Origin of the sequence: Pseudomonas sp. UBA6310, from assembly GCF_002438225.1 — a bacterium.
In the GTDB taxonomy this organism is placed as follows: domain Bacteria; phylum Pseudomonadota; class Gammaproteobacteria; order Pseudomonadales; family Pseudomonadaceae; genus Pseudomonas_O; species Pseudomonas_O kuykendallii.
This window is the reverse complement of sequence record NZ_DJTK01000047.1, coordinates 17776-70441: the sequence shown is the minus strand read 5'-3', so window position 1 is coordinate 70441 and position 52666 is coordinate 17776. Positions and strand designations below refer to the sequence as shown.

56 protein-coding genes, 2 pseudogenes and 2 riboswitches (1 of these 60 cut by a window edge) are annotated in these 52666 nt (G+C 68.5%); of the genes and pseudogenes, 25 read left to right on the top strand and 33 right to left on the bottom strand.

All coding sequences use genetic code 11. The annotated features are described in order from the left end of the window. The 3 genes from trxA to B3E91_RS11120 all read right to left on the bottom strand — a co-directional run. Positions 1 to 129: the start of a thioredoxin gene (gene trxA / locus B3E91_RS11130; protein ID WP_287029469.1), read on the bottom strand. The gene continues 744 nt to the left of window position 1, outside the view; only the first 129 of its 873 coding nucleotides appear in the window; the start codon lies at positions 127 to 129; its stop codon lies beyond the left edge, outside the window. A gap of 72 nt (positions 130 to 201) precedes the next feature. Beyond that, positions 202 to 861 (bottom strand): class I SAM-dependent methyltransferase, encoded by a 660-nt coding sequence (locus B3E91_RS11125; RefSeq protein ID WP_273230284.1) that lies wholly within the window; start codon positions 859 to 861, stop codon positions 202 to 204. Next, positions 858 to 1301, bottom strand: coding sequence for a YbaY family lipoprotein (locus tag B3E91_RS11120; protein ID WP_287029468.1), 444 nt, complete (start codon positions 1299 to 1301; stop codon positions 858 to 860). The genes B3E91_RS11125 and B3E91_RS11120 overlap by 4 nt, the downstream gene beginning before the upstream one ends. Before the next feature lie 142 nt (positions 1302 to 1443). On the opposite strand from B3E91_RS11120, the gene nrdR reads away from it, so the two are divergent. The 10 genes from nrdR (at position 1444) to B3E91_RS11070 (ending at position 9270) form a co-directional block, all read left to right on the top strand. Further along, positions 1444 to 1908, top strand: coding sequence for a transcriptional regulator NrdR (nrdR, locus tag B3E91_RS11115; RefSeq protein ID WP_273230288.1), 465 nt, complete (start codon positions 1444 to 1446; stop codon positions 1906 to 1908). Beyond that, positions 1905 to 3026, top strand: a complete 1122-nt coding sequence (ribD, locus tag B3E91_RS11110) for a bifunctional diaminohydroxyphosphoribosylaminopyrimidine deaminase/5-amino-6-(5-phosphoribosylamino)uracil reductase RibD (RefSeq protein ID WP_287029466.1) — start codon at positions 1905 to 1907, stop codon at positions 3024 to 3026. Before nrdR ends, ribD begins: the two co-directional genes overlap by 4 nt. Before the next feature lie 107 nt (positions 3027 to 3133). After that, a riboswitch (FMN riboswitch) is annotated at positions 3134 to 3293 on the top strand. 152 nt (positions 3294 to 3445) lie between these two features. Next, positions 3446 to 4108: a riboflavin synthase gene (locus B3E91_RS11105; protein WP_287029465.1), complete on the top strand. Its 663-nt coding sequence runs from the start codon at positions 3446 to 3448 to the stop codon at positions 4106 to 4108. A 13-nt stretch (positions 4109 to 4121) separates the two neighbouring features. After that, entirely contained in the window at positions 4122 to 5210 is a 1089-nt protein-coding gene (gene ribBA, locus B3E91_RS11100; protein WP_090225313.1) for a bifunctional 3,4-dihydroxy-2-butanone-4-phosphate synthase/GTP cyclohydrolase II, read from the top strand. A gap of 182 nt (positions 5211 to 5392) precedes the next feature. After that, positions 5393 to 5869: a 6,7-dimethyl-8-ribityllumazine synthase gene (gene ribE / locus B3E91_RS11095; protein WP_090225314.1), complete on the top strand. Its 477-nt coding sequence runs from the start codon at positions 5393 to 5395 to the stop codon at positions 5867 to 5869. Continuing rightward, on the top strand, positions 5866 to 6366 hold the full coding sequence (gene nusB / locus B3E91_RS11090) for a transcription antitermination factor NusB (protein WP_287029464.1): 501 nt from the start codon (positions 5866 to 5868) through the stop codon (positions 6364 to 6366). The genes ribE and nusB overlap by 4 nt, the downstream gene beginning before the upstream one ends. A gap of 44 nt (positions 6367 to 6410) precedes the next feature. Continuing rightward, complete coding sequence (thiL, locus tag B3E91_RS11085) at positions 6411 to 7379, top strand: thiamine-phosphate kinase (protein WP_287029463.1); 969 nt, start codon at positions 6411 to 6413, stop codon at positions 7377 to 7379. Beyond that, on the top strand, positions 7372 to 7872 hold the full coding sequence (locus tag B3E91_RS11080; RefSeq protein WP_287029462.1) for a phosphatidylglycerophosphatase A family protein: 501 nt from the start codon (positions 7372 to 7374) through the stop codon (positions 7870 to 7872). Before thiL ends, B3E91_RS11080 begins: the two co-directional genes overlap by 8 nt. Before the next feature lie 11 nt (positions 7873 to 7883). Then, the gene (locus B3E91_RS11075; RefSeq protein ID WP_287029461.1) at positions 7884 to 8645 is read left to right on the top strand and encodes a substrate-binding periplasmic protein; all 762 of its coding nucleotides are present in this window, start codon (positions 7884 to 7886) and stop codon (positions 8643 to 8645) included. After that, a complete protein-coding gene (locus B3E91_RS11070) occupies positions 8632 to 9270 on the top strand; it encodes a retropepsin-like aspartic protease family protein (protein ID WP_414708243.1) in 639 nt (212 codons plus the stop codon). Before B3E91_RS11075 ends, B3E91_RS11070 begins: the two co-directional genes overlap by 14 nt. Before the next feature lie 25 nt (positions 9271 to 9295). Here the strand turns inward: B3E91_RS11070 and B3E91_RS11065 are convergent, their stop codons facing one another. From B3E91_RS11065 to B3E91_RS11045, 5 genes are read right to left on the bottom strand one after another with little or no spacing between them, the layout of a single operon-like run. Beyond that, on the bottom strand, positions 9296 to 11521 hold the full coding sequence (locus B3E91_RS11065; protein ID WP_287029460.1) for a hypothetical protein: 2226 nt from the start codon (positions 11519 to 11521) through the stop codon (positions 9296 to 9298). A 10-nt stretch (positions 11522 to 11531) separates the two neighbouring features. Next, positions 11532 to 12176: a PilW family protein gene (locus tag B3E91_RS11060; protein WP_287029459.1), complete on the bottom strand. Its 645-nt coding sequence runs from the start codon at positions 12174 to 12176 to the stop codon at positions 11532 to 11534. Next, entirely contained in the window at positions 12173 to 12571 is a 399-nt protein-coding gene (locus B3E91_RS11055; protein ID WP_282340670.1) for a type IV pilus modification PilV family protein, read from the bottom strand. Before B3E91_RS11055 ends, B3E91_RS11060 begins: the two co-directional genes overlap by 4 nt. Next, complete coding sequence (locus B3E91_RS11050; protein WP_287029458.1) at positions 12549 to 13034, bottom strand: pilus assembly FimT family protein; 486 nt, start codon at positions 13032 to 13034, stop codon at positions 12549 to 12551. Before B3E91_RS11050 ends, B3E91_RS11055 begins: the two co-directional genes overlap by 23 nt. Further along, a complete protein-coding gene (locus B3E91_RS11045; RefSeq protein WP_287029457.1) occupies positions 13031 to 13456 on the bottom strand; it encodes a type IV pilin protein in 426 nt (141 codons plus the stop codon). The genes B3E91_RS11050 and B3E91_RS11045 overlap by 4 nt, the downstream gene beginning before the upstream one ends. A 415-nt stretch (positions 13457 to 13871) precedes the next feature. On the opposite strand from B3E91_RS11045, the gene ribA reads away from it, so the two are divergent. Genes ribA through B3E91_RS11030 form a run of 3 tightly spaced genes read left to right on the top strand, consistent with a single transcriptional unit; the run spans position 13872 to position 15696 of the window. Further along, positions 13872 to 14489 carry a GTP cyclohydrolase II gene (gene ribA / locus B3E91_RS11040; protein ID WP_090225331.1) on the top strand — a complete coding sequence of 206 codons (618 nt, stop codon included), beginning with the start codon at positions 13872 to 13874 and terminating at the stop codon, positions 14487 to 14489. After that, positions 14486 to 14899 carry an MFS transporter gene (locus B3E91_RS11035; RefSeq protein WP_090225333.1) on the top strand — a complete coding sequence of 138 codons (414 nt, stop codon included), beginning with the start codon at positions 14486 to 14488 and terminating at the stop codon, positions 14897 to 14899. Before ribA ends, B3E91_RS11035 begins: the two co-directional genes overlap by 4 nt. Continuing rightward, complete coding sequence (locus B3E91_RS11030; RefSeq protein ID WP_287029455.1) at positions 14899 to 15696, top strand: cobalamin-binding protein; 798 nt, start codon at positions 14899 to 14901, stop codon at positions 15694 to 15696. Before B3E91_RS11035 ends, B3E91_RS11030 begins: the two co-directional genes overlap by 1 nt. Here B3E91_RS11030 and B3E91_RS11025 read toward each other — a convergent pair. Genes B3E91_RS11025 through B3E91_RS11005 form a run of 5 tightly spaced genes read right to left on the bottom strand, consistent with a single transcriptional unit; the run spans position 15690 to position 19708 of the window. Then, a complete protein-coding gene (locus tag B3E91_RS11025; protein WP_287029454.1) occupies positions 15690 to 17774 on the bottom strand; it encodes a hypothetical protein in 2085 nt (694 codons plus the stop codon). The two genes, B3E91_RS11030 and B3E91_RS11025, sit on opposite strands and share 7 nt — an antisense overlap. Before the next feature lie 13 nt (positions 17775 to 17787). Then, a complete protein-coding gene (locus tag B3E91_RS11020; RefSeq protein WP_287029453.1) occupies positions 17788 to 18423 on the bottom strand; it encodes a hypothetical protein in 636 nt (211 codons plus the stop codon). A 34-nt stretch (positions 18424 to 18457) separates the two neighbouring features. After that, positions 18458 to 18865: a type IV pilus modification PilV family protein gene (locus B3E91_RS11015; protein WP_090225337.1), complete on the bottom strand. Its 408-nt coding sequence runs from the start codon at positions 18863 to 18865 to the stop codon at positions 18458 to 18460. Further along, positions 18849 to 19334: a pilus assembly FimT family protein gene (locus B3E91_RS11010; RefSeq protein WP_287029452.1), complete on the bottom strand. Its 486-nt coding sequence runs from the start codon at positions 19332 to 19334 to the stop codon at positions 18849 to 18851. The genes B3E91_RS11015 and B3E91_RS11010 overlap by 17 nt, the downstream gene beginning before the upstream one ends. Next, a complete protein-coding gene (locus B3E91_RS11005; RefSeq protein WP_376747818.1) occupies positions 19331 to 19708 on the bottom strand; it encodes a type IV pilin protein in 378 nt (125 codons plus the stop codon). Before B3E91_RS11005 ends, B3E91_RS11010 begins: the two co-directional genes overlap by 4 nt. Positions 19709 to 20174: 466 nt before the next feature. Here B3E91_RS11005 and B3E91_RS11000 point away from each other — a divergent pair, with 466 nt between their 5' ends. Further along, the gene (locus B3E91_RS11000; RefSeq protein WP_090225342.1) at positions 20175 to 21185 is read left to right on the top strand and encodes an AI-2E family transporter; all 1011 of its coding nucleotides are present in this window, start codon (positions 20175 to 20177) and stop codon (positions 21183 to 21185) included. 148 nt (positions 21186 to 21333) lie between these two features. After that, a riboswitch (cobalamin riboswitch) is annotated at positions 21334 to 21555 on the top strand. Between the two features lie 99 nt (positions 21556 to 21654). Then, positions 21655 to 23532 (top strand): TonB-dependent receptor domain-containing protein, encoded by a 1878-nt coding sequence (locus B3E91_RS10995; protein WP_287029451.1) that lies wholly within the window; start codon positions 21655 to 21657, stop codon positions 23530 to 23532. Between the two features lie 72 nt (positions 23533 to 23604). Here the strand turns inward: B3E91_RS10995 and B3E91_RS22265 are convergent. The 3 genes and pseudogenes from B3E91_RS22265 to B3E91_RS10980 form a co-directional block, all read right to left on the bottom strand. Next, a pseudogene (locus B3E91_RS22265) lies at positions 23605 to 24228 on the bottom strand (methyl-accepting chemotaxis protein); the annotation flags it as partial. A 1700-nt stretch (positions 24229 to 25928) separates the two neighbouring features. Next, positions 25929 to 27827 carry a 1-deoxy-D-xylulose-5-phosphate synthase gene (dxs, locus tag B3E91_RS10985; protein WP_287029448.1) on the bottom strand — a complete coding sequence of 633 codons (1899 nt, stop codon included), beginning with the start codon at positions 27825 to 27827 and terminating at the stop codon, positions 25929 to 25931. Positions 27828 to 27969: 142 nt separating this feature from the next. Continuing rightward, the gene (locus tag B3E91_RS10980; protein WP_287029447.1) at positions 27970 to 28260 is read right to left on the bottom strand and encodes a hypothetical protein; all 291 of its coding nucleotides are present in this window, start codon (positions 28258 to 28260) and stop codon (positions 27970 to 27972) included. A gap of 112 nt (positions 28261 to 28372) precedes the next feature. Between B3E91_RS10980 and pbpC the strand changes: the two genes are divergently transcribed. The 3 genes and pseudogenes from pbpC to B3E91_RS22255 all read left to right on the top strand — a co-directional run bounded on the left by pbpC (position 28373) and on the right by B3E91_RS22255 (position 32781). After that, positions 28373 to 30712: a peptidoglycan glycosyltransferase PbpC gene (gene pbpC, locus B3E91_RS10975; protein ID WP_287029446.1), complete on the top strand. Its 2340-nt coding sequence runs from the start codon at positions 28373 to 28375 to the stop codon at positions 30710 to 30712. A 137-nt stretch (positions 30713 to 30849) separates the two neighbouring features. Further along, positions 30850 to 31917: pseudogene (locus tag B3E91_RS22260) on the top strand (HAMP domain-containing protein); the annotation flags it as partial. A gap of 126 nt (positions 31918 to 32043) precedes the next feature. Further along, positions 32044 to 32781: a methyl-accepting chemotaxis protein gene (locus B3E91_RS22255; protein WP_414708246.1), complete on the top strand. Its 738-nt coding sequence runs from the start codon at positions 32044 to 32046 to the stop codon at positions 32779 to 32781. A 57-nt stretch (positions 32782 to 32838) separates the two neighbouring features. Here the strand turns inward: B3E91_RS22255 and B3E91_RS10965 are convergent, their stop codons facing one another. The 8 genes from B3E91_RS10965 to B3E91_RS10930 form a co-directional block, all read right to left on the bottom strand. Next, a complete protein-coding gene (locus B3E91_RS10965; RefSeq protein ID WP_090225352.1) occupies positions 32839 to 33285 on the bottom strand; it encodes a DMT family transporter in 447 nt (148 codons plus the stop codon). A gap of 74 nt (positions 33286 to 33359) precedes the next feature. After that, a complete protein-coding gene (locus tag B3E91_RS10960; RefSeq protein WP_287029444.1) occupies positions 33360 to 33908 on the bottom strand; it encodes a GrpB family protein in 549 nt (182 codons plus the stop codon). Between the two features lie 58 nt (positions 33909 to 33966). After that, positions 33967 to 34527, bottom strand: a complete 561-nt coding sequence (locus B3E91_RS10955) for a DUF4136 domain-containing protein (RefSeq protein WP_282340852.1) — start codon at positions 34525 to 34527, stop codon at positions 33967 to 33969. Positions 34528 to 34580: 53 nt separating this feature from the next. Continuing rightward, positions 34581 to 35225: a DUF4136 domain-containing protein gene (locus tag B3E91_RS10950; RefSeq protein WP_287029443.1), complete on the bottom strand. Its 645-nt coding sequence runs from the start codon at positions 35223 to 35225 to the stop codon at positions 34581 to 34583. Positions 35226 to 35256: 31 nt separating this feature from the next. After that, positions 35257 to 36006 (bottom strand): methyltransferase domain-containing protein, encoded by a 750-nt coding sequence (locus tag B3E91_RS10945; RefSeq protein ID WP_287029442.1) that lies wholly within the window; start codon positions 36004 to 36006, stop codon positions 35257 to 35259. Beyond that, positions 36003 to 36305, bottom strand: a complete 303-nt coding sequence (locus B3E91_RS10940; RefSeq protein WP_287029441.1) for a nucleotide pyrophosphohydrolase — start codon at positions 36303 to 36305, stop codon at positions 36003 to 36005. Before B3E91_RS10940 ends, B3E91_RS10945 begins: the two co-directional genes overlap by 4 nt. A gap of 73 nt (positions 36306 to 36378) precedes the next feature. Further along, complete coding sequence (locus tag B3E91_RS10935) at positions 36379 to 37233, bottom strand: MaoC family dehydratase (RefSeq protein ID WP_287029440.1); 855 nt, start codon at positions 37231 to 37233, stop codon at positions 36379 to 36381. 9 nt (positions 37234 to 37242) lie between these two features. Then, positions 37243 to 38595 (bottom strand): 3-oxoacyl-ACP reductase, encoded by a 1353-nt coding sequence (locus tag B3E91_RS10930; RefSeq protein ID WP_287029439.1) that lies wholly within the window; start codon positions 38593 to 38595, stop codon positions 37243 to 37245. Positions 38596 to 38684: 89 nt separating this feature from the next. On the opposite strand from B3E91_RS10930, the gene B3E91_RS10925 reads away from it, so the two are divergent. Continuing rightward, positions 38685 to 39962 carry an acetyl-CoA C-acetyltransferase gene (locus B3E91_RS10925; RefSeq protein ID WP_287029438.1) on the top strand — a complete coding sequence of 426 codons (1278 nt, stop codon included), beginning with the start codon at positions 38685 to 38687 and terminating at the stop codon, positions 39960 to 39962. 259 nt (positions 39963 to 40221) lie between these two features. Here the strand turns inward: B3E91_RS10925 and B3E91_RS10920 are convergent, their stop codons facing one another. From B3E91_RS10920 to ada, 3 genes are all read right to left on the bottom strand, one after another. Then, on the bottom strand, positions 40222 to 40929 hold the full coding sequence (locus tag B3E91_RS10920) for a haloacid dehalogenase type II (protein ID WP_287029437.1): 708 nt from the start codon (positions 40927 to 40929) through the stop codon (positions 40222 to 40224). Positions 40930 to 41037: 108 nt separating this feature from the next. Further along, entirely contained in the window at positions 41038 to 41280 is a 243-nt protein-coding gene (locus B3E91_RS10915; protein WP_282340764.1) for a hypothetical protein, read from the bottom strand. A 45-nt stretch (positions 41281 to 41325) separates the two neighbouring features. Continuing rightward, positions 41326 to 42378: a bifunctional DNA-binding transcriptional regulator/O6-methylguanine-DNA methyltransferase Ada gene (gene ada, locus B3E91_RS10910; RefSeq protein ID WP_287029436.1), complete on the bottom strand. Its 1053-nt coding sequence runs from the start codon at positions 42376 to 42378 to the stop codon at positions 41326 to 41328. Between the two features lie 333 nt (positions 42379 to 42711). On the opposite strand from ada, the gene B3E91_RS10905 reads away from it, so the two are divergent. Continuing rightward, the gene (locus B3E91_RS10905) at positions 42712 to 43599 is read left to right on the top strand and encodes a PA4780 family RIO1-like protein kinase (RefSeq protein ID WP_090225369.1); all 888 of its coding nucleotides are present in this window, start codon (positions 42712 to 42714) and stop codon (positions 43597 to 43599) included. A gap of 66 nt (positions 43600 to 43665) precedes the next feature. Here B3E91_RS10905 and cueR read toward each other — a convergent pair whose 3' ends face one another. The 4 genes from cueR to B3E91_RS10885 form a co-directional block, all read right to left on the bottom strand. Beyond that, positions 43666 to 44067, bottom strand: a complete 402-nt coding sequence (gene cueR / locus B3E91_RS10900; RefSeq protein WP_090225370.1) for a Cu(I)-responsive transcriptional regulator — start codon at positions 44065 to 44067, stop codon at positions 43666 to 43668. A gap of 90 nt (positions 44068 to 44157) precedes the next feature. Continuing rightward, the gene (locus tag B3E91_RS10895; protein ID WP_287029435.1) at positions 44158 to 46548 is read right to left on the bottom strand and encodes a heavy metal translocating P-type ATPase; all 2391 of its coding nucleotides are present in this window, start codon (positions 46546 to 46548) and stop codon (positions 44158 to 44160) included. 76 nt (positions 46549 to 46624) lie between these two features. Then, a complete protein-coding gene (locus B3E91_RS10890) occupies positions 46625 to 47149 on the bottom strand; it encodes a cytochrome b (RefSeq protein WP_287029434.1) in 525 nt (174 codons plus the stop codon). A gap of 104 nt (positions 47150 to 47253) precedes the next feature. Further along, positions 47254 to 47628, bottom strand: a complete 375-nt coding sequence (locus tag B3E91_RS10885) for a hypothetical protein (protein ID WP_273230362.1) — start codon at positions 47626 to 47628, stop codon at positions 47254 to 47256. Between the two features lie 89 nt (positions 47629 to 47717). Between B3E91_RS10885 and B3E91_RS10880 the strand changes: the two genes are divergently transcribed. Further along, on the top strand, positions 47718 to 47915 hold the full coding sequence (locus B3E91_RS10880) for a heavy-metal-associated domain-containing protein (protein ID WP_287029433.1): 198 nt from the start codon (positions 47718 to 47720) through the stop codon (positions 47913 to 47915). Between the two features lie 168 nt (positions 47916 to 48083). Beyond that, entirely contained in the window at positions 48084 to 49277 is a 1194-nt protein-coding gene (locus B3E91_RS10875) for a multidrug effflux MFS transporter (protein WP_286784888.1), read from the top strand. Positions 49278 to 49337: 60 nt separating this feature from the next. Here the strand turns inward: B3E91_RS10875 and B3E91_RS10870 are convergent, their stop codons facing one another. Then, positions 49338 to 49511 (bottom strand): hypothetical protein, encoded by a 174-nt coding sequence (locus B3E91_RS10870; RefSeq protein ID WP_282340774.1) that lies wholly within the window; start codon positions 49509 to 49511, stop codon positions 49338 to 49340. A 105-nt stretch (positions 49512 to 49616) separates the two neighbouring features. Next, positions 49617 to 50630: a zinc-binding alcohol dehydrogenase family protein gene (locus B3E91_RS10865; RefSeq protein WP_287029432.1), complete on the bottom strand. Its 1014-nt coding sequence runs from the start codon at positions 50628 to 50630 to the stop codon at positions 49617 to 49619. A 103-nt stretch (positions 50631 to 50733) separates the two neighbouring features. Here B3E91_RS10865 and B3E91_RS10860 point away from each other — a divergent pair, with 103 nt between their 5' ends. From B3E91_RS10860 to B3E91_RS10850, 3 genes are all read left to right on the top strand, one after another. After that, the gene (locus B3E91_RS10860; RefSeq protein WP_287029431.1) at positions 50734 to 51651 is read left to right on the top strand and encodes a LysR family transcriptional regulator; all 918 of its coding nucleotides are present in this window, start codon (positions 50734 to 50736) and stop codon (positions 51649 to 51651) included. Positions 51652 to 51709: 58 nt separating this feature from the next. Then, on the top strand, positions 51710 to 52096 hold the full coding sequence (locus B3E91_RS10855; protein WP_287029428.1) for a DUF2946 family protein: 387 nt from the start codon (positions 51710 to 51712) through the stop codon (positions 52094 to 52096). 78 nt (positions 52097 to 52174) lie between these two features. After that, positions 52175 to 52657, top strand: coding sequence for a copper chaperone PCu(A)C (locus tag B3E91_RS10850; RefSeq protein ID WP_287029425.1), 483 nt, complete (start codon positions 52175 to 52177; stop codon positions 52655 to 52657). Positions 52658 to 52666 lie beyond the last annotated feature (9 nt).

Sequence of the window (52666 nt, the reverse complement as noted above, 5' to 3'; positions counted from 1 at the left end):
CGCCTTGCAGGGCGCGCACCATTCCGCCCAGAAATCCACCAGCACCGGCTTGTGGAAGGAATTCTCGATCACCAGCTGTTCGAAGTTGGCGGCGCCGGATACGTCGAAGATATAGGGCAGGTCGCTCATGGATTGTCTCGGCAAGGCAGAAAAGTGGCAGAACTATAAGTGGGGGCGCTGTGGTCGTGAAGCAAGTCCCGATCAGCCGGCGCGCCGTGCGTGATAGAGGCTGACGTGGCGAAATTCCGCGGGTTCGGCGAGGTCCGGCCAGGTGCAGGCTTCCCTCTGGTCGAGCCGGCGGTACAGCGGATGCTGGAAATCGCGGACCCGCGAATCGGCCACCAGTGCCTCGCGGCCACGGCTGAGGAACTGGTCGAGCAGCGGCAGGTTGGCGCGATCGTAGAGCACGTCCGCGACCAGGATCAGGTCGAAGCGATCGGCCTCGGCGAAAAAGTCGTCCGAATAGCCCATTGTCACCCCGTTCAGTTCGGCGTTGGCCCGGCAGGCCTGCAGGGCCAGCGGGTCGAGATCGCAGGCGACGACCTCCGCGGCGCCCGCCCTGGCCGCGGCAATCGCCGCCACGCCGGAGCCGGCGCCGAAATCCAGCACGCGCTTGCCGCGCACCCATTCCGGCTGCTGCGCCAGCCAGCGCGCCAGCACCAGGCCGCTGGCCCAGCAGAAGCTCCAGTACGGCGGCTCGTCGAGAATCCGCCGGGTTTCCTCCGGGCTGAAGGCGCGCTGCATGTTCGCCGGGTCGATCAGCCACAGCGACAGATCGGTGCCCGGCAACCGCTGCGGTAGCAGGCGCGCATCGCCGAGGAGATCTTCGATCGCCCGCTGCAGGGCCGGGCCTGGAGTCACGGTGCGACTTCCAGCTCCAGTGCGCCGAGCGTCTGGGTTTCCGCGCGGGTGATGCGCTGCGGCTGCAGGCGCAGGGTCAGCACGCCGGATTCGACGACACGGGCGCGCAACTCGACGCGGGCATCGGCCGGGAAGGCCGCCGGGTTGAACGGCAGGCGAAACGGCAGGGCGCCACCGGTGCCCGCCAGCTTGAGGCTGCCGAGCAGTTGCTGCGGGCGGTCGCGCTCGTCGATCACCAGCAGCGCCAGTTCCACTTCGCTACCCGCCGGCGGCGTGCTCAGCGTGCCGACCAGTTCGCGCATGTAGTCCGGCAGGCTCAGCTCGGTGACCACCGGTTTCGCCGGGGCCTTCTGTGCGGGTGGGGCAGAGGGTTCGGGCGCGCTGGCGCAGGCGGCGAGCAGGGCGGCAAGGAAAAGCAGGCACAACGGGCGTAGGGGCATCGGTCAATTCCATCGCTTCGGTTGACTGTATGACAACGCCATCCAGCCTTCGGCAGGGCGCCTGTATAGCGCAAAGTCCTCGTCTTGTCTTGCCGGGAGGATGCGCTACCATGGCCGCCCGTTTTCTCTATCGCACCCTGACATGCACTGTCCCTTCTGCAGCGCCAACGACACCAAGGTCATCGACTCGCGGCTGGTTGCCGAGGGCGATCAAGTGCGCCGCCGGCGTGAATGCATGGCCTGCGGGGAGCGCTTCACCACCTTCGAGACCGCCGAGCTGGTGATGCCGCGGCTGATCAAGCAGGACGGCAGCCGCCAGCCGTTCGACGAAGAGAAGCTGCGCGCCGGCATGCAGCGCGCGCTGGAGAAGCGCCCGGTCAGCATCGAGCGCCTCGAAGAGGCCATCGCCCACATCAAGAGCAAGCTGCGCGCCACCGGTGAGCGCGAGGTCAAGTCGCTGGTGCTCGGCGAACTGGTGATGACCGAGCTGCAGAAACTCGACGAAGTCGCCTACATCCGCTTCGCCTCGGTCTACAAGCGCTTCCAGGACCTCAACGAATTCCGCGAGGAGATCGAGCGGTTGTCCCGCGAGCCGGCCAAGCAATGAGCGACACGCCGGTAGACGATATCCGCCACATGGCCCGCGCCCTCCAGCTGGCGCGCCGGGGCCTGTATTCCACCCATCCCAATCCGCGTGTCGGTTGCGTCATCGTGCGCAATGGCGAGGTCGTCGGCGAAGGCTGGCACGTGCGTGCCGGCGAGCCGCACGCGGAAGTCCACGCGCTGCGCCAGGCCGGCGAACGCGCGCGCGGCGCCACCGCCTACGTCACGCTGGAGCCCTGCAGCCATCACGGACGCACGCCGCCGTGCGCCGATGCGCTGCTGCAGGCCGGCGTCGCGCGGGTGGTCGCGGCGATGCAGGACCCCAATCCGCAGGTGGCCGGTCAGGGCTTGCAGCGCCTGGCCGCGGCCGGGGTCGCAGTGGCCTCCGGCGTGCTCGAAGCCGAGGGGCGGGCGCTCAACCCGGGTTTCATCAAGCGCATGGAACAGGGCCTGCCCTACGTGCGGGTCAAGCTGGCGATGAGCCTGGACGGCCGCACGGCAATGGCCAGCGGCGAAAGCCAGTGGATCACCGGGCCGGCCGCGCGCGCCGCGGTGCAGCGCCTGCGCGCGCAGTCCAGCGTGGTGCTCAGCGGCGCCGACACCGTGCTCACCGATGCCGCGCGGCTCACCGTGCGTCCCGACGAATTGGGCCTGGATGCCGAGCAGACCGCCCTGGCCGCCGGCCGCGCGCCATTGCGCGTGCTGGTCGACGGGCGCCTGCGCGTGCCGCTGGATGCGCCGTTCTTCCAGGCCGGCCCGGCCCTGGTAGCGAGCACCGACGCCGCCGCGAGCGAGCGCTACACGGCGGCCGGGCATGCGCTGCTGGCGCTGGACGGCGGCGATGGCCGTGTCGATCTGCGTGCGCTGCTCGTCGAGCTGGCCGCGCGTGGCGCCAACGAGGTGCTGGTGGAGGCCGGCGCGCAACTGGCTGGCGCTTTCGCCCGGCAGGGGCTGGTGGACGAGTACCAGCTGTTCGTCGCCGCCTGCTTCCTCGGCTCCAGTGCGCGGCCGCTGCTCGACCTGCCGTTGGAGCGCATGGCCGAATCGCGCGCGTTGAAGATCGCCGATATCCGCGCCGTCGGCGATGACTGGCTGATCGTCGCCCGCCCTGTCACTCATTAGCTCCGATCGTCCCCGAACTGTCGCCGCGAGGGCCTGCAAGGCGCCTTGGCGCTTCCGGCCCTGCGGCATTTTGTGCTAAAAACGCCGTCCGGCCATTCAGGTGGCCGGAACGTTCTCAGGGCGGGGCGCAATTCCCCACCGGCGGTGATGGCGCGCAATGCGTCGAGCCCGCGAGCGCTCGCCATACCCCGCACGGGGCGGCGAGGTCAGCAGACCCGGTGTGATCCCGGGGCCGACGGTCATAGTCCGGATGAAGAGAGAACGGGATGCCACCACGGGCAGCCTTCAGGCGCGCCCCTGCAATCCCTTTCGATCGACGTGCCCTGTTTTTCACAAAACAGGAGTTTCACGATGTCGCGTTTCCATTTGCATTTCCTCAGCCGTTCGACGGCTTCTGCGCGGCTCGCGCGGGAGGTCGTATGTTCACCGGCATAATCGAAGCCATCGGCAGCATCCGCGCGCTGGCTCCCAAGGGCGGCGACGTGCGCCTCTACGTGCAGACCGGCAAGCTCGACCTGGGCGACGTCAAACTCGGCGACAGCATCGCGGTGAACGGCGTCTGCCTCACCGCGGTGGAGTTGCCCGGCGACGGCTTCTGGGCCGACGTTTCCCGCGAGACCCTCAGCCACACCGCGCTGGCCGGCCTCAAGAGCGGCAGCCCGGTGAACCTGGAAAAGGCGCTGACGCCCACCAGCCGCCTCGGCGGCCACCTGGTCAGCGGCCACGTCGACGGTGTCGGCGAAGTGGTGTCCCGCGAGGAGAACGCCCGCGCCGTGCAGTTCCGCATCCGCGCGCCGCGCGAGCTGGCCAAGTACATCGCGCTGAAGGGCTCGATCACCGTCGATGGCACCAGCCTGACGGTGAATGCGGTGAATGGCGCCGAGTTCGAGCTGACCATCGTCCCGCACACGCTCGCCGAAACCATCATGGCCGACTACCGCCCCGGGCGGCAGGTCAACCTCGAGGTCGACCTGCTGGCGCGCTACATCGAGCGCCTGCTGCTCGGCGACAAGGCCGCCGAGCCCGCCGCCTCCGGCATCAGCGAAAGTTTCCTGGCCGAGCACGGCTACCTGAACAAGTAAGGATTCGCCAACCATGGCACTCAACAGCATCGAAGAACTCGTCGAAGACATCCGCCAGGGCAAGATGGTCATCCTCATGGATGACGAAGATCGCGAAAACGAAGGCGACCTGATCATGGCCTCCGAGTGCGTGCAGGCCGAGCACATCAACTTCATGGCGCGCTACGCCCGCGGGCTGATCTGCATGCCGATGACCCGCGAGCGTTGCGAAACGCTGAAGCTGCCGCTGATGGCGCCGCGCAACGGCTCCGGCTTCGGCACCAAATTCACCGTCTCGATCGAGGCCGCCGAAGGCGTCACCACCGGCATCTCCGCCGCCGACCGCGCGCGCACCGTGCAGGCCGCCGCGGCGAAGAACGCCAGGGCCGAAGACATCGTCAGCCCCGGCCACATCTTCCCGTTGATGGCGCAATCCGGCGGTGTACTGGCCCGTGCGGGCCACACCGAAGCGGCCTGCGACCTGGCGCGGATGGGCGGTTTCGAGCCGAGCGGGGTGATCTGCGAGGTGATGAACGACGACGGCAGCATGGCGCGCCGGCCCGAACTCGAGGCCTTCGCCGAGCTGCACGGGATCAAGATCGGCACCATCGCCGACCTCATCCACTACCGGCTGATCCACGAGCGCACCGTGCAGCGCATCGCCGAACAGCCGCTGGACAGCGAAGTCGGTCCGTTCAACCTGGTCACCTACCGCGACTCGGTGGAGGGCGACGTACACATGGCGCTGACCCTCGGCAGCATCTGTCCGGAAGAGCCGACGCTGGTGCGGGTGCACAACATGGACCCGATGCGCGACCTGCTGATGGTCCGCCAGCCGGGCCGTTGGAGCCTGCGCGCGGCGATGACCGAAGTGGCCCGCGCGGGCAGCGGCGTGGTGCTGCTGCTCGGCCATTCGCTGGACGGCGACGAAGTGCTCGCGCACATCCGCGAGGCCGATGCCGGCACCGCGAAGACGCCGAGCACCTACAGCACGGTCGGCGCCGGCTCGCAGATCCTGCGCGACCTCGGCGTGCGCAAGATGCGCCTGATGAGTTCGCCGATGAAGTTCAATGCGATATCCGGGTTCGACCTGGAGGTTGTAGAATACCTGCCCGCCGATTGACAGGCGGCCCGCAGTGCCGCTTCCGATGACCCGCTCCCCTTCATGGGAGAGGGTGCCCGCAGGGCGGGGGAGGGGGTCGTGGCTCCGCGCCCGGCCTTCTCCCGCACCTGGGCAAGGGGAGCAAAAAGCTTATTTTCGGGGCGAGTGACGCCCGGCTCTTTAATACAGATCGAGACCCATCCATGCCTCTGAAGACCATCGAAGGTACCTTCATCGCCCCCCAAGGCAAATTCGCCCTGGTGGTTGGCCGCTTCAACAGCTTCGTCGTCGAAAGCCTGGTCAGCGGGGCGGTCGACGCCCTGGTCCGCCACGGCGTCAAGGAAGCCGACATCACCCTGATCCGCGCGCCCGGCGCCTTCGAGATTCCGCTGGTCACCCAGAAGGTCGCCCAGCAGGGCGAGTACGCGGCGATCATCGCCCTCGGCGCGGTCATCCGCGGCGGCACTCCGCATTTCGAATACGTCGCCGGCGAATGCACCAAGGGCCTGGCCCAGGTTTCCATGGAATTCGGCGTACCGGTCGCGTTCGGCGTGCTGACCGTGGATTCCATCGAGCAGGCCATCGAGCGCTCCGGCACCAAGGCCGGCAACAAGGGCGCCGAAGCCGCGCTGTCCGCTCTGGAAATGGTCAGCCTGCTGGCGGCCTTGGAGGCCAAGTGAGTCTTAACCGGGACGATCAGGACGACCAGCAGCCGGCCAAGCCGGCGAAGGGCAGGATCGCGCAGCGTCGCGTGGCCCGCAGTCTGGCGATGCAGGCGCTGTATCAGTGGCACATCGCCGGGCAGTCGCTCAACGAGATCGAAGCGCAGTTCCGCGTCGACAACGACTTCGCCGGTGTCGATGGCGCCTACTTCCACGAAATCCTCACCGGCGTTGCGCGCAACAAACCGGAAATCGATGGCGCCTTCGCCGCGTTCCTCGATATCCCGCTGGAGGAACTGGACCCGGTCGAACTGGCCATCCTGCGCCTGTCCACCTGGGAAATGGCCCACCGTGTCGACGTGCCGTACCGCGTGGTGATCAACGAGGGCATCGAGCTGGCCAAGGTGTTCGGCGCCACCGACGGGCACAAGTTCGTCAACGGCGTGCTGGACAAGCTGGCGCCGACCCTGCGCGCGGCCGAAGTGCGCGGCGGCCAGCGCGGCGACAAGCGCTGATGTCGCCCCGTCCCTCGTCCCCGGATGCTGCCTGAGGCGTCCCGATGGGGGAATTCGAGCTGATCCGTCGTTACTTCGCCGCCGCGCCCTGCGCGCAGGCGGCCGAAGGCGTCGCGCTGGGCATCGGCGACGATTGCGCGCTGCTCGACCTGCCACCCGGCGAACAGCTGGCGGTGTCCACCGACACGCTGGTCGCCGGCGTGCATTTCCCCGATGCCTGCGAGGCCTTTCTGCTCGGCCAGCGCGCGCTGGCGGTATCCGCCAGTGACCTGGCGGCGATGGGCGCGACGCCGCTCGCCTTCACCCTCGCGCTGACCCTGCCTGGCGCCGACGAAGACTGGTTGCGCGGCTTCGCCGACGGCCTCGCGCTGATGGCGGCGGCCTGCGGGCTGGCGCTGGTCGGCGGCGACACCACGCGTGGTCCGCTGAGCCTGACCCTGAGCGTGTTCGGCCGCGTGCCGCGTGGCCAGGCGCTGACCCGCAGCGGCGCACGGCCCGGCGACCTGCTCTGCGTCGGCGGCAGTCTCGGCGACGCCGCCGGCGCGCTGCCGCTGGTGCTTCGCGAGCGTCGCGCGGCGGCGCGGATCGCAAGGCCGCTGCTGGAACGATACTGGGCGCCGCAGCCGCAACTGGCGCTAGGGCAGGCGTTGCGCGGCAGCGCGACGGCGGCGCTGGACGTCTCCGATGGCCTGCTCGCCGATTGCGGCCACATCGCCCGCGCCTCCGGCGTCACCCTGCTCGTCGAGCGCGAGCGGCTGCCGTTGTCGGCGCCCTTGCTGGCGCTGCTCGGACGCGAGGCGGCGCAGGCCTGCGCGCTGGGTGGCGGCGACGACTACCGCCTGGCGTTCACGCTGCCGCCGTCCCTGCTGCCCGCGTTCCAGCGCGACTGGCCGGAGCTGGCGGTGATCGGCCGCGTCGAGGCAGGCGCCGGCGTGCAACTGCTCGACGCCCAGGGACTGTCCCTCGACCTGCCTGCGGGCGGTTACCAACATTTCGGAGCGACCCATGACTGATTCCCACCAGGCGCCGACGCAGCCGGTTCCGCATTCGGTGTGGTCCGATCCCTGGCATTTCCTCGCCTTCGGCTTCGGCTCCGGCACCTTGCCCAAGGCACCCGGTACCTGGGGTTCGCTGATCGCCCTGGTGTTCGTCCCGCTGTGGCACCTGCTCCCGGTGTGGGGCTACGCGGCGCTGCTGGTAGCCACCACGCTGTTCGGCATCTGGCTGTGCGGCAAGGTCGCCGACGACCTGCGGGTGCACGACCACGAAGGCATCGTCTGGGATGAATTGGTCGGCATCTGGATCACCTTCTGGCTGGCGCCGGACGGCTGGGCGTGGCTGCTGCTCGGCTTCGTGGCCTTTCGTCTGTTCGATATCTTCAAGCCGGAACCGATCGGCTGGTTGGACAGGCACCTGCAAGGTGGGCTGGGTATCATGCTCGACGACGTGCTGGCGGGCGTCTTCGCCTGGGCAGTCGTCCAAGGCGCGGCCTGGCTCGTGATCTAGGATACACAGCGATGAAATCATGGATGATCGGTGCGCTGCTGTTCTGCGCCACCGTGCTGGGCGAGGCGTACGCCGAGGAAGCGCAGGCGATGGACATCCGCCTGGTCAGCGACGTGTGGCCGGGCTACACCAATGCCGACGGCAGCGGTCTGGGCTGGGAGATCATGCGCTTGATCTTCGAGCCGGCGGGGGTGAAGGTGGACATTCGCAGCGAGGTCTACACCCGTGGCGTCGGTCTGGTTCAGCGTGGCGAGGCGGATGCCTGGCTGGGTTCCTACCGCGACGAGGGCCTCGACGGCGTCATCTATCCGCGCAGTTCCTACGGCCTCGACCCGGTGGTCGCCCTCGGCTTGAGCAGCAAGCCGGCCCCCGCCCTGGACGATCTCGCCCAGTACCGGCTGACCTGGATCCGTGGCTACGGCTACCAGCGCCATTTGCCCGGCGTGGTGGGATACGAAGAGATCCGCCGCCGCGACGGTGTGCTGGAAATGCTCGAACGCGGTCGCGCCGACTTCTACATCGACGCGCTGCCGGACGTGCAACTGCTGCTCCAGGCCAGCCCGCAGCCGGATCGTTATCGGATCACCGAACTGACCGGCCTGCCGATGTACCCCGGTTTCGCCGCGACCCCGCGCGGGCGCACCCTCGCGGCGCTGTACGACCGGCGCCTGCAGGCGCTGAAGGACGATGGCAGCCTGCGCGCCCTGTATGGGCGCTGGAACCAGCTCTATCTGTTCGACCGCTATCCGGAGAAGGGCGATGCGCCACAGTGAGCTGCTTGTCTGCGGCCTATTGTGGGCCTGCATGCTCCACGCCGCGCCGCAGGTGCAGGTGGTCGGGCTGTTTCCCAGCGCCGTGGTGCTCAACGTCGACGGCACGCGCAAGCTGGTGCGCGTCGGCCAGAGCGGGCCGCAGGGCGTGGAGGTGGTGGCGGCGGACAAGAACGGCGCGCTGCTGCGCATCGATGGCGTCGAGCGGCGCATCGAGCTGAGCCGCGAGTACGGCCAGGGCAGCGCGACGCCGAAGCGTCCGCAGGTGTCCATTGCGCGGAGCAACTCGGGGCACTACTGGGTGCCAGGCTCGGTTCAGGGTTTCCCGGTGCAGTTCCTGGTGGATACCGGCGCCACCTCGGTGGCGATGAACGAGGCGCAGGCGAGTCGCCTGGGCATCGACTTCCGGGTGCTCGGCCGGCCTTTGATCGTCAGCACCGCCAACGGCACGGTGAAGGCCTGGGGCGTGACGCTCAGCAGCGTCAAGGTCGGCGAGATCGAGCTGCGCGGCGTCCAGGCCTCGATCCTAGAAGGCCCGGCGCCGGGCGAGGTCCTGCTCGGCATGAGCTTCCTCAGCCGCGTGCGCTGGGGCGAAGAGCAGGGAATGCTGGTGCTCGAGGCCAAGTAGCTCCCGCAGGTCACGCATCCCTTTCCTACAGGTAGCGGCTCCAGAGCAGCTCGGCGCTGGCGGCGGCCGAGCCGTGGCCGCCGTCGCAATTGCTGGTGCAGTTGCCCATGTCGGGAATCCCGCCCGGGTTGTAGCCGGCCGGGAGGTTGGTCAGGTCGATGGTCAGGCTGCCGCCCCAGTCGTTGCTGGTGCTGCTGCCCAGGCCGGCCGCGGTGACGTAGCCATGCACGGTGCTGTTGCCGCTGGTGAGCAGGGTGTCGCCGGCGATCACGCTGCCGAAGACCTCGGTGGAGGCGCCGAGGTTGATGATGCCGCCGCTGTAGGCGCCGTCGACGTAACCGCCCGCCAGCAGGCCGATGTTGCCGACAGGGTTGCCGATCAGGGCGCCATCGGTACTGCAGTAGTTGACCGGGTAAAGTCCTGAAAAAGTGCTGTTCTGGCAGGTGAGGGCGTAACCGCTGTAGTTGATCGCGGAGACCTTGTCGCTGCCGGAGGTGGTGATGTTGCCGGTCGCGATGATGCTGTTGCGGAAGAAGCCGCTCTGCAGGGCCAGGTTACCTTTGAGCCAGAGTACGCCCGGGGCGACGACCGTATTGTCGCTTTGGCCGTTGAGCGTCCAGGTTCCGTTCGAGTAAGCGATGCACTCCGCGCCGTCCCAGGTGCCCTGGCAAATCTTGCGTGCGCTGGCGACGCCGACGCCGCTACAACTGCCGTTGGTGACCGTCGCGCATTCGGTCCTGCAATAGCCCGAGCCGTCGATGTCGCTGCACAGGTAACCCCACTTGTCGTTGTAGTTGGTCTTGATCTTGCCGATCCGGTAGCTACCGGCGGGGATGCCGCTGATGTTGGCGACGGTCACCACAATATGCCCGCTGTCGTAGGTGAAGGCGTAGTTGGCCGAACTCTTCAGCGGGTACGCATCCACCTGTGGCTGGGTCAGGCTGAACTCGGTCAGCCGGGTCATCGGCACGACGTCCACCAACGGCACGTCGACTACCAGGCCCGGCTGCCTGGAGACGTTCACGTTGTTGTTGTACTGCTCGGCCTTGGTGACCGTGCCGCCTACACTGCCGCTCGCGCTTCCCCAGCCGTTGAACGTCAGGTTCTGCTGCGCGGTGACGCTGCTCAGGCTGCCGGCGTTGACCAGCACCGAGCCTTTGGTGGTGACGCTCTTGCTGCCGGAGTCGTTGAGCGTGACGTTGCCGATTGCCTTGATCACCGTGGCGGCACTGCCACCGGCGACCACGCTGCCATTGGCATTGATCTGCGCGACGTTGCGGGTGGAGGTCACGTCCCCTTCGCTGTTGATGACGTTGACCGAGCCCCCGGTCACGGAGACGTTGCCGACCGCGGCCGCGACGTTCGTGGTGCCGCCGTTGCTGATGGCGATGGTCTGCGCCGCGTTCAGCGCGCCCTGGTTGCTGCCGCTGCTCACCTTGATCCAGCCCAGCGCATTGGCGGTGCTGGTGCTGCCGTTGCTCAGGGTGATGTTGCCGTTGGCGTTCAGCGTGCCCTGGGTACCGCCGCTGGCGACGGTGATATTGCCGAGCGCCGAGGCGGTGGTGGCGCTGGCGGAGCCCGTCAGCGCGATGTTGCCGTTGGAGTAGAGCGTGGTCACGGCGATGGCGCTGCCGATGGAAATGTCGCCGGTCGCCTTGATCGTCTTGATCCCGGTGATCGAGGCGTTGTTCAGGCTGACGTTGCCGCTGACGTTGAAGTTGGCGTTGTCATAGCCGCGGATGCCGATGCCGCCGCTCATGTTCAGGTCGTTGTAGATGTTCAGCACGTCGCTCCAGGGCAGACCGGATTCGGTGTTGGTCGCGCCCCCCGGCGTCACCTGGTAGACCGCCTGGATCACCGAGGTGGAGCGCGCGGCGGCGTCCTGGTTACGGATGTTGGCGGTGATCCGCCGGGTGCTGCCGCTGGTGACGGTGTTCTGCACGATCACCGCCCCCAGCGCCATGTCGCCGAGGCTGATGCTGACCGCCTGGCCGGCCGCCAGCGCTTCGAGGCTGGCCTGGTTGATCGACTTTAGGTACTGACGAAACACCTCGACGCCGGTCCAGGCGCCCGCCTGGGCGTGCGTCGCGGCATGCACCGTGACCTGCTTGTCCTGGGCGCTTCGCACGGCATGGGTGACGCCCAGCGCGGTCACCGTCAGCGCCAGCCCGGCGAGCAGGATGATCATCAGAGTCGCCATGCCGCGTTGTCGGGCGGGCAGGCGGGGCGTGCGCTGCGGGTGAAGGCCCATGGCGGTTGTCCTAGACGGGTTTGATGTTGGGCAGGCAGACGCTGTAGCTGATCGGGTCGGCTACCGCGCCCGCGAGCTGCGAGCTGCTGGGGGCACTGAGCGTCACCAGCGCATGGGCGCTGGGAGTGCTGTTGTCGCCCACACCGAACGGCCAGCAGTTGCTGGTGCTGATCTGGAAGACGACTTGCGCGAGGTTCTGCCCGCGGAACTCGGCGAGGTCGCCGACCACCGCCCAGGTCTTGCCCGACAGTGCGCCGCTCGCGTCGCAACTGTTCGCCTGCAACAGCGACAGCACGCGCATGCTCTGGCCGCTGGCGCTGTCGTTCACGCTGCGTTCGAGCAATCCGCGGCAGCGGTAGGTGCCGGTGTCGACCAGGCGCCAGAGCAGCGCGCGGGTGGTGCTGTCGAGGTTGGTGGTGGCCAGTGTGAGATCGGCATTGCCGGCCGCTTCGATGCCGAAGCCGGCGCTCTGGATCTCCAGTTGCGCACTGAGCAGGCCGGCGGCGATCTGCCCGTCGAGGTTGGCATCGCGGGTCGCCACCACTGCGCTTTGCACCAGGCTGCGGTACAGCGAAAGCATGGCGACGATGCTGAACATCGAGATCACCAGGCCGACCATCATGCTGATCAGCGTCATCCCGCGCTGGCGTTTCATAGCGTCGCCCCCACGCTGACTTCGCCGCCCAGCGCGCTGTTGCTCACGCTCAGGGTCAGCGGGCTGGCGATGCCGCTCAGCGGCTGGCCACCCACCGTGGCATTGGCGGTGGTGCCGCAGCCGGTGACGGTGACGTTGAGGGTGCCGATCGACGGCAGGCTGATCTGGTGGCTGCCGCCGCACAGGTCGGTGCCGGCGCCGTTGCGTTGCAGCAGGTCGCGCAGTTGGGCGATCGCCAGGCTCTGCAGGTTCATGTCCTTCTGGCTGACTGCGACGCGCGAGGTCACGTAGACCAGCCCGAGGCCGATGATCGCCATCAGCAGGATGCCGATCAGCGCCTCGAGGAGGATGTCGCCGCGCTGCCGGCGGCGATCAGTTGAAGACCAGAGCGACATTCTCACCTCCCGCGGCGAGCGTCAGCGCGGTGCTGGACGAGCAGCCGCTGGGCACCGAGGCGCTGGCGAGCGCGGCGTGGTTGTCGAAACTCAGGCAGCTCAGGGTGCTGGCGCCGGCGGTCAGGGTGACGCTGACGCTCGCAGGCAGTTGTGCCTGCCACGGCGAATGGGTGAGGCAGGTGGCGGGCGTGTCCTTGTCGTTGGCTTCGTGCAGGCTGAGCAGGTTGCTGTCGGACAGGCACAGCGTGGCCGCCGGCTTGCCGTCTACGATGCCGTAGCGGTTTCGCAGCGCGGCCGCCTTGGCCCGGCCGATGCCCTGGTTGAGCACACCCTCGGCATCGCGCACCTTGGCGCCGTTGCTCCAGGCGCTGGTGAACGGCCCGGCGATCAATACCAGGAACGCGAGCAGGGCCACGCTGATCATCAGTTCGATCAACGAGAAGCCCCGCGCCTGGCCCCTCACAGCCAGCTACCGTTGTAGGCGCCGCATTGGGCGATGGTGCGGGTGTTTTCGTTGTCCAGGGTGATCTCGCAGCCGTTCACCTTGCCGGTGCTGCCGGTGGCGGTCAGCGTGTAGCCGCTGGCGGAGGAGGACAGGCTGTACTCGAAGTTCGATTCCGCGGGGTGCCAGCCGGTGAACTGCGCGGTCACCGCGGCGCTGTCGTCGAGTGTCAGGGTCGGGTAGGCGAGCTTGCGCTGGTAGGCGTTCTCGAGGTTCAGGGCGAGCGCGGCGAGATCGGCCTGGGCGGTCTTGATCCGGCTCTTGGTGATGTAGCTGTCGTACGTGGGCAGGGCGATGGCCGCGAGTATGCCGATGATTGCGAGGGTGATCATCAGCTCGATCAGGGTAAAACCCGCGGTTCGGCGGGGAACAAACATGACCATCTAAGGCGTCCTTGGAAGTCGCGATGACCGGGTCCGATGACCCACTGCACCAGGGAATCTCGCGCATCCGATAGTGAGGGAGGGATGTGCGTGGAAAGCATGACCTGTGCCAACAGCGGGGCCTCTAAATCGGGCCTTTGGCGCATTCACTGCCTGCTTTGATGGCGAAACGCCTGCATTATGAACCATCCGAGGGCGGGGCCGGTGGACGATGAGCCGCAAAAATTGTAACGCCCGCGTTGGTCTCGACGATGCAGTGGCGGTAACAAGATGTAAGCAATGGCTTACGAGGTCTTGGGCGATTCGGTAGAGCCTTATCTAAAAAGCTGATAGTGATAGACGGAAATTCACGCTGACTCGACGTCGGTCGGCGCTGGTACAATGCCCGCCCCGCTTATCCCCATGGAGCCTCTCGGTGTCCGTCGTTTTCGTCGCCGCTTCGAAATTGCCCACGCCGTTCGGCGAGTTCGTCATGCACGGTTTCCTCGATGAGGAAACCGGCAAGGAGCATGTCGCCCTGACCATGGGCGATATCTCGGACGGCGCTCCGGTACTCGGTCGCCTGCATTCGGAATGCCTCACGGGCGATGCGCTGTTCAGCCTGCGTTGCGATTGCGGTTCGCAGCTCGAAGCCGCGCTGCGGGCGATTGCCGACGAGGGCCGCGGCGTGCTGCTTTATCTGCGTCAGGAGGGCCGTGGCATCGGCCTGCTGAACAAGATCCGCGCCTATGAACTGCAGGACGGTGGCGCCGACACCGTGGAAGCCAACGTGCGCCTGGGCTTCGGCGCCGACCAGCGCGACTACGCGATCTGCCTGCCGATGCTCGAACACCTGGGCGTCAGCGCGATCAGGCTGATGACCAACAATCCGCGCAAGGTGAAGGCGCTGGAAGGCTTCGGCATCCGCATCGCCGAACGCAGGCCGTTGCAGACCGGGCTCAACCCGCACAACGAGCGCTACCTGGCGACCAAGGCCGGCAAGCTCGGCCACCTGCTGGGCAGCCTGCACCAGGGTGAAGTGGAGAAGCCGTGAATCGGGCCAACGCACGCCGCAGGCTGGCGCTGGCCTGGTGGCTGCAACTGGCGCTGATGCTGGCGCCGTTGGTGCTGGTGGAGGTGCTGGCCGGCGACAACCCGCCGCGCGAGCCGCTGCTGATGCCGCTGTTCATCGCCGGGCTGCTCTCGATGTTCGTCAGCCTGCCGCTGTTCCACGCCTACAAGCGCGCCCTGATCGCCACCGAGAAAGCCCGTGACAGCGACGACGAGCCGCTCGCCTGGCGTGCTCTGGGACTGCGCCGGCGCAACGCACTGCTTGGCGCCAGCCTGCCGGCCTGGTGCGCCGCCGCCGGGCTGCTCGCCGGGCAGGAGGCGATTCCGCTGCTGTTGCTGACGCTCTCCAGCCTGGTGCTGTTCTACCTCTACCGCCTACCTCGCCAGCTCTGATGCGGCCTCTGCTCGTCGCGCTGCTGCTTCTCGCCTGTACCACGGCGGGCGCGGTGGAACGGGTGGTCAGCCTGGCGCCTTCCCTCTCGGAAATCATGCTCGACCTGGACGCCGGCGAGCTGCTGGTTGGCGTGCTCGATGGCGGCGAGCGGCCGGCGGCGCTGACCGGCGTGCCATCGGTGGGGCGCTACGGGCAGGTCGAGATGGAAACCCTGATCGGCCTCAAGCCCGATCTGTTGCTGCTCTGGCCGGGCAGCGTGAATGCCGCGCAGCGCGCCCAGCTCGAAGGCCTGGGCATCGCGATGTTCGTTGCCGAGCCGCACAGTTTCGACCAGCTCGCCGATACGTTCGCCCGTCTCGGCGAACGTATCGGCCGTGCCGAACAGGGGCGACGCGTGCAGGCGCGCTTCGTCGACGGCATCGCCGAACTGCGCCGGCGCTATGCGCGCGCCGAGCCGCTGCGGGTGTTCTACCAGGTATGGAACCCGCCGCTGTACACCATCGGCGGAGGGCAGATCATCAGCGACGCGATCGCCGTCTGCGGGGGGCGCAACGTCTTCGCCGACCTCGCCCTGCCGGCGCCCCAGGTGAGCGTGGAAAGCGTGCTGGCGCGCGACCCGCAGGTGATTTTCGGCGCCAATGCGGCGCAACTGGAGGGTTGGCGGGTGTGGGCGCAGCTCGCCGCGGTGCGCGCCGGGCAGCTGTGGAGCGTGCCGGACAACGGCCTCGAACGGCCCAGCCTGCAGATGCTGCAGGCCACCGCGAAGCTCTGCAGGCAGATGGCCGAGGCTCAGTAGTAGCGGGTCCAGAGGGTTTCGGCGGTTCCGGGCTGGGTGGCGCAGTCGCGCGAGCAGGGGTTTTCGCTCGGGTCGAAGCTCGACGGCGCGCCGCTGACGTCGACGACGGTGCTGCCGCCCAGGCTGGTGGACGTGGTGGTGCCCTGGCCGGCGGTGGTCAGGCTGCCGTGGATCACGGTGCTGCCGGTGGTGCTCAGGGTATTGCCGGCCAGCACGTTGCCGTAGACGTTATTCGCCGAGCCGAGGGTGATGTTGCCGCCGACGAAGCTGCCGTTGAGGTAGCCGCCGGAGATCAGCGCGGTGTTGCCCGCGGCGTTGCTGATGAAGGTTCCGGCGCTGACGTTGCAGAAGTTGCTCGGATACAGCCCGGTGAACGCCGGGTTGCGGGTGATCGCCACCGGCGCGTTGGCACACACCGCGGCGTAGCCGGCGTAGTTCACCGCCACCACCAGGGCCGAGCCGGAGGTGGCCAGGTTGCCGGTGGCGATGATGCTGTTGTTGTAGCTGCCGTTGCCGACGTTGACGTTGCCGGCGAACCAAAGCACGCCGGGGGCGAGGCTGATGCCGTTTATCGACCAGGTGGTGGTGTCGGCGGCGTAGGTGATGCAGCCGTTGTAGGCCGAATAGCCCTGGCAGATCGTGGCGTAGGGCGTCACGGGCTGGGTGCAGGTCGGCTCGCCGGCCGAACCGCTCACCTCCGTGCACAGATAGTCCCGGTAGGGCCCCTGGTAGTTGCCCAGGTAGTAACTGCCCGGCGCGATGCCGGCGATGTTCTGCACGGTGACCTTGCGAAAGCCCGCCTGATCGATCTCGAAGATGTAGTTGGCCGAGTTGCGCAGCGCGTAGGCGTCGACCTGCGGCGGCTGGATCGAAACCGTGTTCGCCGCGACCACCGAGACCGTGCTGGGCGACGCCACGTAGCCGCTCTGCACCAGCACGCCGGGGCAGTTGAGGTACACCGGGCAGGATTTCGTCCCGCCGATGGTACCGGCCAGCACCAGGCCGCTGCTGCTGCTCAGGTTGCCGCTGGCGTCGATCCTGTTGAGGGTGCCGTAGGCCGACACCACGTTGCCGCTGGTGGTCACCTGGCTGGCGCCGCCGCCACTGAGGGTCACGGTGCCCTTGGCGCTGATGGTCGGTGTCGCCAGGGCGCCGGCGTAGGTCACGTAGCTGTTGGAATTCAACGCGGTGGCGCTGGCCGAGCTGGTCCAGTTGATGAAACCGAGCGCATTGATGGTGTTGGCGTAGGCGGCACCACCGGAAACCACCACGTTGCCCTGGCTGTTGATCGTCCCCGCGTTCGCGGCGCCTCCGGACAGCGTCACGTTGCCGTTGGCCTGGATCGAGTTGGCGCGGGTGGCGCCACCGCTGAGGCTGACGCTGCCCAGGGCCTCCACCGTGCCGATCGCCGCCGAGCCGCTGAGGGCGATGTTGCCGTTGGCCTGCACGCAGTTCACCACGATCCCGGAACTGATGCTGACGTTGCCCGTGGCGCGGATGCAGTCGATCCCGGTCACGCTGCCGGACAGGTTGACGTTGCCGTTGACGTTGAAGCTGGTGTTGTTAAAGCCCACCGCGGCGACGTTGCCGCTCATGTTCAGGTCTCCGTTGATGTTCACCGCGCCCTGCACGCCGATGGGCGCGCTTTCGCCGTCGTCCTGCGCGGTGGTGACGATGAACACCGCCTGCACGGTGGACCGGGCTTCCGCATGGCTGCCACCGGCGGAGGTGCCGGTGATGTCGACCACCAGGCTGAAATCGCTGGCGTTCTTCACCGGCGCGCCCTCGATGCGTGCGCTGAGCCCCTCGGCCCCGCTGATCGGCAGGTCGCCGCGCAGCGACATCAGGGTGGCCTCATCGAGGGTCAGCAGGTAGCTGCGCACCATCTCGACGCCGCCCCAGGCGATCTGCTGGGCCTGGGTCGCGCTGTGCACCGAAAGGGCCTTCTCCTGGGTCCCGCGCACGGCATACATCACCCCGACCGCGGTGGCGGTCAGCGCCAGCCCGGTCATCAGGATGATCAGCAATGTCGCCATGCCGCGTTGGCGGGATAGCCGGAAGGGCCGTTTGGCGCTCATCGAAACAGGTCCATCAAGGTGGCGCGAGATTGGGTAGGCACACGGTGTAGCTCGACGCCGCGTAGGCGGTATCGGTGTTCAGGGTGCTTCCGCCGGCGCTGATGACCACCTGCACCGCCGGGTTGGCGAAACTCTTTCCGTACGGCCAACAGGCGTTGACCTGGGTCTTGATGCTCACCGCCTGGCTTGCATTGAGCGTGCCTGGCGCGATCAGCGCGACGCTTTCGCCCTGCCAGTCGACGCTGGAGAACTGGATCGCCGCCGCGCAGGGCTTGCCGCGCAGCAGGATCAGCCCGCCATCGCGCGCCAGCAGCGCGCTGCACAGGTAGGTGCTGCGGGTCGGATTGCTGCCCCAGACGATGGCCTCGCCCTCCTGCTCGCTGCCGAGGATGTTCTGGATCGTCCCGCTGAGCATGCCGCCGGGCGTCAGGCTCGCCCCGGCGAGCAGCATCAGGTCCTGGTTGACCGCCGCCGAGGGGATGCCGAACCCCGCGCTTTGCAGTTCGATCTGCGCCGTCAGCAGCCCCGCCGCCACCTGGCCGTCGAGGTTGGAGTGGACGATCGAGTCCGCCGCCTGATGCACGAGGTTGCGATACAGCGAGAGCATCGCGAGGATGCTCAGCGAGGAGATCACCAGGCCGATCATCATGCTTATCAGCGTGATCCCGGCCTGCGGGCGCGCCCTAGTTCTCACCCACCTTCACCACACCGCCGAAATAGTCCGACGCCTCGTCCGGCGTGCTCAGCGTGACCGTGTCCGGCGGGCTCTCCAGCGCCACGCCCTTCACGCTGATGGTCGGCGTCGCGCAGGTCACCTGGAGGTTGAAGACCTGATCGTTGGGCGGCAGGGTGATCACCGCCAGGCTCGAGTCACTGCACAGTTCGTTTCCGTATTGCTGCAGCAGATTGCGCATCTGTCCCACCGCGAGTCCTTGTGCGTTGCTGTAACGATGGCTGACCTCGACCCGCGAGGTCACCGCCACCATGCCCAGGCCAATGATGCTCATCAGCACCACGCCGATCAGCGATTCGACCAGGATGTCGCCGCGCTGTCTGGCTGGGCGGAGACCGCCATCAGATGAGCGTGACATCCAGCGAATCCTCGCTGCCGACAATCACGTTGAAGGTGCCGGTGCTGGTCTCGACGCAACCGCTGACCGTCACCGGCAGCCCGCGGTTGTCCAGTGCCAGGCACTGGAAATCCTCCCCCCCGATCGTGATGCTGGCGGCGCTCGGTATCACCGCGGACCATTGCACATCCTCGTCCGCCTCGGGCGTGCAGCTGAAGGTCACGTCGCGCGTCAGCCGCAGCACGCTGAGCGTGCCGCCGCTCAGGCACAGCGCCGCGCTCGGCATGCCGGCGCCCACTGCACCGGGATTGCGCAACGCCAGCGCCTTGGCCCGCGACAGGCCCTGCTGGAGCAAGCCGGCGGCGTCGCGCTGCTTGGCGCTGTTGCTCCAGGAAATCGTCATCGGGATCGCCGCCATCAGCAGGATCAGCATGACGGCGAGGCTGATCATCACTTCCACTAGCGTGAAACCCCCGGCGTCCTGCCTCATTGCCATCCTGTGAAGCTCCCGCAGTTGGATACGCTGCGCTCGTTGAGATTGGTCAGGCTGATGGTGCAGCCGCTCAGGTTGCTGCTGGTGCCGGTGGCCGTCACGGTATAGGTGGTGGACGTGGCGGTACTCAGGGTATAGCTGAAGTCGCTGGCCTGCGCCGGGGTCCAGCCGGTGAACAGCGCCTTGGTCTCGGCGGTGTTCGAGGTCGTGCTGGTGGGGTAGGTCAGCTGGCGCTGGAAGTGGTTTTCCAGGTTCAGGCTCAGCGCCACCAGGTCGGCCTGGGCGGTCCTGATCTTGCTCTTGGTGATGTAGCTGGTGTAGCTGGGCAGGGCGATGCCGGCGAGGATCGCCACGATGACCAGGGTGATCATCACCTCGATCAGGGTGAAGCCCGAGTGCGCGCCACGGCGGACAGCCGCGTGCCGCGCACCGGTTTTCGCGAAGGAGGGGATTGCGCGGGGGCAGCGAGCGGCACCGACAATCCGTGCGGGGCTGGTTAGCGGGTGGTTATTCATAAGCCAATCGACCCCCCTTCCTGGCAAAAGGTTGCCTGGGAATTCGTCTTTGAGAAGTAAGCCGTTATTTTTGCTGAATTAGATTTTTTTCAACGGCGGACGGCGGCTTCAGCGAAGCGGCAGGAACGGCCCTGAAGCGGGCTTTTTCGGCAGTATGGCGTCTAGCGTGAAGGCACGGGGCCAGCGTCGCGGGAGTTTCCCCGGCGTCTTTTCCTGCCGCTGCCGGCCCAGGTCAAATTTTGTCATTTCATGCGGCTGGCAATGTGCGGGGACTGCTGGCAGATTGTCGGTCGCTGTCAGGCCGTCATCCGATCAGGACTTCATGAGCAATTCCTCCCGCCGCACCTTCTGCTACGCCAGTCTGCTGATTCTGGGCATCGCCCTGATTCTCGTCCTGCCGCTCAAACTGCTGCCGAGCCTGCTCGCCGGGCTGCTGGTATTCGAACTGGTGAACAGCCTGGCACCGCTGCTGCAGCGCCTGTTCGCCGGTCATCTCGGGCGTCTGCTGACGGTCGGGCTGCTCGGCGTCATGGTCGTCGGGGTGCTGACGCTGGCGTTCGCCAGTGCGTTCTCCTTCGCCCTGCTGGAGCTGAACAATCCCGGGCAGATGCTCGGCAAGCTGATGGGCGTGGTCGACCGCGTGCGCGAGCAGGTGCCGGAGGGACTGGTGGCCTACCTGCCGGCCAACGTCGACGACGTCCGCCTGACCCTGCACGACTGGCTGCGCCGTCACGTCGGCGAGCTGCAACTGCTCGGCAAGGGCGCCGCGCATCTGTTCGTCACCGTGCTGATCGGCATGATCCTCGGCGCAGTGGTCGCGCTGCAGCGTCTGCCCGATCCGCAGACGCTCAAGCCGCTGGCGGGCGAGCTGCTGGTGAGGGTGACGCGGTTCACCGCGGCGTTCCGCAACATCGTCTTCGCCCAGTTCAAGATTTCCCTGCTCAACACGGCGTTCACCGGGGTCTTCCTGATGGGTGTGCTGCCGCTGTTCGGCATCCACCTGCCGCTGACCAAGACGCTGATCCTGCTGACCTTCGTCGTCGGGCTGCTGCCGGTGATCGGCAACCTGATCTCCAACACCGCGATCTTCATCGTCGGCTTCTCGCTGTCGCTGTGGGTCGCCCTGGGCGCGCTGGCGTACCTGATCCTGATCCACAAGGTCGAATACTTCCTCAATGCGCGGATCGTCGGCGGGCAGATCAACGCCAAGGCCTGGGAGTTGCTCCTGGCGATGCTGGTGTTCGAAGCCGCCTTCGGCATCGCCGGTCTGGTCGCCGCACCGGTCTATTACGCCTACCTGAAGAGCGAGATGAAGGCCCAGGACTGGGTCTGACAGGCGCGATCCCAAGGGTCCGCAGTTCCTGCAGGGTGACGAAGAAGTCCGGCTGAAGCCGCTCCGTCGGCTACCACGCGACCAGATCCCGCCTCCGGGCCGACGCAGCGTCCTTGTTTTCCTCGAAGGCGCCGACTAAGGTGCGCGACGTTTTCATTTCCGCCGAGGTACGCGGGCCGCATGGCCAGCGTTAATCGGGAAGCCGGTGCGCTCCAGTCTTCCTGGGCAAACCCGGCGCTGCCCCCGCAACGGTAATCGACCGCGATCCGCCCGGATCGCACTCCGCTCAACGGCCACTGTGCGCATGCATGGGAAGGCGAGCGCGAGCCGCGTCGAGAGCCCGGAGACCGGCCACGGCGGAATGCCACTGGTGTTGCGGAGGGCGACACCATCAGGCGTCGGCCCGCGCACGAAACGGCCCGCGTCTGCCTGCCCTCCTCGAACGTCTCGCCGACCTTGAGGATTTCCCATGATGCTTTCCCGCCTCGCCTTGACCCTGGCCCTGCTGCCGACCCTGCCGGCCCTGGCCGAAACCCCGTCGCAGGACGACGCGCTGAAACTCGACGAACTGCTGGTCACCGCCAATCGCAGCGTCGAGGCGCGCAGCCAGAGCTCCGCCGCCAGCACCGTATTCACCCGCGCCGATATCGAGCGGCTGCAAGCCCGTAGCGTCGCGGAAATCCTCCAGTACGTCCCGGGCGTGAACATCGTCAGCACCGGTGGCGCGGGCAGCCAGACCGGCATCTTCATGCGCGGCACCTCCACCGCGCAGACGCTGGTGCTGGTCGATGGCCAGCGCATCGCCAGCGCCTCCAGCGGCACCTCCAGCATCGAATTCCTCAGCCCCGACCAGATCGAGCGGATCGAAGTCGTGCGCGGCTCGCGTTCCGCGCTCTACGGCTCCGACGCCATCGGTGGGGTTATCCAGATTTTCACCCGCCGCGGCGAGGCCGCAGGCATCCATCCCTACGTGCGGCTCGCCGCCGGCTCGCGCGGCACCTTCGAACGCAGTGCGGGCGTCTCCGGTGGCGATGGCAGAACGCGTTACCAATTGGGGGCGGCGCTGGACGAAACCGCCGGCATCGACGCCACCACCGATGAGCTCGATGGCAACCGCGATCACGACGCCTACCGCAACCGCTCGCTGAGCCTGAGCCTGTCGCACCGATTCAACGAGCGTCTGGAAGTGGGCGCGACCCTGCTGGATCAACGCGGCAAGAACGAGTTCGACGACGTCTTCGGCGACACCCGGCCCTATAACGACTTCGTCCTCAGCAGCGGTTCCGCCTACATCGACGGCACGCTCAGCGAGCGCTGGAACAGTCGCCTGGAGGTCGGTCACAGCGAAGACAAGCGCGATACCGGGAACGATGTCGCCAGTGGCAGCTTCTACACCTACAACACCTTCCGCGACTCGGCCAACTGGGTGAATACCCTGCAACTGGACGATGCCAACCAGGTGCTGGTGGGCGCCGACTGGTACGAGGAGCGCCTGCACGCCACCGACGCCTTCATCGAGGACACGCGCTGGAACCAGGGACTGTTCATCCAGCATCGCCTGCAGACCGGGCTCTTCTCCACCGAGCTGGGGCTGCGCCATGACAAGAACGGGCAGTTCGGCAGCGAGAACACCTGGAACGGCGCCCTCACGGTTCCGCTGAATCAGGCCAACGCGCTGACCCTGTCCTACAGCGAAGGCTTCCGCGCGCCGACCTTCAACGACCTCTACTACCCGGATTTCTGCTCCGGCGGCTTCTGCTTTCCCAGCGCCAACCCGGACCTGAAAGCGGAGCGCTCGAAGAGCTACCAACTGCAATGGCGCAGCGACTACAGCGCCAGTGGCCACCTCGACGTCTCCGTGTATCGGACCCAGCTCGAAGACGCCATCGTGCTGGACGAGAACTTCATCCCGCAGAACGTGCAGAACGCGCGCATCAACGGCTTCGAGGCGAGCCTCGACGATCAGCTGTTCGGCTGGCAGGCCAACCTCGCACTGGGCCTGACCGATCCCCGCGACCGCGACAGCGGACATGTCCTGCCGCGCCGCGCCAAGCGCACCCTGAGCCTGGCGCTGGACCGTCGTTTCGGCGATTTCGGCGTCGGCGCCACCTGGCGCGCGGTCAGCGGGATTTATGACGATGCGGCCAACGACATCGCGCTCGGCGGCTACGGGCTGCTCGGCCTGCGCGGCGACTGGCAGGCGACGTCCGAAGTGAACCTGGCACTCAAGCTGGATAACCTGCTGGACAAGGACTACGCCCAGGCCACCTACCAGGGCGGTTTCTACCCCTACCGCAGCGAAGGCCGGACCGCGCTCATGGCGCTGACCTGGACTCCGGAAATCTGATCCGATCGGCCGCACGAACGAAGAGGCCCGCTTTCGCGGGCCTCGATCGATCTCCTGGGCTCATTGCGGCGTTCAGTGCGCCACGCGGCCAGGTATGGGCGTCGCCGTCTGCAAGGGCGCGCCGGGCGCGGCGCTGCCCGATTTCTCTTCGCGGCTGAGCCGGCTGGCGGTCTTGTGCAGGTCGAGTACCAGTTGCGCCAGTGACTGTGCCGCCTGCAGGGTTTCCCCGGCACTCTGGCTGCTGTGTTCGGCGGCGCCCGTGATGGCCTGGGCCTGGCCGTTTACGGCCTGCACCTGGCTCATTTGCAGGGTCATGGCCTGGCTGATCTGGCCCAGGCGGTCCTGCATGCCGGCCACTTCCTCCTCGATGCGTTCGAGTGCCCCGTTGGCCTCGCTCGAGCGGACCACGCTGCTCTGCGCCGCCTGCTGGCAGCTGTGCATCGCCGATTGGCTGTCCAGCGTCTGCTGGCGCACGCTGCCCAGCGTCGTGGCAATTTCCTGGGTGGCCTGCGCGGTGCGCCGGGCCAGGTTGCGCACTTCATCGGCCACCACGGCGAAACCGCGACCGCTTTCGCCGGCGCGCGCCGCCTCGATGGCGGCATTGAGGGCCAGCAGGTTGGTCTGATCGGCGATACCGCGGATCGCCTCGCTGATGTGCTGGATCTTCTCGGTTTGCCGGCTGAGGGCTTCGAGTGCCTGGCTCGACTGTTCGATGCGATGCGCCAGTTGGGCGACGTCCTCGGCGTTGTGCTGCACGGCGCTGGCGCCCTTGCGGGTCATGCTCAGCGCGTGCTGCGAGGCGCTTTCGCTGTCGCGGATGTGCTGGGCGACCTGGCCGATGCTCTGGTTGACCTCGAGCATCGTGCGCGCGGTGGATACGGCCGCCGCCTGGCCCTGAGCGGCGCATTGGGCGGCATTGGTTGCGGTGCGCGTCAGCCCGGTGGAGGTCTCGTGCAGCGCGCTGCCGGCGGTGACAATGCCCTGCATGGTGTGGTCCATCTTGTCGACGAAGCTGTTCACCCAGCCGGCGAGGGTGCCCGCTTCGTCACTGGAGAAGCGCTCCAGCGCCAGGCGATTGCTCAGCGGCGCGCCACATTCGGCGGTGTCCAGAAAGAAGTCCGACAGCGCCTGCAGCGAGCGCGCCCGCGCGCGCAGGCTGAACGCCCAGAAGGCCAGCAGCAGTCCGCCGGCGGCGGCGAAGGTCAATGGCGCGGCGAGATCGGGCAACTGACGCGTCAGCCACCACTGCAGGACGCCCAGCACCGCCAGCCCGGCCAGCAGCTGGCTGGCCAGCGAGACACTCAGGCTGCGCTGGCGGTAGACCTCCTCCAGGTCGCCTTCGCACATCAGTCCCCAGGTGTCCGGCGAGCCGGGCAGGCGCAGCGTCAACCCGGCGCCCACCACCGGTACATGGCGATAGTCCGGGTAGCCAGGGTAGAGCACGAACAGGTTGCTGCCTTGGCGGATGGTTTCCCGCACGCCGGGGTGCAGTTCGCCCGTGGCCGGCGCGGTGAAGCGCAGTTCGAATTCGGTGTGTTGGCGCACCTGTACGGTGCCGAACGGCGTGGAAATGCCCTGTTTCAGGTTGTCACCGCCGGTGAAGGCACCGTCTTCGAAGCGTGACCGGGACAGCGCGGTGCCCGGGGCAATGGCCGGGTTGTAGGCGCTGTGCACCATGAACAGGTAGTTGTCGCCGGAGTCCCGGTAGACGTGGCCGGCCTCGCGCTGGATGAGATCGCTCATCACATCGTTGGGTATCCGCGCGCACAGGCAGCCCACCACCTGGCCGTCATGGCTCAGCGGCTGATGGAACATCAGGGTGACGGCATCGTGGAACTTCGAGGTGGTTGCGCCCAGTTGCAGGGTCAGTTCATCGCTGTAGGGGCCCAGCAGAAACGGGGCGCGCAGCCCGGCGGCGAGCGCCTCTGCATCATGGCGCGTGCCGATGCGCGGGGCGTGGGTCGAAGCCATGATGCGACCCGAGGTGTCGACCACGAACAGCTCGCAGACTTCGGGCATGTGCGGCAGGGCGCGCCGGAGGCTATCGGCCTCGATGGCTGGCCAGCAGGGGGCCAGACCGCAGCCGAGTAGCTCGAGCGCCTGCCAATGCTGTTGCGCCCAACCGAGCAGCAGATCGACGCGGGTCTGGGCCAGACCGCTGAAGGTCTTCTCGACCCGGGCGGTCTGGCCCGCATTTAGCAGGCAGGACCAGCGCATGGCCAGCTTGCCCGTCTTGCCGAACCAGGGCAGCCAGCGGCGCTCGCGACCTTTGAAGTCCATTTTGTGGCTACGCAGCTGCATACAAACTCCGGCCGATCGACGGTCCACTAACGCTCAGTTTTGGTCAGAAACTGATGCAAGTTGTGAACCGTTCGTCGGATTTGGAGTCGGCTGCCTCAGCGCGCCAGGCGGTGGCGGATCGCCGCTTCGATACCGGCTTCGTCGAGGCCGCATTCGGCCAGCATCTCTGCCGGTTTGGCGTGCTCGACGTAGCGATCCGGCAGGCCGAGGTTGAGTATCGGCTTGAGCAGGCCTTCGCGGGCGAGGAACTCGTTCACCGCGCTGCCGGCGCCGCCCATCACACTGCCTTCCTCGATGCTCACCAATAGCTCATGGCTGTCGGCGAGCTCGCGCAGCAGGGCTTCGTCCAGCGGTTTGACGAAGCGCATGTCGACCACCGTCGCATCCAGCGTTTCGCCGACGGCGAGCGCCTCGGTGAGTTGCACGCCGAACACCAGCAGGGCGACGCGGCTGCCCTGGCGGCGAACCACCGCCTTGCCGATTTCCAGCGGCTCAAGGCCTGGCTCGATCCGCGCATTCGGCCCGTTGCCGCGCGGGTAGCGCACGGCGGCGGGACCTTCGAAGCGGTAACCGGTGCACAGCAGTCGGCGCAGTTCGTTCTCGTCGCTCGGTGTCATCACCAGCATGCCGGGGATGCAGCGCAGGTAGGCGAGGTCGAAGCTGCCGGCATGGGTCGGGCCGTCTTCGCCGACGAGGCCTGCACGGTCGATGGCGAACAGCACGTCGAGGTTCTGCACCGCGACATCGTGGATCAACTGGTCGTAGCCGCGCTGCAGGAAGGTCGAATAGATCGCCACCACCGGCTTGGCGCCGTCGCAGGCGAGGCCGGCGGCCAGCGTCACCGCGTGCTGCTCGGCGATGGCGACGTCGAAGTAGCGCTGTGGAAAGCGCTCGCTGAAGGCCACCAGGTCGGAGCCTTCCTTCATCGCCGGGGTGATGCCGACCAGCCGCGGATCGCTTTCCGCCATGTCGCACAGCCATTGGCCGAACACGCCGGAGTACTTCGGACCGGCGACCTTCTTCGTCGCCGGTGCCACGCCGGCAGGGCTGTCGGCGGGCTCCAGCTTGGTGATCGCGTGGTAGCCGATGGGGTCGACCTCGGCCGGGGCGAAGCCCTTGCCCTTCTTCGTCACCACATGCAGGAACTGCGGGCCCTTGAGGTCGCGCATGTTGCGCAGGGTGGCGATCAGCGTCGGCAGGTCGTGGCCATCGATGGGGCCGATGTAGTTCCAGCCGAGCTCCTCGAAGAGCGTGCCGGGCACCAGCATGCCCTTGGCGTACTCCTCGGTGCGGCGGGCGATTTCCCAGGCGCCAGGCAGGCGCGAGAGGACCTTCTTGCTGCCCTCGCGCATGCTCGTGTAGGTGCGGCTGGAAAGGATCTTCGCCAGGTAGTTGGACAGCCCGCCGACGTTGCGCGAGATCGACATGTCGTTGTCGTTGAGCACCACCAGCATGTCGGCGCCGACTTCCGGAGCGTGGTTCAGCGCCTCGAACGCCATCCCCGCGGTGAGCGCGCCGTCGCCGATCACGGCGATGGATTTGCGCCCGCTACCTTGCATCCGTGCGGCGATGGCCATGCCCAGGGCGGCGCTGATCGAGGTGCTGGAGTGGCCGACGCCGAAGGTGTCGTACTCGCTCTCGCTGCGCCGCGGGAAGGCGGCGATGCCGTCCTTCATGCGCAGGCTGGCCATCCGCTCGCGGCGCCCGGTGAGGATCTTGTGCGGGTAGGCCTGGTGGCCGACGTCCCACACCAGGCGGTCGTCCGGGGTGTCGAAGACGTAGTGCAGGGCAATGGTCAGTTCGATCACGCCGAGGCCAGCACCGAAGTGACCGCCGGTCAGCCCGACGCTGTAGAGCAGGTCCTGGCGAAGTTCGTCGGCGAGGGTTTCCAGTTCGGCCTCGCCCAGGCGACGCAGTTCTTCCGGCGTCGCGGCGCGGTCGAGAAGGGGAGTGGACGGGCGCTCGCGGGGAAACTCGTGGAACGTCTTGGGCATCAGGCTGATCGTTATTGGAAAAGGCGAAGGGCGCAGTTTACCCGAAAGCGCTCGTGGCGGGCTTGCCGCCACGGCGTGAATCGGTGCCGATGCAGTGGGTCGGCAGGCACTGCTGCGCTATGCTGCGCGGCGCAGCGGGACGTCAATTGATGATGAAGCTGAGCAGCCAGAGCGCCAGCAGCAGGAGAATGATGCCGCTGATGATCGACCGTCGGAAGAACGCGCGGAACGCCCCGATTAGCAGGATCAGGCCGAGGACCAGGGCAGCGATGTTGAGGATCGAGCGGTCCATGCCCAGCGCGGCGGCCAGGCCATCGACGAAATTGTGCCCGGCGACGGCGAACAGGCTGAACAGCCAGTCCAGGCTGTCGACGATGAAACGGATCAGCGAGCCCAGCATCTGGCCGAGCGTCTCGAAGAAATCTACTTGCATATGAGGTTCCCTGTGAGGTCCATGCAGGCGCCGCGCCGTGGGCGAAGCGCTCCTTCGAGGCTTGGGCTGTCGCGCAGGCTCGCGAGTTCCCTACGCGTGGCGAGAGTCGCGCATGGCTGAGTGGCGCGTGCCGCGCTGGCTCAAGCGAAGCGGCGGGTTGCTGCTGGCGCTGCTCGCCGGCCTGTGGCTGGCCGATCGCCTGTTTCCGCTGCCGTTGCCGGGCGACGACCTGGCGCGCGTGGTGCTCGCCGAGGATGGCACGCCCCTGTGGCGCTTCGCCGATGCGAACGGCGTGTGGCGCTACCCGGTGCGCCTGGACGAGGTTTCGCCGTATTACCTGGAGGCGTTGCTGACCTACGAGGACCGCTGGTTCTACCGGCATCCGGGGATCAATCCGCTGGCCGTCGCCCGCGCCGCCTGGCAGAACCTCAGCGGCGGTCGCGTGCTGTCCGGCGGCAGCACGCTGTCCATGCAGGTGGCGCGGTTGCTCGATCCGCACCCGCGTACCTTCGCCGGCAAGCTGCGCCAGGTCTGGCGCACCGCGCAGCTGGAATGGCACCTGTCGAAGGACGAGATCCTCAGGCTCTATCTGGACCGCGCACCCTTCGGCGGCACCCTGCAGGGCGTCGCCGCGGCGAGCTGGACGTACCTGGGCAAGCCGCCGGCGCAGTTGACCCGCGCCGAAGCGGCGTTGCTCGCGGTGCTGCCCCAGGCGCCCAGCCGGCTGCGCCCGGACCGCCACCCGCGTCGGGCCCAGGCGGCGCGCGACAAGGTGTTGCAGCGCCTGCGGCAGTTCGCGGTGTGGCCGGCGCAGACGGTCGACGAGGCCCTGCAGGAGCCCGTCCTGTTGGCGCCGCGCGAGCAGCCGCAACTGGCGCCGCTGCTGGCGCGGCGGCTGAATCGTCCCGGCAGCCCGCCGCTGATCCGCAGCACCCTGGACGCCGCCCTGCAGCGGCGCCTGGAAGACTTCCTGCTGGGCTGGCGCGCGCGGCTGCCGGAGCGCACCTCGGCGGCGCTGCTGGTGGTCGAGCACGAGAGCATGGCGGTGCGCGCCTACCTGGGCTCGGTGGACCTCGGCGACCGCACGCGCTTCGGCCATGTCGACATGGTCGCCGCGCAACGCTCGCCCGGCTCCACGCTGAAGCCCTTCCTCTACGGCATGGCGCTGGATGCCGGGCTGATCCATTCCGAATCGCTGCTGCAGGACGTGCCGCGGCGCTATGGCGATTACCGTCCCGGCAACTTCGCCTCCGGGTTCAACGGCCCGGTGGCGGCCAGCGCGGCGCTCTCGGCCTCGCTCAACCTGCCGGCGGTGCAGCTGCTCGAAGCCTACGGGCCGAAGCGTTTCGCCGGCGAGCTGCGCAACGTCGGCGTGCCGCTGGCCCTGCCGGCGCTGGCCGAGCCGAACCTGGCGCTGATTCTCGGCGGCGCCGGCAGCCGCCTCGACGAGCTGGTCAGCGGCTACAGCGCCTTCGCCCGCGGCGGCGAAGTGGCGCGGCTGCGTTTCCAGCCCGACGATCCGCTGCTCGAACGGCGCCTGCTGTCTCCCGGCGCGGCCTGGATCGTGCGGCGCATCCTCGCCGGGCAGGCGCGTCCGGACCGCGACCCGCGCGCCGACCTGGTGCAGCGCCCCGGCCTGGCCTGGAAAACCGGCACCAGCTATGGATTTCGCGATGCCTGGGCCATCGGCGTCGGCCCGCGCTACCTGATCGGCGTGTGGATCGGCCGGCCCGACGGCACACCGGTGCCCGGCCAGTTCGGCCTGGCCTCGGCAGCGCCCCTGCTGCTGCAGGTGCACGACATCCTGGTCAACCGCGATGCGCAGCGCGGCCTGGCGCCGCCGGGCGATACGCAGCCGGCGAGCGTCGGCGTCGCGGCGATCTGCTGGCCGTTGGGCCAGCCCCTGGCGAAGAGCGACCCCAACTGCCGTCGCCAGCGCTTCGCCTGGACGCTGGACGGCACCACGCCGCCGACCCTGGCGGCGGGCGACCAGCCGCTCGGCCTGGGCCTGCTGCAGACGGTCTGGCTGAATCCGGCCGGGCGGCGGGTGGATGCCGACTGCCTCGGAGCCCGCGCGCAACCGGTGGCGCTCTGGCCGGCGCCGCTGGAACCCTGGTTGGCGCGGCGCGAGCGGCGTGCTGCGCGGCTGCCGGAGATCGACCCGGGCTGCCCGCCGAAGCTGCCCGACGCCGCGCCCGGGCTGTCCATCGTCGGCGTGCGCGAGGGCGACCAGTTGCGCCGTCCGGCGAATAGCGGCGAAGCGCTGCAGTTGCGCCTCGGTGCGCTGGGCGGCGGCGGGCGACGCTGGTGGTTCCTCGACGGCGAGCCGCTGGGCGAAAGCCAGGGCGAGGAAACCCTCACTCCGACCTTGAGCCGCCCCGGCCATCACCAGCTCAGCGTGCTCGACGAGAGCGGGCAGACCGCCCGCGTCGAGTTCAGCCTGCTCGACTGAGCGACAGCCATCGGATTTTCGTCCGTTCCGGGTGGACTGGCTCAAGAGCTGCATCGATTCAGCCGATAGCGCCTCCACAAGAACAATCCGAGACCTGTCGCCCCAAACACTTTTTCCGTTTTTCCCAGGAGTCATGCATGCGCCTCTGGCAACGCAGTATTCAGTGGCAGTTGACCCTCAGCATGGGCGCCGCCCTGCTGGTCAGTATTCTCATCGTGATCGCCATCTATTCGCTGGTGGTCGATCGCCTGGCCGAGCAGGCGCTGGTCGAGGACGCCCTGCCGGCCAGCGTGGCGGCGGTCGGCAACGACCTCGAACGGCTGCTCGCCGAACCGGTCACCGCGGCGCGCGACATCGCCGGCAACAGCATGGTCCAGGAGTGGTTGGGCGAGGGTGAGGCGCCGGAGCGCCAGGACGCTTTCACGCGCTACCTCAAGGCGGTGCAGGTGCAGCAGAAGGCGCTGACCACCTTCATCGTCGCCCTCGGCAGCGGCCACTACTTCACCGAGAAGGGCCTGGATCGCACCCTCACCCGAGGTCCGGCGGAGAACGACTGGTTCTACTCGATGCTCGATTCGGGTGTCGAGCGCACGGTGCAGGTGGACATCGACAAGTCGACCCGCGTGCCGACGCTGTTCATCAACTACCGGGTCAGCCAGAACGGCAAGCCGCTGGGTATCGCCGGGCTGGGCTTCGGCCTGGATGCGATGTCACGGCTGATCAGCGACTTCCACTTCGGCGAGCGCGGCCGCGTGCTGTTGGTCGCCGCCGACGGCCGGGTCAAGGTGCATCCGCAGGCCGCGTTCAACGACGCCCGCGAGTTGCGCGATCTGGTCGGTGCCCAGGCCGCGCAGGCGCTGCTCGACGGTTCGACCGAGGCGGTGCCGTTCAGCCGCGAGGGCGAGGACTACCTCGCCCTGGCGCGACCGCTGAAGAGCCTCGGCTGGCTGCTGGTCGCCGAAGTGCCGGCGGCGCAGGTGTACGGCGCGGCGTGGCAAGCGCTGCTGCTGACCAGCCTGAGCGGGCTCGGCGTGGCGCTGCTTTCGCTGCTGCTGGTGGTGCTCCTGGCGCGCGGACTGGTGCGGCCGATCTTGCAGGTCACCGCGGCGCTGGTGGAGATCGGCGGCGGCGGGGGCGACCTCACCCGGCGTCTGGACGAGAGCCGCAAGGACGAACTGGGCGACCTGGCGCGCGGCTTCAACCGTTTCATCGGCAGCCAGCGGCAACTGATCGGCGACGTGCTGGCGACCAGCGCCCAGTTGCGCACCGCGGTCGGCCACGTCGCCAAGGTGGTGGACAACACCGCCGGGCGCACCGGCCAGCAACAGCAGATGACCGACATGGTCGCCACGGCGGTGCACGAGATGGGGCTGACCGTGCAGGAGATCGCGCGCAACGCCAGCCAGGCCGCGCAGGCCTCGCGGTGCGCCCATGACGAGGCCGGCCAGGCGCGCACCGTGGTCGGCCAGTCGGTGGCGAACATCGAGAAGATGTCCGCCGAGATCGGTAGCGCCGCCCGCGCCGTGCAGGATCTGGCGGCCCAGATCGGTTCCATCGACCAGGTGCTGGCGGTGATCCGCGGGATTTCCGAGCAGACCAATCTGCTGGCGCTGAACGCGGCGATCGAAGCCGCGCGGGCCGGCGAAATGGGCCGCGGTTTCGCCGTGGTTGCCGACGAGGTGCGCACGCTGGCCAGCCGCACCCAGGCCTCCACCGACGAAATTCAGCAGATGATCGGGCGCCTCAAGCAGGGCGCCGACACCGCGGTCAGTTCGATGCACGCCGGCCAGGCCGCGACCGGCACCGGCGTAGAATCCAGTCAGCGCACCGGTCAATCGCTCAGTGCGATCAGCGACCAGGTCGAACGGATCAGCGACATGAACCATCAGGTGGCCGCGGCGACCGAGGAGCAGTCGTCCGTGACCGAGGAGATCAACCGCAACGTGCAGGGCATCGCCGATCTGGCCCAGGCCACCGCCAGCGAGGTGTCCGGTTGCCGCGACGATTGCCAGGTGCTGCGCGGCCTGGCCGACGACCTGAGCACGCAGGTGGGACGTTTCCGCCTCTGACCGGCCCTTGCGGGTGCACCCAGGAGACCTCTGGCCCGAGGTGCCCGGGCTGGTCGATCAGCCGCGCCGGATCAGCCACACGCCGCCGAGAATCAGCACCAGCCCGGCGATTTTGCCGAGGCTGATCGGCGCTTCGCGAAAGCCGGCCCAGCCGAAATGGTCGAGCACCACCGCCATGCTCAGCTGGCCGGCAAGCACCAGCACCATGAACAGCAGCGCGCCGACCCGTGGACCGGCGAACGCCGCGGTGACGATGAAGAAGGCGCCGAGGAAGCCGCCGCACCACTGCCACCAGCTCAGCCCCTTGAGCATGTTCAGGCTGGGCAGTTCGCGCTGGGCCAGGGTTATGCAGAACAGCAGCGCGGTGCCGACCGCGAAGGAAATCAAGGCTGCCGCGGCGACGCTGGATACCTGTCTGGCCAGCAGGCCGTTGATGCCGGCTTGCAGGGTCAGGACCGAGCCGGCGACGAAGGGCAGGGCGAGCAGCCACCAGGCGAAAGGCATAAGGACTCCGGTCGGGAAGAGGGCCGGGGATTATGCCCCAGCCGTGCGACATCGCGTTCGCATGACGAGCCCGTTCAGCGCGGCGGATGCGCGGCCGACTCCTCGGCATCGGCGAGGGCGAGGAGGGTGGCGAAGAAGGCCTGCTTGCCGCGCTCGTAGGCCTGCGCGTCGGCGACCGGGCTGTCCACCAGCTTGCGTTTCAGCGCGTTGAAGGTCGCCACGTCCTCGGGGTGCTGGCGCAGCCAGTCGCGCACCCGCAGGGCCTGCCCGGCCTGCTGCGGATCGAGAATCCGCAGGCGTTGCCCACGCCTCACCAACTCGTCGCCCCGCTGGCGGTAGCCGAGCCCGTGCAGCAGCTCGACCAGGTCGGCGCTGTCCAGGGTGTGCGGAGGCACCAAGAGGATGTCGATCGACGGTCGCCCGCCCAGGCCGGGCACCGCGCTGCCGCCGACGTGCTCGAAGCGCACGCCGAGGATGCCCTCGCGTTGCAGCGTGCCGTCGAGCTCCGCCAGCGCTTCGGCATAGCGCTGCGAGCCATCCGCCTGCGCCTCGACGAATTCCACGGCCTCGGCATCGGCGGGAAGGCGGCCATCGAGGGTGACGGGGCGCGGATTATCGGCCATGGCGTTTCTCCTGTCAGAGCCTGTTCTTGGGGTCTCGGGGCGAACGGAGCGGGCCGGCTCAGCGCGGTGGATACTGGCTGAGCACCTTGGCCACGGTGTCGTTGATCGCCTGGGCGCGTTCGTTCGGGCTGGGCGGGTTCTGCCGCATGATCTGCTCGGCGCTGCCGCGCCAGACCAGCTTGCCGTCCTTGCCGTCGAGCAGGTCGATCTGGATGGTGCCGACCTTGTAGTCGATGGTGCGCGTCTGGTTGATCGCCGGGCCGCCCCAGTAGTTGCCCCAGTAACCGCCCCAATAGCCGCCATAGTTGGTGCTGACCTCCTCCCGGCGCTCGTCGACGATCAGCCAGGCCTGCACCTTGAGGTCCGCCGCAGAGCCAGCCGCCGCCGGGCGCAGGCCACGCTGGTCGAGCTGGGTGCCGATCGCCTCGCGGATACGCTGTTCGGTGAGGTCGCTCTTGATCCGCGGATCGTCGGGGCGGTACTGAACCACCGGTGCCTGCCAGGCCCAGCTGCGGTAGGCGGCGAAATCGCGCGTGGCGTCGTAGTCGCGGTCGATCTGGACCGACTGGCAGGCGCCGAGGAGGAGCAGAGCGGGTATCCACAGCAGTGCTTTGAACATCATCGATTCTCCGAAAAAACCTGATCGTTCGAGGATACGCCCCGCGCGTGGGGTCAGGACGGCGGGTATTTTTCCAGCGCGCGGTTGACCGCATCGCGCAGCGCCTCGCGGTTCGCCGACGGGCTGTCGCCACCGGCGCGCGCCTCGGCGCTACCGCTCCACACCGGCTGGCGGCTGGCGCCGTCGAGCAGCTCGATGCGCACCACCAGGACCTGTTCCTCATAGGTGCGCACGATCGGCGCACTGGCGTAGCCGCCGTAGTAATCGCGCCCATAGGGACCACGCCCGTAGGCGCCGCCGTAATTGCCGCCGTAGCCATAGTCGTCGTAGACCCGGCGCACGCGGCGCTCCACGCGCAGATCGGCGCTGACCTGCAGGTCGGCCGGGTTGCCGGACTGGGCCGGGCGCAGGCCGCGTCGGTCGAGGCCGGCGGCCACGGCTTCGGCTATCTGCTCGGGCGTCGCCCAGCTGGCGCCCGCCGGCATCCGGCCCTGCGCCCAGCTCCAGTTGCGGTAACGGCCGTAGTCGCGCGGGGCGGCCGGATAGGCGCTGGCGTCGTAGGCATTCGCCGTGGCTTGTGGCGGGGCCGGCGGCAGCGGGTTGGAACTGGCCGTGTAGGGGTTGTCCTTCGCGCAGCCGGCGAGCAGCAGCGCCAGGGGCAGGCCGAGGGTGGCGGAAAACGCGAAGCGACGCTTCATGGTCAATCTCCTGCGGCGTATGAACGCCCTCTCAGCGTGGCTGGCAGAGCCAGTGCAGATAACGGCCCAGCCCGGCGAACGCCGGATGCCGGCGGTGCGCCAGTTCCATCTCGATCAGGTCGGCGGGGTCGGCCTTGGCCTGGAATTCCGCCGGCATGTAGTCGTGGAACACGCGCACGCCACTGGTGCTTTCGACCCGCCAATCGGCGTGCAGTTGCGCGGCCAGCTCGCGCGGGTCGAGCGGCCGCTGCGGAGTCAGGCTCTGGCCCTCGCCGGCGAAGCTGGATTTGCGCAGCTTGCGGAAATGCCCCTTGAGCAGGTTGCGGTAGACCAGCGCGTCCTTGTTGTAGAACGCCAGCGACAGCCAGCCATCGTCGGCAGTGAGCCGGCGCAGTGCCGGCAGGATCGCCGTCGGTTCGGCCAGCCATTCGAGCACCGCGTGGCAGACCACCAGGTCGTAGGGCGCCTCCAGCCGTTCGGGCAGCTCCTGCCAGGGCGCCTGGATGAAGGTGGCGTCAAGGCCGGCCTCGGCGAAGCGCTGGCGGGCGCCGTCGAGCATCGGCTGGGCCGGCTCGGCGAGGGTCACCTGGTGGCCGCACTCGGCCAGCCAGAGCGCCATGTGGCCGAGCCCGGCGCCGATGTCGAGCACCCGCAGTGGGCGTTGCGGCAAGGTTTCGGCGAGGTCGGCCTGCAGCACGGCGAGGCGGATCGCACCCTTGGCGCCGCCGTAGATCTTCTCGGCGAAGCGTGTCGCCAGGGCGTCGAAGTGGCGGTCGCTCATGTGAAGCGCCGCTCATTGTCGGCGAGCTTGGCGCGCACCGCCTGGTCCATGTCGATGCCCAGTTCGGCGCACATCAGCAGCAGGTAGAGGACCACATCGGCGACTTCCTGGCCGGCATGTTCGAGCTGCTCGGGCGGCAGCTGGCGCGACTGGTCTTTGTCGAGCCACTGGAAGATTTCCACCAGCTCGGCCATTTCCACGCTGGCGGCCATGGCGAGGTTCTTCGGGCTGTGGAATTTCCGCCAGTCGTTGGCATCGCGGATCGCGTGCATGCGGGCGGTGAGCTGTTCGAGGTTCATGCGGGGCTCCTTGGAGCCGCATAGCTTCGAGGGTTGCGCCCGCCCGCGCAAGGTTCGGCGTGCGGCCCGGCGGCTAGGGCAGCGTGGACCACTCGCCGTCCATGTGCGGCAGGTCGTCCGCGCCGCGTAGCGTCAGTTGGCCGCTCGTCGCCGGCGCGCTGGCCAGCAGGGTCAACTCGCCAGGCAGCAGCAGCGGTTTCTTGAAGCGCACCTGCACCTCGTAGCCGGCGTCCGGCAGGCGATCGCCCAGCGCCGCCAGGCTGCGCCCCTCGAGCCACAGGCCGTGGGCGATGGCGCGGGGGAAGCCGAACAGGCGCGCGCTGAGGGCGCTGAGGTGGATCGGGTTGTAGTCGCCGGCGACCCGCGCATAGGCGCGGCCGATATCCGCCGGCGCCGTCCAGCGGTCGACTTCGGCGAGCGCCAGCGCGGCGCGGGGCTCGGCCTCACGCGGTTCGCCAGGGAGCTTCGCGGCGCGGCTGAGGAAACGGCTTTCGCCTTCCCAGAGCGGCCCGAGCTGGTCGTCGACGCTGATCAGCAGGCTGAACAGCGCGCCTTTCGCGTGCGGCGGCAGGTCGGCCACGCGCACGCCGACGCGGAACGGGCCCAGCCCGCCGAGCGGACGCAACACGCGGATACGGTTTTCCAGGTGCACCAGGCCGAGCAGCGGGAAGGGAAAGTCGTCCGCCGTCAGCAGGCGCATCTGCAGGGCGAATGCCATTACGTGCGGATAGGTCGGCGGCAGCCGGCCGTCGTCGGCGAACGCGCAGACGCGCCGGTAGGCGGCGAGGTGGCGCGCCTCCACGCTGACCGGGCAGCGCAGGCCGCCTTCGGGTAGCGTGCGGCCGCTGACCTTGCGCTTCAACGCGGCGCGCAGGAACAGCTCGGGCAGCGCGGGCGGGGCGTGCAACTCGGTCCAGGGTTGGCTCATGTCGACCCCTCAGGCGCCCAGCAGGCTTTGTCCGCAGACGCGCAGCACCTGCCCGGTGACGCCACCGGAAGCGGGCTGGGCGAACCAGGCGACGGTTTCGGCGACATCCTGCGGCTGGCCGCCCTGGCCGAGGGAATTCATCCGCCGCCCGGCTTCGCGGATGGTCAGCGGCATGGCCGCGGTCATCTGCGTCTCGATGAACCCCGGCGCCACCGCGTTGATGGTGATGCCGCGCTTGGCCAGCTCCAGTTCCCAGGCCTGCAGCAGGCCGATCAGCCCGGCCTTGCTGGTGGCGTAGTTGGTCTGGCCGAAATTCCCGGCGATGCCGCTGGTGGAGGACACCAGCAGCACGCGGCCTTCGTCGCGCAGCGTGCTGCTCTCCAGCAGTGCCTGGGTCAGCCGCTGCGGCGCCTTGAGGTTGACTGCGATGACCGAGTTCCACAGCTCGTCGGTCATCTTCGCCAGGGTCTTGTCGCGGGTGATGCCGGCGTTGTGCACGACGATGTCGACGCCGTCCGGCAGCGCCTCGACCAGCCGCTGCGGCGCCTCCTCGCCGCCGATGTCCAGGCCCAGCGCCTTGCCGCCCAGGCGCGCGGCCAGGGCGTCGAGCTCCTTCTGCGCCTTGGGCACATCCAGCAGCACCACCTCCGCGCCGTCGCGGGCGAGGGTTTCGGCGATGGCCGCGCCGATGCCGCGCGAGGCGCCGGTGACCAGCGCGCGCTTGCCGGCCAGCGGCCGTGTCCAGTCCTGTACCCGTTGCTCGCTGGCCGCGAGGCGGATCACCTGGCCGGAGACGTAGGCGCTCTTCGGCGAGAGGAAGAAGCGCAGGGCGCCTTCCAACTGGTCCTCGGCGCCTTCGCCGACGTACAGCAACTGCACCGTGCCGCCGTGGCGGATTTCCTTGCCCAGCGAACGGGTGAAGCCTTCCAGGGCGCGCTGCGCGCTGGCGGCGAACGGGTCGATGAGGGTTTCCGGCGGCCGTCCGAGGACCACCACGTGGGGGTTGCTGGCGAGGCTCTTCATCGCAGGCTGGAAGAAGTCGCGTAGGGCCACGAGTTGGTCGCAGTCGACGATCGCGCTGGCATCGAACACAAGGGCCTTGAGCCGCGGGCCGTGCTCGGCGGTCCAGCTCGGCAGGCCGGCGACCGCGTTCGGCGTGTACACCGCATCGGTCAGCCTCGCCAGGCTCGGCAGCAGGCCGGCGGCCAGCGCGCCATCGCCGCCGAGCAGCAGCGCGCCGTCCACCGGGCGCCCGCGCCCGGAACTCCAGCGTTCCAGCGGCACCGGCGAGGGCAGGCCAAGGGAGGCCACCAGCTTCTGCCCGAGAGCGGAATTGGCGAAGGTGAAATAACGGTCGCTCATGGAACGGACTCCTGCATTGAATCTCCAAAGTGGACCACGTCGCGCCGCCACTCGTTCGCGGCGGCGCGGCCTCAACCAGGAGCCTCGCCATGACTTCGTTGCGCCGGGTCGCCATCGTCGGCGGCAACCGCATTCCCTTCGCCCGATCCAACACCGCCTACGCCACCGCGAGCAATCAGGACATGCTCACCGCCGCGCTGGAGGGCCTGATCGAGCGCTACAACCTGCACGGCTTGCGCCTCGGCGAAGTCGCCGCCGGCGCGGTGCTCAAGCATTCGCGCGACTTCAACCTGACCCGCGAATGCGTGCTCGGCTCGCGCCTGGCGCCGGAAACGCCGGCCTACGACATCCAGCAGGCCTGCGGCACCGGGTTGGAAGCGGTGATCCTGGTGGCCAACAAGATCGCCCTCGGGCAGATCGACAGCGGCATCGCCGGCGGCGTCGACACCACCTCGGACGCGCCCATCGGGGTAAACGAAGGGCTGCGCAAGATCCTCCTGCAGGCCAATCGCGGCAAATCCACGGCCGACAAGCTGATGCCGTTCATGCAGCTGCGCCCCGGCCACCTCAAGCCGGCGCTGCCGCGCAACGGCGAGCCGCGCACCGGGTTGTCGATGGGCGAGCACTGCGAGCTGATGGCGCAGGAGTGGGCGATTCCCCGCGCCGAGCAGGACCAGCTGGCCTACGACAGCCATCACAAGCTCGCCGCCGCCTACGCCGAGGGCTGGCAGGACGACCTGCTGACGCCCTACCTGGGCCTGAATCGCGACCAGAACCTGCGCGCCGACATCAGCCTGGAGAAGATGGCGACGTTGAAACCGGTGTTCGAGAAGGGCCCGCGCGGCACCCTCACGGCGGCCAATTCGACGCCGCTCACCGATGGCGCCTCGCTGGTGCTGCTGGCCAGCGAGGACTGGGCCAGGGCGCGCGGCCTGCCGATCCTCGCCTATTTCAGGGACGGCGAGGCGGCGGCGGTGGATTTCGTCAAGGCCAGGGAAGGGCTGCTGATGGCGCCGGTCTACGCGGTGCCGCGGCTGCTGGCGCGCAACGGGCTGACGCTGCAGGACTTCGACTACTACGAGATCCACGAAGCCTTCGCCGCCCAGGTGCTCTGTACGCTGAAGGCGTGGGAAGACGCTGGCTACTGCCGCGACCGACTCGGCCTGGAGGCGCCGCTGGGTGCCATCGACCGCACGCGGCTGAACGTCAAGGGCAGCTCGCTTGCCGCCGGGCACCCGTTCGCCGCCACCGGCGGACGCATCGTCGCCAACCTGGCGAAGCTGCTCGCCGCCGCGCAAAGCGGGCGCGGACTGATCTCCATCTGCGCCGCCGGCGGCCAGGGCGTGACGGCGATTCTGGAGCGTTGAAGCGGATGGCGCTCGGCGAGAGCTCGCCTGGTGGGTTACGGCGCGTGTCCATGCCGTGTGGCCGATGCATTAGCTGAAGCGCCTAACCCACCCTACAGACCGGCGCAGCACCGCATTCGTAGAGTGGGCTTCAGCCCACGCTTGTTCATCGAAGTGCGTAACCCACCCTACGGGCCGGTGCGATTTTTCGTAGGGTGGGCTTCAGCCCACGCTCGTCCGCCGAAGCGCCGCGTAACCACGGGGCGGCGCCTGGCGATCCCTACGCGGAATCGCCGCTGCGCAGGCGGATCGCCAGGTCGAGGATGTCCTTGGCGACGTAGTCCCAGTCGCCTTCGGCGTGCAGGTCGCGGGTCTGCCGCGGGCCGTACTCGTGGGGGCGTGGGATGAAGGCGGTCTTCAAGCCCAACGCCTGGGCCGCGCTCAGGTCCGAGTTGTGCGCGGCGCAGAGCATGACGTCTTCGGGCGCCAGGCCCAGCAGCTCGCAGGCGCCGAGATAGACCTCGCGGTCGGGCTTGTAGTGGCGAAACAGGTCGGCGCAGAACAGCATGTTCCACGGCAGCTCGGCATGCCGCGCGACGTCCAGCATCAGGCTGAGGTTGCCGTTGGTGAGGCTGCCGACGGTGTAGTGCCGGCGCAGCGCCGTGAGCCCGGCGACGCTGTCGGGCCAGGGCTCCAACCGGTGCCAGAATCGGTTGATACGCTGCCGCTGCGCCTCGTCGAAGTCCAGCCCGTGAGCTTCCAGCAATCGATCCAGGCTCTGCCGGTGCAGGTCGTCGAGCACCGTCCAGGGCTGCTCGCCGCGGCGCACGCGGTCCATCGACGGCGCGTAGTGGCCGCGCCACTCATCGGCGAGGGTCTCGCCGGGAATCGCCTGGCCGGTTTCCCGCGCCAGCTCGGCGAACTGCGCGATCAGGCTGGAACGCCAGTCGACCACGGTGCCGAACACGTCGAAGACGATGGCTTTCACTGGCAATCTCCTCATCAGGTGGCGGGCTCCCTGTGCACCCTGGGTTCGTAGCCGTGCGCGCGGCGCACCCTGCGCGCTGCGCCCTGCGCACCGGGCGGCGCACTGGAATTACGCCTGTTTCGGTGTGACCCGGATATCGCTGATGCCCAACTCGGCGATGCGGCTGTACTCGCTGTCGCAGACCGGATCTTCCCAAGGCGCATCGGTGGTCACCTGGGGTTCGGCCTGGTGTTTCTGCATCAGCCGCAGGCGTACCTGATCCAGGCTCGGTTCCTCGAATTCCTGCATGTCCAGGGACGCGTCCTGGCCGTTGATGCGGTAGCTGACGTGGTAATGCTTGAGTGCGTGCATGGCGAGAATCCTGGGCGGGTTTGTCTTCCGACCACGCCGGCGCGCTCAGTTTCCCTCGGGTTCGCGTTCGCGGGCATCGGCTTCGGCGGCGAGCAGCAGCGCCTTGCGCGGCACGCCCCAGCGGTAGCCGCTGAGCGCGCCGCTGGCGCCGACCACGCGGTGGCAGGGCACCAGCAGACCGAGCGGATTGCTGGCGCAGGCGCGGGCGATGGCGCGCGGGTGGCTGCCGAGCTGTTCGGCGAGTTCGCCGTAGCGGCGCGTCTGCCCCGAGGGAATCGCCTGTAGGGCCTGCCAGACGCGCTGCTGGAAGGCGCTCCCGCGCAGGTCCAGCGGCAGATGCGCGGCGCGCGCCGGCTCGTCCAGCTGGCGCAGCGTCGCCGCCAGCCAGTCGCCGAGGCCCTGTGGGTCTTCGTCCAGTTCGGCGGCGGCGAAGCGCTGGCGCAGGTCGGCGAGCAGCGTTTCGCGGTCGTCGCCGAACAGCAGCGCACAAACGCCCCGTGCGCTGGCGGCGAGCAACAGCAGGCCCAGCGGGCAGGCGGCGAAGGCATAGCGCAGGCGTTCGCCGGCGGCGCGCTGGCGCCGTTGCGCCGGGCTCAGCGCGGCGGGCGTTTCGTACAGCGCGCGGGTGCCCGAGTAGCCGGCCTGCAGCGCCGCCTCGAGCACCGAGTCCGCCTCGGGCAAGGCGGCTTCCAGGCGCTGGCGGCGCTGCGCGGCGGCCCAGGCGCGCGGCGTCAGCCCGGTGCGCGCCTTGAATGCCCGTGCCAGGTGCGAGGGCGACAGGCCGATGCGCGCGGCCAGTTGCTCCAGCGTCGGCGTGGCTTCGCTGCTTTCCAGCAGACGGCAGGCGGCGGCCACCAGGGCGTCCAGCTGCTGAGCCGGGCTCTGGCCGTTGGGCACGCAGCGCTGGCAGGCGCGAAAACCGGCGGCTTCGGCAGCGGCCGCATCGGCGTGGAAGCTGACGTTGGTGCGCAGCGGCCGGCGCGCCGGGCAGCTCGGCCGGCAGTAGATGCCGGTGGAGCGCACGGCGAAGACGAAGCGCCCGTCGAAGGCGGCATCGCGTTCGCAGACGGCTTGCCAGTAGCGCGCGGAGTCGGGCATGGACGGATCGCTCGGTTGAAGAGGTTCGATTGTCACCGCCCGCGGCGGCGCAGCCAATCCGCAACGCGCTTTCAAACGGCGCCGTTGCGAACGCTGTCAGGGAGCGCAGCGCGATGAGGGTGGTCGAAGGCTGACGAAGGGGCTGACGCGGACCTCGCAGGCTTCTTCCGCCAATTCCCCGAGGGCCTTGCCAATGCGCGCCGGAAGGTCGCATGCCAGACGGGCTTCTGTGACAATCGGTCCTCAGGGGAGGCGAAATGCCGTCGCGCCGATGCTAGGCTGCGGAAAATTTTACAGAGTCCTCGCTGACCCTTACGAGTCCCAAGGAGACCGATGAAAACGCCCAAACGACTGGAATCGTTGCTAGAGGACGGCCTCATCGACGAAGTGCTGCGACCCTTGCTCAGCGGCAAGGAAGCAGCGGTTTACGTGGTGCGCTGCGGCACCGAATTGCGTTGCGCGAAGGTCTACAAGGAGGCCAACAAGCGCAGCTTCCGCCAGGCCTCCGAGTATCAGGAAGGGCGCAAGGTCCGTAACAGCCGCGATGCCCGCGCCATGGCCAAGAGCACCAAGCACGGCCGCAAGGAGGCCGAGGAGGCCTGGCAGAACGCCGAGGTCAGCGCGCTGTTCCGCCTCGCCGCGGCGGGCGTGCGGGTACCCAAGCCTTACGATTTCCTCGACGGCGTGCTGCTGATGGAGATGATCGACGACGGTTACGGCGATGCCGCGCCGCGTCTCAACGACGTCGACCTGGAGCCGGAAGACGCCCGCGAATTCCACGCCTTCATGATCGGCGAAATCGTCAAGATGCTCTGTGCCGGGCTGGTCCACGGCGACCTCTCGGAATTCAACGTGCTGCTCGACGCCCACGGCCCGGTGATCATCGACTTGCCGCAGGCGGTGGACGCCGCCGGCAACAACCACGCCTTCAGCATGCTCGAGCGCGACGTCGGCAACATGGCCGCCTATTTCGGCCGCTTCGCCCCTGAGCTCAAGTACACCAAATACGCCAAGGAGATGTGGGCGCTGTTCGAGGAGGGCAAGCTGACGCCGGAGACCCGGTTGACCGGCCAGTTCGTCGAAGCCGAGGACGAAGCCGACGTCGACGCGGTGATGCGTGAGATCAAGGCCGCGCTGGCCGACGAAGCGCGCCGCCAGGCTGCGCTGAAGGATGACGACGACAAGGAGCAGGAACCGCCGCCACCGCCGTGGATGAGCTGAACGGCGGTGCTTCGGCGCCGGAATCAAAAAAGCGAAGCCTCGGCTTCGCTTTTTTGTGCGCGGTGTTCAGGCGCAACAGCCGCCGGATTCCAGGTCCCTGAGGATCGGGCAGTCCGGGCGATGGTCGCCCTGGCAGTGGTCGACCAGCTCCTGCAGCGTGTCGCGCAGGCCGGCGAGTTCGGCGATCTTGCGGTTGAGCTCGTCGATGTGGCCGCAGGCGAGCGCCTTGACGTCGCTGCTGGCGCGCTGGCGGTCCTGCCAGAGGGTCAGCAGTTTGCCGACTTCCGCCAGGGAAAAGCCCAGGTCGCGCGAGCGCTTGATGAACGCCAGGCGGTGCAGGTCCTCGGTCGAATAGTGCCGGTAACCGCTGTCGCTGCGCGCGGCGGCGGGCAGCAGGCCGATGCTTTCGTAATAGCGCAGCATCTTCGCCGAGAGCCCGCTGTGGCGGGCGGCCTGGCCGATGTTCATGGGCTTCTCCTGTTCTGCGGGAGGTTCGTTGTCGTTGCCTGGGGTGCGCGATGCGCACCGCCTGGGTTGTCCCGGTGCGCATGGCGCAGACTACGAAGCATCGGGTTTCCAGTAGCGCAGCAGCAGCGCGTTGCTCACCACGCTGACGCTGGACAGCGCCATCGCGGCGCCGGCGACCACCGGGTTGAGCAGGCCGAAGGCCGCCAGCGGGATGCCGATCAGGTTGTAGACGAAGGCCCAGAACAGGTTCTGGCGGATCTTCGCGTAGGTGCGCCGGCTGATCTCCAGCGCCGCTGGCACCAGGCGCGGGTCGCCGCGCATCAGGGTGATTCCGGCCGCGTGCATGGCCACGTCGGTGCCGCCGCCCATGGCGATGCCGACATCCGCGGCGGCCAGGGCCGGAGCGTCGTTGATGCCGTCGCCGACCATCGCCACGCGCGCGCCGCCCTGGCGCAGCGCGGCGACCACCGCGGACTTGTCCGCCGGCAGCACTTCGGCGTGCACGTCGGCGATCTGCAGCGCCTCGGCGACCGCCCGCGCGCTGCCGCGGTTGTCGCCGGTGATCAGGTGACTGCGGATGCCGCGCGCGTTCAGCGCGGCGATGGCCTGCGCGGCGCCGTCCTTGAGGCTGTCGCCGAAGGCGAACAGGCCCAGCACCCGCGCGTGCGGTGCGCGTTCGATCAGCCAGGACAGCGTGCGTCCCTCGGCCTCCCAGGCCTGCGCACGTTCGGCCAGCGCGCCGGGCTGCAGGCCGCTCTCCTCCAGCAGCCGGCGATTGCCGAGGGCCAGCTCGCGGCCGTCGAGGCGTCCGGCGATGCCGCGACCGGCGAGGGTCTGGCTGGCCTGCACGTCCGCCAGCACCAGGCCACGCTCCTCAGCCAGGGCGAGCATGGCCCTGGCCAGCGGGTGTTCGCTGCCACGCTGCAGGGCGCCGGCCTGCAGCAGCAGGCCGGCCTCGTCGCCGTTGCAGGCGTGCAGATGGACGATGCGCGGCGCGCCGGAGGTCAGCGTGCCGGTCTTGTCGAAGGCCACGTCGGTGATCGCGTGGGCCAGCTCCAGCGCTTCGGCGTCCTTGATCAGGATGCCGTGGCGCGCGGCGACGCCGGTGCCGGCCATGATCGCGGTCGGCGTGGCCAGGCCGAGGGCGCAGGGGCAGGCGATGACCAGCACGGCGACGGCGTTGATCAGCGCCGTTTCGATGCCGGCCCCGGCGAGCAGCCAGCCGACCAGGGTCGCCACGGCGATTACCAGCACCGCCGGGACGAACACCTGGCTGACCTTGTCCACCAGCTTCTGGATCGGGGCCTTGGCCGCCTGGGCGTCCTCCACCAGACGGATGATCCGCGCCAGCACGCTTTCCCCGCCCAGCGCCGTGGTGCGTATCAGCAGGCGGCCCTCGCCGTTGATCGCGCCGCCGGTGACCCGGTCGCCCGGGCGTTTCGGCACCGGCAGGCTCTCGCCGCTGATCAGCGCCTCGTCGGCGTGGCTTTCACCTTCCAGCACCTCGCCGTCCACCGGGAAGCGCTCGCCGGGCAGCACCCGCAGGACATCGTCCAGACGCAACTCGGCGATGCCGACGTCTTCTTCACGACCCTCCACCAGGCGCACCGCCCGTTCCGGGCGCAGCGCTTCGAGGGCGCGGATCGCCGCGCTGGTCTGGCGTTTGGCGCGGCTTTCCAGGTACTTGCCGAGCAGCACCAGGGCGATGACCACCGCCGAAGCCTCGAAATACAGGTGCGGCGTGTGGCCGGGATGCGCCGTCCACCATTGGTAGAGGCTCAGCCCGTAGCCGGCGCTGGTGCCGAGGGCGACCAGCAGGTCCATGTTGCCGGCGCCGGCGCGTACCGCCTTGAAGGCGGCGACGTAGAAACGCGCGCCGAGAATGAACTGCACCGGCGTGGCGAGAAGGAACTGCAGCCAGGCCGGCAGCATCAGGTGCAGGCCGAACGTCTGTGCGAGCATCGGCAGCACCAGGGGCGCGGCGAGCGCCAGGGCGAGGATCAGCGCCCAGCGCTCGCGGCGCAGTTGGCGCGCGGCGGCATCCACGCTCGGCGCGCCTTCCTCGATCGGCCGAGCGTGGTAGCCGGCGGCTTCGACGGCCTTGATCAGCGTGGCCGGCTCGACACTGCCGAGCAGTTCGAGATGCGCGCGTTCGGTGGCCAGGTTGACGCTGGCGCTGCGCACGCCGGGCTGTTTGAGCAGCGCGCGCTCGACGCGGCCGACGCAGGAGGCGCAGGTCATGCCATCGATGGCCAGCTCCAGGCGCTGGCTCGGGACCTCATAGCCGGCTTTTTGCACCGCGCCGATCAGGTCGTCGAGGGCGACGCCGTCGGCTTCGACATGCGCGCGCTCCAGCGCCAGATTGACGTTGGCCACGCTGACGCCGGGCACCTTGCCCAGCGCGCGTTCGACGCGACCGGCGCAGGACGCGCAGGTCATGCCGGCGATGGGCAGGTCGTAGCGAAGGGTCGGGCTGGGCATGGGAATACTCCTGGATGGCCGATGGACCCATGCTCAACCTTGACCCCTGGGCAAGGTCAAGCGGAAGCGCGAAGACTCAGCCGCGCGCCGCCGGCAGCATCGCGGCGAGCACGCCGTCGCGTTTGCCGTAGTGGTGCACCAGCGCCATCAGTGCGTGGCCGAGGATCATCGCGAAGAGCAGCCACTGGGCGGTGACGTGGAACCACTTGGCCGCCGCGCGGGTGGTATCGGACAGCGGCAGCGGCTCGAGGGGGATCAGCCAGAACAGCTCCAGCGGGCGTTTGCCGAACAGCAGGCCGGAGAGCGGCATCAGCACCAGCAGCAGGTACAGCAGCGCGTGTCCGGCCTTGGCCGCGCGCTGTTGCCACACGGCATCGGGCGGGAGTATCTGCGGCGCGCCGCGGCGTGCGCGAACCAGCAGGCGCAGCACGGTCAGCGCCAGCACGGCGAGGCCGAGGGATTTGTGCAAAACGAATACGCCGCCGGTGCCGCCGAGGAAGTCGCCGAAGACATCGCGACCGTAGGGCAGGGCGATGATCAGCCCCATCAACACGGCGGTGAGCCAGTGCAGGGCGATCTGGGAGTTCGAGTAACGGGCCATTCTGTGTTCCCTCATCATTAGCAGGCTAAATATACCCTGCTGTTTTGAAGGGGGATACGCACACGTCCGTCACGAGGCTTTTTGTAGCGAATGCTGCCGCGCAGTCAGCGGTTGCCGGCCTGCAGGTAGTAGCCGCCAACGCCCAGCGCGAGGTCGTAGTGGCGAATCTCGCCGGCCCGCAGGTCGATGCGCTGGGGGCTGGGACGGAGCATCCCCGGTTTGCACGGGCCCGGCCCGCTGATCGAGTCGACCCGGATCGATAGCGCGCCCGGCGGCAGGTTGAACGCCGCCTCCTGTCCCGGCATCAGCCGCGCCGCCAGCTCGTCCTGCAGGTAGACGCCGATGTCGCACAGGCTGGCGAGTTCGAGGCGGTCGCGCGAGACGATCAGCACCGCGTAGCCATCGGGTTGCTGGGCGCTGGCGGTCGGCGGCAACGCGGCCAGGCAGGCGAGCGTGAGGGCGATCAATGAACGGCGCATCTGCGTTACTCCTGAGACGGGGACAGCCTTGACCTTGCCATGAGGTGAAGGTCCAGACTGCAATCACTTTCCATAGAGGAGTTGATTCCATGCAGATATTCAAGGTTCAAGGCATGACCTGCGGCCATTGCGTGCGTGCGGTGACCGCAGCGTTGCAGGGCGTCGATCCGCAGGCGCAGGTCGAGGTCGATCTGGCGGCCAGGGAAGTCCGGGTGGAAAGCGAGGCCGAGGCGCAGGCGCTGATCGAGGCGATCCGCGAGGAGGGCTATCAGGTCGACGCGGCCTGAACAGGGCGGCGTGACAGCGACGGCAGGCCCGGACCGGGAGTCGCCGCGCCTGCGCAACGAGGTGTAATTCGCCGGTGGTCTGGGTACCCTTGTCGGTCAGGGCGCGTCAGACGCCGGCCTGCCGCGTCCGCGCGGCGGGCATCCCGTATCCCCTGGAGATGCCTACGCATGCCGTTACGCCTGCTGTTGATTCTCGGCTCCCTGAGTGCCTTCGGGCCGATGGCCATCGATTTCTACCTGCCCAGTTTCCCCGCCATGGCGGTCGCCTTCGGCACCGACGTGGAGCATGTGCAACTGTCCCTGGCGGCCTATTTCGCCGGTCTGGCCATCGGCCAACTGGGCTACGGGCCGATGGCCGACCGCTTCGGCCGGCGGGGGCCGCTGCTGTTCGGCGTCGGCCTGTTCACCCTCGCGTCCATCGCCTGCGCCCTGGCACCGAGCCTGGAGTGGCTGATCGCCGCGCGATTCGTCCAGGCGCTCGGTGGCTGCGCCGGGATGGTGATTTCCCGCGCCGTGGTGCGCGACATGTGCGACCCGGTGAACGGCGCCAAGGTGTTCTCGCAACTGATGCTGGTGATGGGCCTGGCGCCGATCCTCGCGCCCTTCGCGGGCGGTTTCCTGCTGAACAGCTTCGGCTGGGCTTCGATCTTCGTCTGCCTGACCCTGTTCGGCGCCCTGGCCGGGGCCGGTGTGGCGCTGTGGTTGCCGGAAACCCTCTCCGCGGATCATCCCCGTCCGCCCCTGAGCGGCACCCTGCGGCGCTACCTCGGCCTGTTGCGCGACCCCGAGTTTCTCGCCTTCGGCCTCTCGGGCGGCGTGGCGATGGCCGGGATGTTCGCCTACATCGCCGGGTCGCCGTTCGTCTTCATCGAGCTTTACGACGTGCCGGCCGAGCATTACGGCTGGTTGTTCGGCAGCAATGCGGCGGGCTTCATCCTCGCCGCGCAGATCAACGCGCGGCTGCTGCGCCTGCGTGGGCCGAGTTTCTGGCTGCGCCGGCTGGTGTGGTTGTACTTCTTCGCCGGCGCGGCGCTGTTGCTGCTGGCGCTGTTCCGCCCGGCCCAGTTGTGGGTACTGATGGTGCCGCTGTTCATCGGCATGGCCAGCCTGGGTTGCATCATCCCCAACGCGTCCGCCTGCGCCATGGCCAAGCAGGGCCAGCACGCCGGCAGCGCATCGGCGCTGATGGGCAGCCTGCAGTTCGCCGTGGCCGCTGGCGCCTCTTGGCTGGTCGGCGCGCTGCACGATGGCAGCGCGGTTCCGATGGCGTCGGTCATCGCGCTCTGCGGGCTGATCGCGGCGGTGCTGGCCTGGTTCAGCGGGCAGTTGGAGACCACCCTCGCGCACCCGTCGAACGAATAGTCCGGACACGAAAACGCCGCAGCCGTCCGGAGGGCGACTGCGGCGTTCGGGGATGCGCCCTCAGGCGGAGCGCAGCAGCCTGTGCGGCAGCGGGTGCGGGGCGTTCAGGCGCGTTTGCAGGGTGCTGACGAACTGGCGGGCTTCCGCTTCGTTGCGAAACTGCACGGCGAAGCCGTCGAGTTGCACCTGCCAGCGCCTCGAGGGGGTTCCGGTGTCGCGGACCGAGATCTTCATGCCATAACCTCCCGAAAAGGTGGAATCTGCAGGTTAGGCGCGAATCCCCGGCAGCCGCTGACCTGAGTCAAGCAGCCGACGAAACGCCGCTCTCCACCGTAGCCCTCAGAAGCCTTCCAGCACGATCTTGCCCACCGACCTGTTGCTCTCCAGCAGGGCATGGGCGCGGCGCAGGTTGGCGGCGTCGATGCGGCCGAAGTGCTCGCCGACGGTGGTGCGCAGCACGCCCGAATCGAGCAGCCCGGAGACCCGCTCGAGAAGCCTGTGCTGCTCGATCATGTCGTCGGTCTGGAACAGCGAACGGGTGTACATGAACTCCCAGTGCAGCGACAGGCTCTTGCGCTTGAGCTGGCGGATGTCCAGCGACTCCGGGTCGTCGATCAGCGCCAGTTTGCCCTGCGGGGCGAGCGCTTCGACGATCTGCGCCAGGTGCTGGTCGGTGTGGGTCAGGCTGGCAACGTGGGTGACCTGGCCGACGCCGATCCGCTGGAGTTCTTCGGCCAGCGGCTTGCTGTGGTCGATCACGTGGTGGGCGCCGAGGCTCTTCACCCATTCCTGGGTTTGCGGCCGCGAGGCGCTGCCGATCACCGTCAGCCCGGTGAGCCTGGTGGCCAGCTGGGTGAGGATCGAACCGACACCACCGCTGGCACCGACGATCAGCAGGCTCTGCCCGCGCGAGGCCTCGCCCTCGGCGATCTGCAATCGCTCGAAGAGCAGCTCCCAGGCGGTGATCGCGGTCAGCGGCAGCGCCGCGCTCTGGGCGAAGTCCAGCGATTGCGGGCGGTGCCCGACCAGGCGTTCGTCGACCCGGTGCAGCTCGCTGTTGGCGCCCGGGCGGTCCAGCGCGCCGGCGTAGAACACTTCGTCGCCCACCTTGAACAGGCTGACCTCGGCACCTACCGCCTTGACCACTCCGGCCACATCCCAGCCGAGCACCTTGGGCTGGCCCGCCTCGGGCTGCACGTTGCGGCGGATCTTGGTATCCACCGGGTTCACCGAGATCGCCCGCACCTCCACCAGCAGGTCGCGCGGGCCGGGCGTGGGCTCGGGCAGCTCGATGTCCTGCAGCGATTGCGGATCGTCGATGGGCAGCGACTGGGTGTAGGCGATGGCTTTCATGAGGGTTCTCCCGTGAGGTTTCTCGAAGTGAAGGCATGCTCGCCTATTTTCGGGATTGTAAAAACCCGGTAGGAATAGAGTCTGTTTCAACAGGGAATTGAAAATGCTTCGTCTGGATGACTTGCAGGTGTTCGTCCGTACTGCCGAGCTGGGCAGTTTGTCCGCCGCTGCGCGGCTGCTCGACCTGTCGCCGGCGGTGGCCAGCGCCGCGCTCAAACGCCTGGAGCAGGAGCTGGCCAGCCGGCTGTTCACCCGCTCCACCCGTAGCCTGCGGCTGACCGCGGAAGGCGAGCAGTACCTGGTGTTCGCCCGCAACGCGCTGCAGAACCTCGCCGAGGGGCGTGACCTGTTGCTCAGCGGGCGCGCCGAGATCGGCGGCCTGCTGCAGCTCTCGGCGCCCTCCGACCTAGGGCGCAACCTGCTGTTGCCCTGGCTCGACAGCTTCCAGCAGGCACATCCGCAGCTGCAACTGCGCCTGCTGCTGGGCGACCGCAATGCCGACCTGTTCCGCCAGCCGGTGGACATCGCCCTGCGCTACGGCGCGCCGGAGGATTCCAGCCTGGTCGCGTTGCCAGTGGCGCCGGGCAACCGCCGGGTGCTCTGCGCGTCGCCCGAGTACCTGGCCGCGCACGGCGAGCCGCGCCGCCTGGAGGACCTCGGCGCGCACAACTGCCTGCTCTACATGATCGCCGGGCGGCTGCACGACCGCTGGAGCTTCAGCGACGGCCGCCGCGAACGCGGCGTGACGGTGAGCGGCGATCGCAGCAGCGACGATGCCGACGTGGTGCGCCGCTGGGCGCTGGCCGGGCGCGGGCTGGTCTACAAATCCTGGCTGGATGTCGCCAATGACGTTCGGGCTGGCCGGCTGCGTGTGCTGCTGCCGGGCATGCCGGGCGACGCGGCGCCGCTGAACCTGATCTGCGCGCACCGCGCCCAGCTCAACCGCGCGGTGCACCTGCTGCGCGAGCACGTGGCGCGGCACTGCCAGGCGCTGCTGGCCGATGCGCCCTTCGCGGCGTGAGCGCGGAGCCTGCGGCAGGTCATTTGCCGCTTCCGGGCCGGGTGGTAGAGTCGCCGGCATGACCTTCTCCCGCCGCCATTCCGCGTCGCTGCTCGGGGCGCTGCTGTTCAGCGTCCTGCTCGGCGCATTTGCCAGCAGCCTGCACCGTGGGCAGATGAGCGGCTTCGATCTCGCCGGCCTCGGTGGCGGCTTCTGTTCGGCGCTGGGTAACTCCGGCGCGGCGCTGAAGGAAGGCGGCGACCGTTCGACGCCCCTGCTCGCCGATCTGCAATGCCCGCTGTGTTCGGCCGGCGACAGCCCTTCGGCGTCGGGCAGCCTCTGGCGCCTGGTCGCCCCCGCGGCGGTGGACGTTACGTCCTCCGCGATCCCCACGCGCACGTCGGCCGCGCCGCGCGATGTCTGGCCCTCGGCCAATCCGCGCGCCTCCCCGCTTTTCCTCGGCTGATTACCCGCTGACCACGCAGCGCCGCTGCGACCGCGATCCGCGCCACAAGGCGCCGTTTTCCGATTTCGAGGATTCACCATGCTGAAGAAAGCTCTCCTGCTGGCCACGCTCTGCGCCTGCGCCCTGAACGCCGCCGCCCATGAATACCAGGCCGGCCAGTTGCACATCGACCACCCGTGGTCGCGCGCGATGCCGCCGGTGGCGCCGACCATCGCCGCCTATTTCGTGGTGCACAACGAAGGCAAGACCGCTGACCGCCTGCTCGGCGCCGACACCCCGATCGCCGCCCGCGCCGAACTGCACGAGCACGTGCACGGCGCGGACGGGATGATGAAGATGCAGCAGGTGCAGGCAGTGGACGTGCCGGTCGGCGGCGAAGCCCGCTTCGCTCCCGGCGGTTACCACGTGATGCTCTTCGAGCTGAACAAGCATCCGGCGCTGGGCGAGCGCTTCCCGCTGACGCTGGACTTCGAAAAGGCCGGCGACGTGCAGGTCGAGGTGGCGGTTCAGGCGGATGCGCCGGCGGCGGGGATGAAGATGGACGGCGAGCACAAGCACTGAGTCGCAGCG

What these genes read in the sequence shown, in the direction of transcription:
- B3E91_RS11005 (WP_376747818.1), bottom strand. Translation starts at nt 19,708, where the DNA reads ATGATCACCCTGGTCATCGTGGCGATCCTCGCCGGCATCGCCCTGCCC.
- B3E91_RS11120 (WP_287029468.1), bottom strand. Translation starts at nt 1,301, where the DNA reads ATGCCCCTACGCCCGTTGTGCCTGCTTTTCCTTGCCGCCCTGCTCGCC.
- B3E91_RS10885 (WP_273230362.1), bottom strand. Translation starts at nt 47,628, where the DNA reads ATGCGCCGTTCATTGATCGCCCTCACGCTCGCCTGCCTGGCCGCGTTG.
- B3E91_RS10930 (WP_287029439.1), bottom strand. Translation starts at nt 38,595, where the DNA reads ATGAGCGACCGTTATTTCACCTTCGCCAATTCCGCTCTCGGGCAGAAG.
- B3E91_RS10890 (WP_287029434.1), bottom strand. Translation starts at nt 47,149, where the DNA reads ATGGCCCGTTACTCGAACTCCCAGATCGCCCTGCACTGGCTCACCGCC.
- B3E91_RS10895 (WP_287029435.1), bottom strand. Translation starts at nt 46,548, where the DNA reads ATGCCCAGCCCGACCCTTCGCTACGACCTGCCCATCGCCGGCATGACC.
- B3E91_RS10875 (WP_286784888.1), top strand. Translation starts at nt 48,084, where the DNA reads ATGCCGTTACGCCTGCTGTTGATTCTCGGCTCCCTGAGTGCCTTCGGG.
- B3E91_RS11070 (WP_414708243.1), top strand. Translation starts at nt 8,632, where the DNA reads ATGCGCCACAGTGAGCTGCTTGTCTGCGGCCTATTGTGGGCCTGCATG.
- B3E91_RS22255 (WP_414708246.1), top strand. Translation starts at nt 32,044, where the DNA reads ATGACCGACATGGTCGCCACGGCGGTGCACGAGATGGGGCTGACCGTG.
- B3E91_RS11060 (WP_287029459.1), bottom strand. Translation starts at nt 12,176, where the DNA reads ATGAAACGCCAGCGCGGGATGACGCTGATCAGCATGATGGTCGGCCTG.
- B3E91_RS11080 (WP_287029462.1), top strand. Translation starts at nt 7,372, where the DNA reads ATGACTGATTCCCACCAGGCGCCGACGCAGCCGGTTCCGCATTCGGTG.
- B3E91_RS10965 (WP_090225352.1), bottom strand. Translation starts at nt 33,285, where the DNA reads ATGCCTTTCGCCTGGTGGCTGCTCGCCCTGCCCTTCGTCGCCGGCTCG.
- B3E91_RS11105 (WP_287029465.1), top strand. Translation starts at nt 3,446, where the DNA reads ATGTTCACCGGCATAATCGAAGCCATCGGCAGCATCCGCGCGCTGGCT.
- B3E91_RS11055 (WP_282340670.1), bottom strand. Translation starts at nt 12,571, where the DNA reads ATGTCGCTCTGGTCTTCAACTGATCGCCGCCGGCAGCGCGGCGACATC.
- ribD (WP_287029466.1), top strand. Translation starts at nt 1,905, where the DNA reads ATGAGCGACACGCCGGTAGACGATATCCGCCACATGGCCCGCGCCCTC.
- ribE (WP_090225314.1), top strand. Translation starts at nt 5,393, where the DNA reads ATGCCTCTGAAGACCATCGAAGGTACCTTCATCGCCCCCCAAGGCAAA.
- B3E91_RS10980 (WP_287029447.1), bottom strand. Translation starts at nt 28,260, where the DNA reads ATGCAAGTAGATTTCTTCGAGACGCTCGGCCAGATGCTGGGCTCGCTG.
- B3E91_RS10850 (WP_287029425.1), top strand. Translation starts at nt 52,175, where the DNA reads ATGCTGAAGAAAGCTCTCCTGCTGGCCACGCTCTGCGCCTGCGCCCTG.
- B3E91_RS10940 (WP_287029441.1), bottom strand. Translation starts at nt 36,305, where the DNA reads ATGAACCTCGAACAGCTCACCGCCCGCATGCACGCGATCCGCGATGCC.
- dxs (WP_287029448.1), bottom strand. Translation starts at nt 27,827, where the DNA reads ATGCCCAAGACGTTCCACGAGTTTCCCCGCGAGCGCCCGTCCACTCCC.
- B3E91_RS10915 (WP_282340764.1), bottom strand. Translation starts at nt 41,280, where the DNA reads ATGCACGCACTCAAGCATTACCACGTCAGCTACCGCATCAACGGCCAG.
- B3E91_RS10995 (WP_287029451.1), top strand. Translation starts at nt 21,655, where the DNA reads ATGATGCTTTCCCGCCTCGCCTTGACCCTGGCCCTGCTGCCGACCCTG.
- B3E91_RS10855 (WP_287029428.1), top strand. Translation starts at nt 51,710, where the DNA reads ATGACCTTCTCCCGCCGCCATTCCGCGTCGCTGCTCGGGGCGCTGCTG.
- ribBA (WP_090225313.1), top strand. Translation starts at nt 4,122, where the DNA reads ATGGCACTCAACAGCATCGAAGAACTCGTCGAAGACATCCGCCAGGGC.
- B3E91_RS10955 (WP_282340852.1), bottom strand. Translation starts at nt 34,527, where the DNA reads ATGTTCAAAGCACTGCTGTGGATACCCGCTCTGCTCCTCCTCGGCGCC.
- ada (WP_287029436.1), bottom strand. Translation starts at nt 42,378, where the DNA reads ATGCCCGACTCCGCGCGCTACTGGCAAGCCGTCTGCGAACGCGATGCC.
- B3E91_RS11000 (WP_090225342.1), top strand. Translation starts at nt 20,175, where the DNA reads ATGAGCAATTCCTCCCGCCGCACCTTCTGCTACGCCAGTCTGCTGATT.
- B3E91_RS10950 (WP_287029443.1), bottom strand. Translation starts at nt 35,225, where the DNA reads ATGAAGCGTCGCTTCGCGTTTTCCGCCACCCTCGGCCTGCCCCTGGCG.
- B3E91_RS11065 (WP_287029460.1), bottom strand. Translation starts at nt 11,521, where the DNA reads ATGGGCCTTCACCCGCAGCGCACGCCCCGCCTGCCCGCCCGACAACGC.
- B3E91_RS10870 (WP_282340774.1), bottom strand. Translation starts at nt 49,511, where the DNA reads ATGAAGATCTCGGTCCGCGACACCGGAACCCCCTCGAGGCGCTGGCAG.
- B3E91_RS11020 (WP_287029453.1), bottom strand. Translation starts at nt 18,423, where the DNA reads ATGATGATCGGCCTGGTGATCTCCTCGCTGAGCATCCTCGCGATGCTC.
- B3E91_RS11030 (WP_287029455.1), top strand. Translation starts at nt 14,899, where the DNA reads ATGCGGCCTCTGCTCGTCGCGCTGCTGCTTCTCGCCTGTACCACGGCG.
- B3E91_RS11075 (WP_287029461.1), top strand. Translation starts at nt 7,884, where the DNA reads ATGAAATCATGGATGATCGGTGCGCTGCTGTTCTGCGCCACCGTGCTG.
- pbpC (WP_287029446.1), top strand. Translation starts at nt 28,373, where the DNA reads ATGGCTGAGTGGCGCGTGCCGCGCTGGCTCAAGCGAAGCGGCGGGTTG.
- B3E91_RS10960 (WP_287029444.1), bottom strand. Translation starts at nt 33,908, where the DNA reads ATGGCCGATAATCCGCGCCCCGTCACCCTCGATGGCCGCCTTCCCGCC.
- cueR (WP_090225370.1), bottom strand. Translation starts at nt 44,067, where the DNA reads ATGAACATCGGCCAGGCCGCCCGCCACAGCGGGCTCTCGGCGAAGATG.
- B3E91_RS10945 (WP_287029442.1), bottom strand. Translation starts at nt 36,006, where the DNA reads ATGAGCGACCGCCACTTCGACGCCCTGGCGACACGCTTCGCCGAGAAG.
- B3E91_RS11015 (WP_090225337.1), bottom strand. Translation starts at nt 18,865, where the DNA reads ATGTCACGCTCATCTGATGGCGGTCTCCGCCCAGCCAGACAGCGCGGC.
- B3E91_RS10860 (WP_287029431.1), top strand. Translation starts at nt 50,734, where the DNA reads ATGCTTCGTCTGGATGACTTGCAGGTGTTCGTCCGTACTGCCGAGCTG.
- nrdR (WP_273230288.1), top strand. Translation starts at nt 1,444, where the DNA reads ATGCACTGTCCCTTCTGCAGCGCCAACGACACCAAGGTCATCGACTCG.
- B3E91_RS10880 (WP_287029433.1), top strand. Translation starts at nt 47,718, where the DNA reads ATGCAGATATTCAAGGTTCAAGGCATGACCTGCGGCCATTGCGTGCGT.
- B3E91_RS10925 (WP_287029438.1), top strand. Translation starts at nt 38,685, where the DNA reads ATGACTTCGTTGCGCCGGGTCGCCATCGTCGGCGGCAACCGCATTCCC.
- B3E91_RS11025 (WP_287029454.1), bottom strand. Translation starts at nt 17,774, where the DNA reads ATGAGCGCCAAACGGCCCTTCCGGCTATCCCGCCAACGCGGCATGGCG.
- B3E91_RS10905 (WP_090225369.1), top strand. Translation starts at nt 42,712, where the DNA reads ATGAAAACGCCCAAACGACTGGAATCGTTGCTAGAGGACGGCCTCATC.
- B3E91_RS10935 (WP_287029440.1), bottom strand. Translation starts at nt 37,233, where the DNA reads ATGAGCCAACCCTGGACCGAGTTGCACGCCCCGCCCGCGCTGCCCGAG.
- thiL (WP_287029463.1), top strand. Translation starts at nt 6,411, where the DNA reads ATGGGGGAATTCGAGCTGATCCGTCGTTACTTCGCCGCCGCGCCCTGC.
- B3E91_RS11010 (WP_287029452.1), bottom strand. Translation starts at nt 19,334, where the DNA reads ATGAGGCAGGACGCCGGGGGTTTCACGCTAGTGGAAGTGATGATCAGC.
- B3E91_RS11045 (WP_287029457.1), bottom strand. Translation starts at nt 13,456, where the DNA reads ATGGTCATGTTTGTTCCCCGCCGAACCGCGGGTTTTACCCTGATCGAG.
- B3E91_RS10865 (WP_287029432.1), bottom strand. Translation starts at nt 50,630, where the DNA reads ATGAAAGCCATCGCCTACACCCAGTCGCTGCCCATCGACGATCCGCAA.